We start from the raw sequence: 57367 nt of genomic DNA, 5'->3' as shown, positions 1-57367 counted from the left end.
CAACCCCTACGGCACCTCGCACGTCGACGCCCAGGGCGACAAGCCGGTGGACGAGACCGCCCGTACCGCCGCGCGCATCCAGGCCGAGCGCGTGGTCCGGATCGCACGGGCGGTGAAGGCGGGGCTCTCCGTCTGACGGTCCTCGTGGTACGCGGCCCCGGGCACCGCGCCCGGGGCCGCGTGCCACCCGGCCGGCGCCCGTACCGACGTCGCCGCGGCCCCGCGCCCCCGCCCCGCACGCACCCCGCCGACGCCCGTCCGACGCCCCTTCCGGCACTTGCTCCGACGCCTGCTCCGGCGCCGCCCGCCCGCCAGTGGACTGGACCGATGAACTTCCGCGCGGCGTCTGGTCCTGCCCACACCCCGCTGCAACGATGTGCGCTCCCGTATGCCCGTAAGCCCGTATGACCGGGTCCATGCGGCCCCGTGTGAGGAGCACTCGTATGCATCAGACGCCGCCCCCGCAGTCCACCACTCGCAGACGGATCCTCGCCGGGGCCGGAGCCGCCGGCGTCGCCGCGGCCTTCGCCCTCCCGGCAGGCACGGCGCACGCGGCCACGGCCGCCCCCGACGAGGACGCACATGGCTCCCGCGCCCGGGGAGACACCGAGCGCGCGGCCCGTGCACTGCTCCGCCGGATGTCGCTGAAGGAGAAGACCGGCCAGCTCTTCGTCGTCGAGGTCTACGGGACGGCGGCGAACTCCTCACACGCCAAGAACAAGGAGCTGTACGGGGTTTCGACGCCGGCGGAGGTGATCGCCAAGTACCGCCCGGGCGGCGTCATCTACTTCGACGCCCGCCGCGGCCCCGACAATCTCCACACCCCGCGCCAGGTCGCCGGGCTCTCCAACGGGCTTCAGCGCGCGGCCCTGCGTACCGGTGCCCGCATCCCCTTGCTGGTCTCCATCGACCAGGAGGGCGGCAGCGTCGTCTACCGCATGCTCGAGCCCGCGACACAGCTGCCGGGCAACATGGCGCTGGCGGCGGGCCGTTCGCGCGCGGACGTGCGCCGCTCGTCCGAGATCATCGGCTCCGAGCTGGCCGCGATGGGCATCAACCAGAACTACGCGCCGGTCGCCGACGTCAACATCAACCCGGACAACCCGATCATCGGCGTCCGCTCCTTCGGCTCCGACCCGGACCTGTGCGCGCAGCTGGTCGCCGAGTCCGTACGCGGCTACCACCGGGGCGAAGTGGCCAGCGCAGCAAAGCACTTCCCCGGTCACGGCGACACCGACGTCGACAGCCACACCGGGCTGCCCGTCATCAAGCACACGCGCGAGCAGCTGGAGAAGACCGACCTGCCGCCCTTCCGTGCCGCCATCGCCCGGGGCGTCGACACGATCATGACGGCGCACATCGTCGTACCGTCCCTCGACTCCAGCGGCGTCCCGGCCACCATGTCGAAGCCCATCGTGACCGGGCTGCTGCGCGAAGAGCTGGGCTTCGGCGGGCTGATCGTCACCGACGCGCTCGACATGGGCGGGGCCACCGAGGACTTCCCGCCGGACGTCGCCCCCGTACGGGCCCTGAAGGCGGGCTGCGACCAGCTGGTGCTCGCGCCGAAGGCCGACACCGCGCACGCCGCCGTGCTGAAGGCCGTCGAAAGCGGCGAGGTCTCCGAGGAGCAGCTCGACGCGTCGGTGCTGCGCATCCTCGAACACAAGCTGCGCAACGGGCTCTTCCCCCGCCCGTACGTCGACGAGGACCGGGCGGCGCGCGTCGTCGGCAGCCGCCGCCACACCGCGGACGCCGCGCGCATCACCGACCGCACCGTCACCCTCGTACGCAACGAGAAGGGCACGCTGCCGCTGTCCGGAGCGGCCCGCACCGTACTGGTCACCGGCTGGGACGCCGACCAGGTCGGCACCGTCGCCGCCACGGTCGCGAAGCGGTCGCGCCAGAAGGCCACTGCGCTGGCGACCGGGGCGGCGCCCGGCAAGGAGAAGACGGAGGAGGCCGTCACGGCGGCCGGCGAGCACGACGTGACCGTCGTGCTGACCAACGCCGCCGCGTCCGCCACGGACCAGGGCGCGGCGCAGGCCGGCCTGGTCAAGGCGCTGGTGAAGACCGGCAAGCCGGTCGTGGCGGTCGCGGTGCGCAACGCGTACGACATCCGCCGCTTCCCGGACGTGCCCGCCTTCCTGGCGACCTTCTCGTACGGCAAGCCGTCGCTGGCGTCCGTCGTACGGGCCTTGTACGGCGACATCGCCCCGGGCGGCAGGCTCCCGGTCTCCATTCCGGCGCTCGACGAGGCGGACGGGACGCTCTACGAATTCGGGCACGGGCTGGGCTACTGACCAACGGCCCGGTCCGGGCTGGGCCGGTCCGGCTCCGATCCGGCCCCGGGCTGGGCGTCCGGCCCTGGCCGCCGGGCGGTCCGGGAGCGGCGCGGCGGCGCCCCGTCCTCGGCGGAGGGCGGGGCGCCGGTGTGTGCGGTTGGGACCTTCGGCCGCTCTTCGGGACCGAAGGTCCCTCGGCGCCGCGCGGCACCGGCAGGAGCCTGGCCAGTGAGACGCGAACACGTCATACGGAGCGCACGCGGCGCACGTCAGGAGCAGGTGCGCGCAGCGTGCGGGCTGGCGCCGCGGGGCCGGTCCTCGGTCCCGTGCCGGTCGGCCCGTACAGGTCCGTGACCCGTGCGGAGATGCGCAGGTGCGGAGATGCGCAGGTGCGCATCGGCAGTCCATGCCCGACGGTTCGTCGTCGGAGAACGTCCGCCAACGACAGGAATCCCAGGGAGCCGGTCCTCATGCCTTCTGCCTCCACCCGCCGCGGCGAGGTGGTGGAGAATCTCGTCCGCGACGCCTGTATGGCGCCGTCCATGCACAACGCCCAGCCATGGCACTTCAGCTACAGCCGCGCCGATGAGTCGATCGTGCTGCATGCCGTCCCGGAACGAGCCGAGCCGCACGCCGATCCCGAACTGCGCGGGATGCATCTCGGCTGCGGCGCGGCCCTGTTCAACCTGCGGGTGGCCGCGCAGAGCGCCGGGTTCCGCCCCGTCGTGACGCTGCTGCCGGACCCCGAGGACCGGCAGACGCTGGCGTCGGTGTCGCTGGGCGAGTCCGCGGAGACGGTCGACTCGGACCTGGCGCTGCTCCACAGGGCGATCCCGGAACGGCGCACGAGCCGCTATCCGTTCGCGGAACGTCCGATACCGGCGGCGCTGGCGAACCGGCTGATCGAGCAGGCCCGCGCGGAGGGCGCACGGCTGGCGTTCCTCTCCGGCTGGCATCTGTCCCTCGTGCTCGACGTCATCGAGGAGGCCGAACTGAGCGCGGGGCACGCGGGCGACCCGGACGAGCGCCTGTGGGTCCGTACGGGCGTGAAGATCTCGGACGCCATCGCGGACGGGGTCCCCGAGTACGGCTTCGGGTCCCGCGAGGGCGACGGCAGGGCCACGGTGAGCGACCTGGCCCACGGTCGCCACGGCGCCGATGCGGGGCCGCAGCCCGGCGGCGCATCCGGACGCGAAGCCGAAGGGGAGACGGTCGCGGACGCGACGGCGAGCGCGGGTGCGGGAGCGCGAGCGGACATGAGCCCGGACGCGGGCACCCGCCCGGGCGCGACCGCCGGACCGGAGGCGAACGCCGGACCGGGCGTGGGTGCCGGACCGCGCACGGGAAGCGGTGCCGAGGCCGGCATGCGCGCAGGGACCGTGCCCGGCACGGCACCGGGCACGGCGACCGGCACCGGCACCGGCACCGGCGAACTCGGGCACATGCCCCACCTGGGCCTGCTCTGCACCGAGCACGACCACCCTTACGACTGGCTGATCGCGGGCCAGGCCATGGAGCGGATGCTGCTGACGGCCACCAAGGAGGGCCTGGCGACCTCCTTCGTCACACAGGCCCTGGAACGTTCCGAGCTGCGCTGGCTACTGCGCGACCCGGTGTGGGGCGCGGGACCGGTGCAGATGGTGGTCCGCCTGGGATACGGACCGCTGAGCCCGGCGACGCAGCGCCTTCCGATGCGGGACGTGCTCGACTTCGTTCCCTGAAGGGCCTGAAGAGCTTGAAGAGAAGGGCTTGGGGCGTGAGACCCCGGAGCTCTCGCGAGGCCCGGGCGGCGGGCAGGGCCCGGACCGCAAGGCGCGCTCAGTCGGACCGCAGGGGCGCTCAGTCGCGGCGGCTCCACCTCGGGCCGACCGTGGCCCACTCGCGCTCCCACTCCGTGTCCCGTACGGCGTCCAGCCGCCGCCGCAGCAGCCAGCGGCCGCTCCCCACCAGGAAGCACGTGGCCACGGCCACCGCGCCGCCTGCGGCACCGCTCTCCACGCTCACCTCGCTCGAGTCGGGCGGCGGCTGGTGCGGCATGCCCTGGCGGTCCAGCCACAGCGGCACATGCGCGCCCTCGCGGGTCCCGGCCTCGACCGGTGCGCGTCCCGTATGCCAGCGGCCGTCCGCCGTCCTCCAGCCGACCTCGGTGAGGACCGTGGGGTCGTCGGAGACAGTGGAGATGCCGTCCGTCGTGGGCGCGTCCTCGCGCAGCACCGCGGACGTCCGGTGGAGACCCGGCTGGTCACGGAGGTGTCCCGTGACCGCGTCCGAGGTCATCGCCCCGGTGAGCGGCGCGGTCACCGCCATGATCAGCCCGGCTGCCAGCCCCGCCCATGCCTCGGCACGGTCGGAGCGGCGCCGGAGCGGATTCCTCCGCCAGCGCCACAGCCATCTCCTCGTACTCATGTGCCGACTCCCCTCACGGCGGCAAACCGGCCACGGGAGCGAGGTGATCTGCCGGGCGCGGGCTAAGGGGGCCGAAAGGTCCAGCGATGCCGGTACGGGTGGCCCCCTCCACCGGCCCGCCGGGCCCGTTCGGCCCTATCCGGGCGTTGAGCGGCGGAGCGACGATGCGGGCAGCGGCGCTACCAGGGGGATCACGAGGGGAAGCAGTGCGACATGAGCGATCTGCCGGAGTTCTCCGAGCAGAACCCCATCAGGGTCCTGCTCCTCGACGACCACGAGGTGGTACGGCGGGGCGTGCACGATCTGCTGGAGGCCGAGACCGACATCGACGTCATCGGCGAGGCCGCCACCGCGGAGCAGGCGCTCGCCCGCGGCCCGGCGCTCCGTCCGCACGTGGCCGTGCTGGACGTGCGGCTGCCCGACGGCGACGGCGTGACCGTCTGCCGCGAGCTGCGCTCACGCATGCCGGAGCTGGCGTGCCTGATGCTGACGTCCTTCGACGACGACGACGCGCTGCTGGACGCCATCATGGCCGGCGCCTCCGGCTACGTGCTCAAGCAGATCAAGGGCTCCGACCTGGTCTCGGCCGTACGCACGGTCGCGGCGGGCCAGTCCATGCTCGACCCGGCGACCACGGCCCGGCTGATGGGGAGCCTTCGCGGTCCGGACGGGCACGAGGAGGAGCGGCAGGACGACGCGTTCGCGGGCCTGTCCCCGCGGGAGCGGGACATCCTCGACCTGATCGGCGAGGGGATGACGAACCAGGAGATCGGCAAGCGGCTCTTCCTGTCGGAGAAGACGGTGAAGAACCACATCTCCCGGCTCCTGGCGAAGCTGGGCGTGGAGCGACGCGTGCAGGCGGCCGTGATGGCCACGCAGGCGCAGGCGCACTCACAGGAGAGGGAGCGGCACAGGCGTCACTGAACGTCGGCGCCGGGGATCCGGCCGGAGCCCGCGCCGAGGTCCTCGGCGATGTCCTGAACCGTGTCCGTGCGCGTACCCGTGCCGGTGTCCGTGCCCGTGCCCGTGCCGATGTCCGTGTCCGTGCTCTCGACGTTCAGCGGAACGTGCCAGTTCAGGCTCGTACCGCCGCCCGGTGGCGAGTCCAGCCGCAGGGTGCCGTCCAGCCGCTCCGCCCGCTCCGACAGGTTGTGCAGTCCGCTGTGGCGGGCGCCCTCGGGAATGCCGGAGCCGTCGTCCACGACGCTCAGGGTGAACGTGCCTCCCGACGTCTCCGCCGTCACCTGCACGTTGTGCGCACCGGCATGGCGCGCGACGTTGGAGAGGGCCTCCCGCAGCGCCGCCACCGCGTCGTCGGCGACCTCCGCGGGCACCTCGGTGTCGAGCAGGCCCTCCATGCGCAGCAAGGGCGTGAAGCCCAGGGCGGACGCCACGTCCTGCACGGCTCCCGCGATCCGGGCGCGCAGTCCCTCGCCGCCTCCGGAGTCGTTGTCGTGGGCGCGCAGGCCGAAGATGGTCGACCGGATGATCTTGATGGTGGCATCGAGATCGTCGACGGCCCGCAGCAGCCGCTCGCGCGCCTTGGGGTGGTCGACGAAGCGCTCGGCGCTCTGGAGGGTCATGCCCGTCGCGAAGAGCCGCTGGATCGCCAGGTCGTGCAGGTCGCGGGCGATGCGGTCGCGGTCTTCGAGGAGCGTGATCTGCTCGGCGTCGCGGCGTCGCTCGGCGAGCTCCATGGCGACGGCGGCCTGTCCCGCGAAGGCGCTCAGCGGCGCGATCTGCGGTTCGCCGAAGGGGCGGCAGGGCTTGGCGCGCGCGAGCAGCAGTACGCCCCTGGCCGCGTCGTCGGCGATCATCGGCACGGCCACGGCCGGCCCCAGCCCGTCCCAGCGGGGCGAGGGATCCGTGACGCGCGGGTCGTTCTCGATGTCGGCGCTCGTCGTGACCTGGCCGGCCTCCATGGCGGCACCCGCGAAGGAGCCGTCGCGCGGCAGCCGCAGCGCCCTGTGGTGCTCGGCGTCGGTGCCCGCGGCGACCGCGACCCTGAGGGTCTCGCCGCCGTTCTCCGGAACGGCGAGCACGCCGAGATCCGCGGAGAGGATGGCGCGGGCCAGCTCGACGATCAGGGCGAGCACGCTGCGCTCCTCGACGCCGGACAGCAGCACCCGCGTGACCTCGGCGTTCGCCTCTATCCAGCGCTGGCGGTAGCGGGCCTCCTCGTAGAGGCGGGCGTTCTCGACGGCGACACCGGCCGCGGTGGCGAGGGACTGCGGGACCGTCCCGCGTGCCCGGAGCTCCGCCAGCAGGTCGTCGAGGTGCGTACGGGGCAGCCGGCCCTGGCCGTCGCCGTCCGCGTGGTGCTGCACTGTGCCGCTCATCGACCCTCCGCATGAATTGGGAGGATTTGCCCGTTTCCCTAGTCCAAAAGTAACCGCTGGGTGGGCCGGACGGCACGGGCAGCGGGGTCTTCCGGGACCAGCGGACTGACCGTACGGACCGTCCGTACAGGCCGTCCGTACGGAGCGTCCGTGCGGACCGTACGTACGGGTCTCTGCGGACGGGAGCCGGATCGGGCCCGGGCGGGAGCCGGATCGGGCCCGGCCCGAGGCCGCTCGGAGACGGCTGGCCGGGGAAGGCCGCTCAGGACTCTCAGGGGCGTTCGCCGACGCCCGTGCGCAGCTCACGCAGCCTGCCGCCGCCCGGCAGGCTCCGTGCCAGTGTCGGGGTGTCCATTCCGGCCACGTTCCGCAGGCCGGTCAGGAAGGCGGCCACCGCCTCGTCCGCCGTCCAACGCGGCGACCAGCCCAGCTCGCCACGGGCCCGTTCCGCGTCCATCAGCGGCAGCCGCAGCACCGCGTCGAAGAGATGCGGCGAGGCGGGCAGCAGATGCGAGTGCCAGCTCGCGGCGAGCGCGGTGCGCAGGGGCCGCAGCGGCACCCGTACGACCCGGGCGTCCAGCAGCCCCGCCAGCACCTCGGCGTCGACGACCGGATCGGCCGCGAGGTTGAAGGCGCCGCGCGCGGTGCCGGCGACCGCGAGCCGGTAGGCCTCGGCGGCGTCGTCGGTGTGCAGCGTCTGCATCCGCAGCCCGGGCAGGTCCGGCACGACCGGCACCAGGCCCGGACGTACGAGCCGCTGCGGCAGGAACGGCCCCGCGAACAGCCGCCGCTGCTCGCTCGCCGCCTCCCGCTTGAAGAGGAAGCCGGGACGCATCCGTACGACGCGGACGCCGGGGTGCTCGCGTTCGAAGCTGTCCAGGGCGCGCTCCAGATAGGACTTCTCACGGCAGTAGGCCGCCTCGGGCCAGCCGTGCGTCGGCCAACTCTCGTCCACCCGGCGGTCCTTGGGTCCCGGCGAGTACGCGCCCACCGACGAGGCGTGCACCAGCGCGGGCACCCCGGCGTCGGCGACGGCGCGGAACACGCGCAGGGCGCCGAGGACGTTGGTGCGCCAGGTCGTCGACGGGCGGTGCGTCGGCTGGAAGATCCACGCCAGGTGCACGACGGCGTCGGCACCGCGGAAGAGCCGGGTCAGTCCGTCCGTACGGCCGTCGTACCGGGTGTCCTCGCGGCCGATGTCCGCGGAGACCCACGTCGTCTTCGGCGGCGACCAGCCGGGGACGCGGCGCGCGACGCCCACCACGGAGCCGACCCGCGGGTCGCCGGAGAGGGCGCGCACCACGCTCGTGCCGACGTTGCCGGTGGCGCCGACCACGACGACGCGCAGTCCGGGGCCGCCGGTGCGCGCGGCGGAAGCGCCGGATTCGGGTCCGCCGGATTCGGGTCCGCCGCGTTCGGGTCCGCCGCGTTCGGATTCGCCGCGTTCGGGTCCGCCGGTCTCGGGTCCGCCGGTCTCGGGTTCAGGGGTCATCACGGATTCCTCTCGTCGCCGGTCCTCACCGGACCTCCGGTTCTCCCGAGCCTGGTCCTTCCGGAGATCCGGTCGTACGGCCCCGTACGTCACCCTTCGGCGCGCCCCGAGGGCAGCACGTCGCGGATGTCCGGCGGGAGGACCTGCTCCAGCTTCTGCATCAGCTCGGGCGCGACCGCCGCGTCCAGCACCTCCAGTACCGCGCCCGCACGGCGAAGGGCCTCCTCCTCGGAGGTCTCGTCGCGCCAGGCCACGCGGGCGGCGAACACCGGCAGGTCGAAGCCTTCCCCGCTGGTCCTGGCCTCGGCGCGCTCGTGCGGCGAGGTCTCGTGCACGGCGACGACCCGGCGCAGCGACTCGGCCGCCTCGTGCGGGAGCTGCGCGGCGAGGTGGTCGGCCACCCCGCCGGGCACGCGCTCCCCGACGGTCTCCAGCGTGGCGCGCACGGCCTGCTCCGCCGCCTGCCTGCTGCCGAGGTCGGCGCGGGCCTGCACCTGTCCGGTGAACTCCTCGTAGCGCATCGCTCCTGCCATCCCCTCCGGGTCCGAGGTTCGCCGCGTACGGGCGTGTACGCACGGCCGATCCGTGCACGTCCGTCCGTGACGTTCGCCGGTCACGCGCGTCCGTAACGCTGGTCCGCCACGTTCGTCCGCGGGGCCGTACACGGCTCATACGCCGCCGACGGACGGGTGACCGCGGGCGCGCGGTCCGACACCCGCCGCCCGGTGCCCGCCGGTGTCCGTCGCCTCATGGCCCGTGCCGCTCGAAGCCCCTCTCCAGCACCTCGCGCGCGTGCTCGGCCTCGTCCAGCAGCCGCACGGCCTCCGCCAGGAGGATCCCGAAGGGCTCGGACGGGTCGCCGACCGGCAGCGGCGCTCCGCTCTCCCCCGCATCGGCCAGCCGGCCGCGTGCCCGCCCCAGCTCGGCCACCGCGTTCTTCAGCTCCTGGCACTGCTCGTCGAGCCTGTCCTCGTCGAGCCGTCCGAAGACCTCGGCGACGGCGGCGAAGCACGACAAGAAGTCCGCGTAACGCTCCAGGAAGGGCCGGAACTCCGGGCCGTCGCCGCTGTCGTGCCACTGGTCGAAGCTGCGGGTCATCGACGCCACCTGGTGTGTGATCCGCTCCAGGGCGTCGGTGACCTGCTGATAGCCCGTGAAGCTGGGGCGGCGACGGCGACGGCTGCGGCTCAGCAGCCGCCACGGGTGGTAGTTGGCGCTCTCCCACGCGGTCTGCACGGACGCCTGCGCCTGCGCGGCGGGCGGCCCCAGCTGCGTCGCGCGGTGGCACCAACGCTGGGTGCGCTCCCTGGGCAGCTCCCCCGCGTTCAGGGCGCCGCACATGTCGCAGGCCAGGTCGCGCAGGGAGTCGCCCAGCACGTGGATGCCGTACTCGGCGCTGCGGTAGCGCATCGGCGGCAGCACCAGAACGTTCACCAGCGTCCCGACGCCGCAGCCGATCAGGACGAGCAGCACGATCTGGCCCAGCTCCCACAGGCCCTGGGTCTGGCTCGCCGCCCCGGCGTAGATGGCGAAGGCGAAGAAGGCCGCCGTCGCCACCTGCGAGCCCTGCTCTCCCAGCCGCTTCCACCGGCCGATGACGAGGGCGCCCAGCGCGACGAGTACGAAGCTCAGCAGGTTCGGCCCGGCCAGGGCTCCGAAGGCGCCCTGGAGCGAGACGCCGACCGACACCGCGCCCATGTAGCGCAGCGCCTGGAGCACCGACTGGTACGCCGTGATCTGCACCGTCAGCACGGCCGAGAAGGAGGCGAACGCCGGGCTCTGCGCATCCATCAGATCGTGTCCGATGTACCAGGCGATGCTCGCGACGAGCGTGCTCTTGCCGACGACCGTCAGCGTCTGCCGCTCGCTGCTGTTCGGATTCCTCGCCCTGTGCAGCCACTTGAGCAGCCGGGCCGTACGGGCCGGTGCCGCCGCCGAGGCCCGCACGGACGTCGCCGGGATCTGTGTCACGGGTCTCCCCTCCGAGTTCCGCAGACGCCGGGCCCCCGCGTACCCGGGGCGGCCTCGCCGGATCCCCGTGTGACGGACCTCCCACGAGATCTGCGCGAACGGCCCACTTACGAGTGAAATGCGCGCTTCGCATGCGGCGAGCGGTACGAACGTGCTGCGTTCCGGCCCGCGTTGGAGCCCGGCGGCCCGTGGCCGTGGAGACCCGAGCGGCGCGGACCGGAGCCGACGGAGACCGGAGCCACGGCGCCCGGCTCGCCCGTACCGCCGCAGGACCGCCCGACGACCGACCAACCGCCGTACAGCCCGCACCGCGCGTACCACCGCCGTACCGCCCGCCACCGAAAGGCCCGCCTCATGCCCGTAGTGACCGAACCGCCCCCGAGGGAAGCGCCGCCCCGCCGCCGTCAGCGGCGGCCTGGCGCGATGATGGTCGACTGGCTCTCGACGACGGACCACAAGAAGATCGGCTCGCTCTACATGGCGAGCGGTTTCGTCTTCTTCCTGATCGGCGGCGTGCTGGCGCTGGTGATGAGGGCCGAACTGGCCCGCCCCGGAATGCAGTTGATCTCCGCCGAGCAGTACAACCAGGCGTTCACCATGCACGGCACGATCATGATGCTGTTCTTCGCGACCCCGCTCTTCGCCGGGTTCGCCAACGCGATCATGCCGCTCCAGATCGGCTCTCCCGACGTGGCGTTCCCCCGCCTGAACATGCTGTCGTACTGGTTCTACCTCTTCGGCGGGCTCATCTCCCTGATCGGCTTCCTGACGCCCGGCGGCGCGGCCGACTTCGGCTGGTTCGCCTATACGCCGCTCTCCAACTCGGAGCACTCGCCGAACCTCGGCGGCGACCTGTGGGTGATGGGCCTGGCCCTGTCGGGCTTCGGGACGATCCTCGGCGCGGTCAACTTCATCACCACGATCATCTGCATGCGCGCGCCCGGCATGACGATGTTCCGGATGCCGATCTTCACCTGGAACATCCTGCTGACGAGCGTGCTGGTGCTGCTCGCCTTCCCGGTGCTCGCAGCCGCGCTGTTCGCGCTGGAGGCCGACCGCAAGTTCGGTGCGCACATCTATGACACGGCCAACGGCGGGGCTCTGCTGTGGCAGCACCTGTTCTGGTTCTTCGGCCATCCCGAGGTGTACATCATCGCGCTGCCGTTCTTCGGGATCGTGACGGAGATCTTCCCCGTCTTCAGCCGCAAGCCGATCTTCGGCTACGTCGGTCTCGTCGGCGCGACCATCGCCATCACCGGGCTGTCCGTGACGGTTTGGGCGCACCACATGTTCGCCACGGGCGGTGTGCTGCTGCCGTTCTTCTCCTTCATGTCGTTCCTCATCGCCGTGCCGACGGGCGTGAAGTTCTTCAACTGGATCGGCACCCTGTGGCGGGGGTCGCTGTCGTTCGAGACGCCGATGCTGTGGAGCGTGGGCTTCCTCGTGACGTTCCTCTTCGGCGGTCTGACGGGGGTGCTGCTGGCGTCGCCGCCGATGGACTTCCACGTCACCGACAGCTATTTCGTCGTGGCCCACTTCCACTACGTCGTCTTCGGCACGGTCGTCTTCGCGATGTTCGCCGGCTTCTACTTCTGGTGGCCCAAGTTCACCGGGCGGATGCTCGACGAGAGACTCGGAAAGATCCACTTCTGGACGCTCTTCATCGGCTTCCACACCACCTTCCTCGTGCAGCACTGGCTCGGGGCCGAGGGGATGCCGCGCAGGTACGCGGACTATCTCGCCGCCGACGGATTCACCGCCCTCAACATGGTGTCCACGATCGGGGCCTTCGTGCTCGGCCTGTCCACGCTGCCGTTCCTCTACAACGTGTGGCGGACCGCCGTCCACGGGCAGAAGACCGAGTCGTACGACCCCTGGGGCTTCGGCCGTTCCCTGGAGTGGGCCACGAGCTGCCCGCCGCCGCGGCACAACTTCGGCGCCCTGCCGCGCATCCGCTCCGAGTCGCCCGCCTTCGACCTCCATCACCCGGAGCACTCGGAGGGCGAATGACGCCGCGCGGCACGGAACCGGGCGGTCCGTTCGAGCCCGGTCAGGGGTCGGTCAGGGACTGGTCAGGGGCCGGATTCCGGCTGCGGAACCGAGTTGCGGGCCCCGTACCGCCGCCACATCGTGAACCCATGACGACCACCGCACGTCCGCAGCTGATCAACGCGCTGCCGCCCGAGAGGCGCGCCCTGCTGATGCGGCTGGCCACGCAGGTGCAGTTCCCCGGCGGCAGCCGGATCTTCGAGGAGGGCCGGCGCGCGGACAGGTTCTGGGTCGTCCGCAGCGGCTCGGTCACCCTCGACCTGCACGTGCCGGGGCGGCGCGCGGCGACCGTCGAGACCCTCGGCACGGACGATCTGCTCGGCTGGTCCTGGATGTTCCCGCCGTACGTCTGGCAACTGGGCGCCACGGCGACCTCGCCCGTGCGGGCGCTGGAGTTCGACGCGGGAGAGGTGCGCGACCTGTGCGAGGAGGACCCCGTGCTCGGGCGGATCCTCTACCAGCAGGTCGCCTGGATCATCGCCCGGCGCCTGCACGCCTCCCGTACGAGACTGCTCGACCTGTACGGACCGCAGGGCAGCGCACCGGGCGTCTGACAGGGCGTCTGACGGGGGCGTCCTACGCGCCGACGTCCCGCTGCCGCGGGTGTCGGGGACGGGAGATCAGCCGGGCACCGGCCCGCCGCCCGCGGTCGTCACCAGCGAGGAGCTGTCCGCCCGGTAGACCTGCTCTCCCTTGAGGGCGACCTTCAGCGCACCGGTGTCGGCGGCACCCGCGAAGACCTCGTACGCCTCCTCCATGGCGCCCAGTTCGAAGACATGCGTGACGAGCGAGGACGCCGGGAGCCTTCCGGCGGCCAGCATGCTCAGCAACATCGGCGTCGACGAGGTGTCGACCAGGCCCATCCGTATCGTCAGGTCCTTGATCCACAGGTCTTCCAGGTGCAGCGCCGCGGGCTTCCCGTGTACGCCGATGTTGGCCACGTGCCCGCCCGGGCGCACCATGCGCGTGCACATCTCGAACGTCTCCGGGACGCCCACCGCCTCGATCGTCACGTCAGCCCCGAGACCGCCCGTCAGGTCGTCGACGAGCTGCTCGGGCTTGTCGGAGGCGAGCACCCTCGCGTCCGCGCCGAACCGGCCGGCGGCATCCAGCCGCCCCGGTGTCAGATCGACGGCGACGACGCGGTCCGGCGAGTACAGCCGGGTCGTGGCGATCGCGGCGAGCCCCACCGGCCCCGCGCCCACCACGACCACGGTGTCGCCGGGCGCGACCTGCCCGTTGAGCACTCCCACCTCGTAGCCCGTGGGGTAGATGTCGGCGAACAGCACCGCGTCCTCGCTGGAGATGCCGCCGGGCAGCAGGTGCAGCGAGTGGTCGGCGAAGGGCACGCGCACGTACTCGGCCTGCGTACCGTCGATGAGGTGCCCGAGTATCCAGCCACCGCCGCCGCGGCACTGGCCGTAGGAGCCCTCACGGCAGTAGCGGCACCGGCCGCACGCGCTGATGCAGGAGACCAGCACGCGGTCGCCGGGGCGTACGGTCCGCACGTCGCGGCCGGCCTCGACGACCTCGCCGACGGCCTCGTGCCCCAGTACGGTGCCGGACTCCACCCTCGGGACCTCGCCGCCGAGGATGTTCAGATCGGTGCCGCAGATGCTGGTCGTCTCCACCCGTACGACGACGTCCTGCGGGTCCTGTACGTCCGGGTCGGGCACGCTCTCCCAGGCGGCCCTGCCGGGCTCGTGAAAGACCAGTGCCTTCATGGTCGTTCTCCTCCCGTCCCGTCGCTGCCGGGGTCCTGACCCCAGGCTGGGCCCCGGCCCGCCGCGACCGCATGGGCCGCCCGGCCCACGGCGGCCGGCCGAGCGGCCCGGCACGGCGAGGGCGCAGGGACCTTCGGCCCACTTCCCGGAGCCGCCCGGCCTCTCGGCCCCGCGGCCGCCGCGCAGCACTCTTCAACTGAGAGCGCACGCCCCGTGCGCACGGTGCGGGCGGTACGGGCGTTCCCGCGGTGGGGCGGCCCGGCACACGGAGGGAGGCGGCATGTTCCAGACCGTGACGGTGGGCCTGGACGGTACGCGCGAGAGCCTGGCCGCCGTCGACTGGGCGGGGCGCGAGGCTCTGCTGCGGGGCGTCACGCTGCGGCTCATCCAGGTCCGGGAGACGGGCGCCTATCCGTACTCGCCCATAGCCGACGACGAGGTCGAGCGTGAATGGGCACAGACCATCACCAGCGAGGCCCTCGACGACCTCAACGCCCGCATGCCGGAGCTCCCCGTCGACGTCGACATGGTCGCGGGCCGGCCCGCACACGTACTGGCCGACGGGTCCGCCGAGACGGACCTGCTGGTCCTCGGCTCACGGGGCCTGGGCAGCGTCCTGGGCTTCATCGTCGGCTCGACCGCGCTGCCGACCGTCGCGCACACCGTGTGCCCCGTGGTGCTCGTACGGGCCCGGCCCGAGGACGACGAGTCCCGGGAACACGGATCCGACGAGTCCCGGGAACACGGGGCCAAGGACCGCGAGCACGGGCACGAGCCCGGTGAACCGGGCGGGATCGGGGGCGAGTTCGAGATCGGCGAGGAACACCCCCACCGCTACCCGGCGTCCGAGACCCCCGGCGGCGACATCGTCCTCGGCCTCGACCTCGGCCGCCCCTGCGACGAACTGATCGCCTTCGCCTTCGACACCGCGGCCCGCCGCTCGGCGCAGCTGCGGGTGCTGCACGCCTGGGACCTGCCGCCGACCTACGGGATGCGGCCCCTGCCCGTGCCGCCCGCCATGACCAACGAGCTGCTGGCCGCGCAGAACCAGGCGCTCTCCGCCGCGCTGCGCCCCTGGCAGGACGCTCAGCCCGAGGTCAAGGTGCAGTCCGAGGCCGTCATCGGGCAGCCGTCGCGGCTGCTGGTGGAGGCCGCGTCGGAGGCGTCGATGCTGATCGTCGGGCGCCGCAACCGCCGCTCGCGGCTCGGCACCCACGTCGGCACCGTCACCCACGCCGTCATGCACCACGCGCACACGCCGGTCGCCGTCGTGCCGCACGACTGACAAGCCCGTCCGGCAGACGCGGGACGGGCAGACACCGGGAGGTGCTCACAGATGTCCGAGGCGACGAACACGGACCTGTACGAGCTGACCATGGCGATGTCGTACGTACACGAAGGGATGACGGAGCCCGCGACCTTCAGCCTCTTCGTCCGTGATCTGCCGCCCGAGCGGGGCTTCCTCGTGGCCGCCGGTCTGGAGCCCGCGCTCGACTACCTCGGCGCCTTCCGCATCGGCCCCGCCGATCTGGACGCCTTCGGTGCGGCGCTCGGACGCCCGTCGCGCGATCTCGTGCCGCTGCTCGGCACGACCTTCGACGGCGAGGTCCGCGCCGTCCCCGAAGGCACCGTCGTCTTCGCCAACGAGCCGCTGCTGGAGGTCACCGCGCCGCTGCCCGTGGCACAGCTCGTCGAGACGTACCTGCTCAACCTGGTCAGCCACCAGACGGCAGTCGCCTCCAAGGCGGCCCGGTGCATGCTGGCGGCGGCCGGGCGTCCCGTCATGGACTTCTCGATGCGCAGGACGCACGGGCTGGAAGCGGCCCGCGACGCCGCCCGCACGGGAGCCCTCGTCGGCTTCGCCGGTACGAGCAACGTCGCAGCGGCGGCCTCGCTCGGGCTGCCCGCGATCGGCACGATGGCGCACTCGTACGTGGAGGCGTTCCCCTCCGAGGAGAGCGCCTTCCGCGCCTTCTCCCGCGCACACCCCGGGCGTCCGGTGACGCTTCTCGTCGACACCTACGACACCGGGACGGGCGTGCGCACCGCCGCGCGCGTGCTCAAGTCCCAGGGCCCGTACGCCGGTTCGGCGATCCGGCTGGACAGCGGCGACCTGGGCGAGCAGGCCGTGCTGGCGCGGGGCATCCTGGACGCCGCCGGGCTGACGGACGTGCGGATCGTCGCGAGCGGCGGGCTCGACGAGTACGGCGTGGACCGGCTGGTGCGCCGGCAGGCGCCGATCGACGTCTACGCCGTGGGCACCCGGGTCGGCGTCGCGGCGGACGCGCCGTACCTGGACTCCGCGTACAAGATGGTCGCCTACGACGGGCGCCCCGTGATGAAGCTCTCCTCCACGAAGGTCACCGCCCCCGGTCCGAAGCAGGTCTTCCGCAGCCACGGCGGCTCGGACGTGATCGCGCTGCGGCACGAGCACCCCGCGTCCGACGTACGGCCGCTGCTGCGCCCCGTGATGCGTCACGGGCGGCGCGTCACCGAGCCGCCGCCGCTGGGCGAGGCCCGGGAGCGCTTCACCGCCGAGGTCGCCCAACTGCCGCCGGAGTCACGCCGGATCACGGGGCCGCTGCCTCAGCAGCCCGTCTTCTCCGACCAGTTGAAGGCACTGACCGAGCAGGTCAGGCACCGCATCGAAAGCGAGATCCTCGCCCCGGAGCGGGTCTGAGGTCCGAGAGAAGGAGGCCGCCATGCCGAACACACGCGAATGGAACGTACGGATCTTCCTCTACGAGGACGAGGGGACGACCACAGCACGAGCGGTCCTCGACTCCGGCGACACGACGCTCACCGGCAGAGGGGTCGCCCGCTGCAATCCCGAGGACGTCGACGTCCCCGAGATCGGCGACGAACTCGCCGCGAGCCGCGCCATGGCGGAGCTCGGCCGGCAGATGATGCGCGCGGCCGACCGCGACCTCCAGGGCGTGGGCGCGGGTCCGCTGCCGCCCAAGGCGCGCGCCGCCTTCGGCTGGCCCGACGTGTCGGTGTGACGGAGCCGTTCACGGAACGGCCTGACGCCGACGCGGTACAACGACTGCCGTCGTGACGGGGGTCGTGACAGAGGGCTGTACGCCGTGACGCGGGCGCCCTGGTGCCGGTTCCGGTGCGCCGGGACGCGGCGTCCCGGTCGGCTCCTGCACGGATCGTTCGTATGCGGGCCGCCCGCGTACGGACCGCCCGTGAACGGGCCGTTCACGGACTGGCCGTTCACGGACTGGCCGTTCACGGACTGGCCGTTCCCGGACTGGCCGTCCGCGTAATGGCCGTTCATGTACGGGCCGCCCGTACGAACCGTACGGAATCGCTCGTGCCCCCGCGCCCGGCGGAGGGCGGAAGGCGGAGGGCGAAGCCGAAAGCGAAGGTGCGCCATGACCGAAGCAGCAGACCGGGACCGGGCCGGCCGCAGCGCCGACCGCCGTCCCGTGGCCGTCGGGGTCGACGGCTCCGCGGAGAGCCTGGCCGCGGTCGAGTGGGCGGGCGCGGACGCGGTCTCCCGCGACGTACCGCTGTGGATCGTGTGCGCACGGCGGAAGTCCCACGGCCCCGGCGAGTGGGAGCCGTGGCCGCAGGACCAACTGCACGCCGCGCACCGGCTCGCCGCGGAGCTGTACCCGTCGCTCGCGATCACCGAGGACGCGGTCTGCGACTCCCCGGTGAAGGCGCTGATGGCGGCCGGCGGGGAAGCCGCGCTCCTCGTGCTCGGATCCCGCGGCCTGGGCTCCGTCGAGGGCTACGTCCTCGGCTCGGTGGGCCTGTCGGTGATCGCGCACTCCCGGCGGCCGGTGGTCGCCGTACGCGGCCGGATGCCCGCGGGCGCCGCCGCGGAGACGGGTCCCGTAGTCGCGGGAGTGGATCTGCACGACGGCCACGAGGAGGTGCTCGGCTTCGCGTTCCGTACGGCGTCAGCTCAGAAGCGGACCCTCCGGGTGGCGCACGCGTGGAGCGTGCGCCACGTGTACTCCTATCCCTCGGCGCTACCCGACCCGCGAATTACGGCACAGGCCGGGGCCGACTCCGAGCGGGCGCTGGAACGGCTGCTCACGCCGTGGCGCGAACGCTTCCCGGAAGTCGACACCGAGATCCGGTGCGAGGGGGAGGCGGTCGCCCCGTACCTGCTCCAAGTCGCCTCCGACGCCGCGGTCCTGGCCGTCGGGCGCCGGCTGCGCGGCCACCCCTTCCCCACCCGCGTCGGCCCGGTAGTACACGCGCTGCTGCACCACTCGGCCCGCCCGGTCGCGGTCGTCCCGCACGGCTGAGCCCCGGCTCATCCGTCCGCGGCCCCGAGGCTCACTCGTCGCTCTCCAGATTCCCCTCGGCCTCCAGGTAGATCTCGCGCAGCGCGGCGAGCATCCCGGGGTCGGGCTTGGCCCACAGGCCTCGTGACTGCGCTTCCAGAAGGCGTTCGGCGATGCCGTGCAGCGCCCAGGGGTTGGCCTCTTCGAGGAACTCGCGGTTCACCGGGTCGAGTACGTAGGTCTCGGTGAGCTTGTCGTACATCCAGTCGGCGACGACGTTCGTGGTGGCGTCGTAGCCGAAGAGGTAGTCGACGGTGGCGGCGAGTTCGAAGGCGCCCTTGTAGCCGTGGCGCCGCATGGCCTCGATCCACTTGGGGTTGACCACCCGGGAGCGGAAGACCCGCGAGGTCTCCTCCAGCAGGCTGCGGGTGCGCACGGTCTCGGGCCGGGTGGAGTCGCCGATGTACGCCTCGGGTGCGGTGCCGCGCAGTGCCCGCACCGTGGCGACCATGCCGCCGTGGTACTGGAAGTAGTCGTCGGAGTCGGCGATGTCGTGCTCGCGGGTGTCGGTGTTCTTCGCGGCCACGGCGATGCGCCGGTAGGCGCTCTCCATCTCCTCGCGGGCCGGGCGGCCGTCGAGGTCGCGGCCGTAGGCGTAGCCGCCCCAGGCCGTGTAGACCTCGGCGAGGTCGGCGTCGGTGCGCCAGTCCCGGGAGTCGATCAGCTGGAGCAGGCCCGCTCCGTACGTACCGGGGCGGGAGCCGAAGATGCGGGTGGTGGCGCGCCGTTCGTCGCCGTGTTCGGCCAACTCGGCCCGGGTGTGGGCCCGTACGAAGTTCTCCTCGTCCGGCTCGTCGAGCGAGGCGGCCAGCCGCACCGCGTCGTCGAGCAGCCCCACGGCATGTGGGAAGGCGTCGCGGAAGAAGCCGGAGATGCGGAGGGTGACGTCGATGCGGGGGCGGCCGAGCTCGTCGAGCGGCACCGGCTCCAGGCCGGTGACGCGGCGGGAGGCGTCGTCCCACACGGGCCGCACGCCGAGCAGCGCGAGCGCTTCGGCGATGTCGTCGCCCGCGGTGCGCATGGCGCTCGTGCCCCACAGGGAGAGCCCCACGGACGTCGGCCACTTGCCGCTGTCGTCGCGGTAGCGCGTCAGCAGCGAGTCCGCGAGTGCCTGGCCGGTCTCCCACGCGAGCCGGGACGGTACGGCCTTGGGGTCCACGGAGTAGAAGTTGCGGCCGGTCGGCAGGACGTTGACGAGCCCGCGCAGCGGCGACCCGGAGGGCCCCGCGGGGACGAATCCGCCGGCCAGGGCGTGGACGGTGTGGTCGAGTTCGGCGGTGGTGGCGTCGAGGCGCGGTACGACCTCGTTCGCGGCGAACGACAGGATCCGCGCGACCTGTTCACCGTGTCCCGTGGGCACGGCCTCCGGGTCCCAGCCGGCGTCCTCCATCGCCTGCACCAGGGCCCGCGCGGTCTCCTCCGCCTCGTCGGCGGTGGTGCGGGTGGCGGCGGACTCGTCGAGCCCCAGCGCCTCGCGCAGACCGGGCAGGGTGTTCGTGCCGCCCCAGATCTGGCGGGCGCGCAGTACGGCGAGCACCAGGTCGACCCGGGCCGCACCGGAGGGCGCCTGCCCCAGCACGTGCAGGCCGTCGCGGATCTGGGCGTCCTTGACCTCGCACAGCCAGCCGTCGACGTGGAGCAGGAAGTCGTCGAAGCCCTCGTCGTCGGGGCGCTCTTCGAGGCCGAGGTCGTGGTCGAGCCGGGCCGCCTGGATGAGCGTCCAGATCTGCGCGCGGATCGCGGGCAGCTTCGGCGGGTCCATCGCGGCGATCTGCGCGTGCTCGTCGAGGAGTTGTTCCAGGCGTGCGATGTCGCCGTAGGAGTCGGCGCGCGCCATGGGCGGTACGAGGTGGTCGACGAGGGTGGCGTGGACGCGGCGCTTGGCCTGGGTGCCCTCGCCGGGGTCGTTGACGAGGAACGGGTAGACCAGGGGCACGTCGCCGAGCGCGGCGTCCGGGGCGCAGGCAGCCGACAGCCCGGCGTTCTTGCCGGGCAGCCACTCCAGGTTGCCGTGCTTGCCGAGGTGGATCATCGCGTCGGCGCCGAAGCCTCCTGCTGCCGAAGGGGCCGCGATCCAGCGGTAGGCCGCCAAGTAGTGGTGGGAGGGCGGCAGATCGGGATCGTGGTAGATCGCGATGGGGTTCTCGCCGAAGCCGCGGGGCGGCTGGATGAGGATGAGGAGATTGCCCCGGCGCAGGGCGGCGAGGACGATGTCGCCCTCGGGGTTGCGGCTGCGGTCGACGAACATCTCACCGGGCGGCGGGCCCCAGTGCTCCTCGACGGATGTGCGCAGCTCCTCGGGGAGCGTGGCGTACCAGCGCCGGTAGTCGGCCGCCGGGATCCGCACCGGGTTCTTCGCCAGCTGCTCCTCGGTGAGCCAGTCCTGGTCGTGGCCGCCGGCCTCGATCAGGGCCCGGATCAGTTCGTCGCCGTCGCCGGAGACCAGGCCGGGGATCTCCTCCTCGGGGCCGAAGTCGTAGCCCTCCTCGCGCAGCCGCCGCAGCAGGGCGACCGCGCTGGCCGGGGTGTCGAGACCGACGGCGTTCCCGATCCGGGAGTGCTTCGTGGGGTATGCGGACAGCACCAGCGCGATGCGCTTCCGCCCGGCCGGTGTACGGCGCAGCCGTGCGTGCCGTACGGCGATACCCGCGGCCCGTGCTGCCCGTTCGGGGTCGGCGACATAGGACGGCAGCCCGTCCTCGTCGACCTCCTTGAAGGAGAACGGCACGGTGATCAGCCGTCCGTCGAACTCCGGCACCGCGATCTGGCTCGCGGCGTCCATCGGGGAGACGCCCTCGTCGTTCTCCTCCCAGGCGGAGCGCGAGCCCGTGAGGCACAGCGCCTGGAGGATCGGCACGTCCAGGTCCGTGAGGGCCCCGGCGTCCCAGGACTCGTCGTCCTCTCCCGCGGAGGCCTCCGCGGGGCGGCTGCCGCCGGCGGCGAGGACGGTGGTGACGACGGCGTCCGCCGCGCGCAGTTCGTCGATCAGCTCCGGTTCGGGCGCGCGGAGCGAGGCCACGTACAGCGGCAGCGGCCGGGCGCCGGCCTCCTCGACGGCGCCGCACAGCGCCTCGACGAAGCCGGTGTTGCCGCTCATGTGGTGGGCTCGGTAGTAGAGCACGGCGACGGTGGGGCCGTCCGTGTCCTTGGCCTGCCTGGGCAGCGGCCCCCAACTCGGCGCGGGCTCCGGGGGTTCGAAGCCGTGGCCGGTCAGGAGCACGGTGTCGGACAGGAAGCGTGCGAGCTGCTCCAGGTTGGCGGGGCCGCCGTGTGCGAGGTAGGCGTGCGCCTCCGCGGCGATGCCGACGGGGACCGTGGAGGTGGCCATCAGCTGTGCGTCGGGGGCCTGTTCACCGGTGAGGACGACCACCGGGCGCCCGTCGGCGTGGAGTTGATCGAGGCCGTCCTCCCAGGCGCGTACGCCGCCGAGCAGCCGTACGACGACGAGGTCCACGCCGTCGAGCAGCGCGGGCAGTTCGGCGAGCGGCAGCCGGGACGGGTTGGCGAAGCGGTAGGAGACCGGGCCTTGGGAGGCGCGGGCGCTGAGCAGGTCGGTGTCGGACGTCGACAGCAGAAGAATCACGCGGCGTCTGGCCTTCCTCGGGGTATCCGCGCCCCGGGTGGTGTCGGACGGCGGGAGTTCCTGGCTCGCCCGGCCGTCGGGGCCGGGCTCACAGTGGCGGGACCGCGCCGGATTCGCACCGGGCTTCCTCCCTGATCGCCGTCTTGGCGTCGGCGGACCTGTGGATCCGCCGAGAAGCATAGTAAGGGCCGTCGAGGTGATACGGGGCATACGACCCAGGAGGCCCTGTGGGTATGCTCGCCGCCATGTCCACCGCCCCCGTCCGGCCATCCGCCCAGGACACGACGCCGATTCGGGACCGTGGTGACGCATGCCCGGGGACGCTGCGCCTGCACGAGGCGGACGACGGAGCGCTCGCCCGGGTGCGCGTGCCGGGCGGTGTTCTCCTGCCCGTACAGGCCGAGGCGCTCGGCACCGCCGCCCGGCGCCTGGGCGACGGAGATCTTCATCTCACCTCCCGCGGCAATGTGCAGCTGCGGGGGCTGGAGGCGGGCTGCGGGCGGGAGTTGGCGGAGATCCTCGGTCCCGCCGGTCTGCTTCCCTCCCACCGCCACGAACGGGTCCGCAACATCGTGGCCTCGCCGCTCGCGGGTCTCGACGGCCACGGGCACGGCGATCTTCGGCCGTGGCTGCGGGCGTTGGACGGGATGGTGTGCGGGAGTGATTCGACTCACGCTCTTTCCGGGCGCTTTCTCTTCGCCCTCGACGACGGCCGCGGCGACATGGCGGGCCTCGGGGCGGACGTCACGCTGACCGCCGGTGCGCACGGCACGGCGTGGCTGCGGCTCGGTCCCGGGGAGCGTGGAAGCACCGCCGCGGTTCAAGTTCCCTCCGCGTACGCCCCGTTGGCCGCGCTCCTCGCTGCCGAAGCGTTCCTTCAGACCGCTGCCGTACGGCACGGGCGGGCCTGGCGGATCGGTGAACTGCCGGACGGGCCCGATGAGTTGACCGACGACGTGGTCCGCCGTCTGCGCGCGGCCGGTGTGACTGCCCGTGCAACGGCCGGTGACACGGGCACGATGTCCCAGGTGCCGGGGCCGCCCGTGGCCCGCTCGTCCGCCCCGCAGCCCGGAGTGGTGACCGGCGGGCGCTGCGAGGCGGCGCTGTCGGTGCTCGCTCCGATGGGCCGCATCGAAGCCGCCCAATGGGAGACGCTGCGGAAGACACTTCGGGAGACGCCGCGGGAGTCTCCGGGGGAGCCGCCGCCGGAGCCGCTCGTGTCCGTCGCCGATCGCGAAGAAGGAGGCGAGCTGCGGCTGACACCGTGGCGCGGCCTCGTCCTGACCGGCGTGCCCGCGGCCCGTGCCGACGAGCGGATGCGCCTGCTCGGCGCCGCCGGTCTGATCACCGATCCCGCCTCGCCCCACGCCGGAGTGGGCGCCTGCATCGGGCGGCCCGGATGTGCCGCTTCGCTGGCCGACGTACGGGCGGACGCGGCAGCGCTCACGCCGCCCGGCCCCCTCCCCGTGTACTGGTCCGGCTGCGAACGCCGCTGCGGCCACCCGCGGGGCGACCGCGTGGAGTCGGTGGCGGTCCCGGAGGGCTACCGGGTCTCGGTCGTGCGCGACGGGCAGGTCCGCTCCACCGTCACGACCGACCGGGCCGGAGCCGCCGGCCACGTCGCACAGGCGCGCACGAGCCGCCCCACAGCCCCGACAGCGGTGAACCGATGAGTGAGAGCACAGTGTCCGACTACGAGAAGGACGGCGCGTCCATCTACCGGCGCTCCTTCGCCACCATCCGCGCCGAGGCGGACCTCGCGGGCCTGCCGCCCGACGTGAGCCAGGTCGCCGTCCGGATGATCCACGCCTGCGGGATGACCGATCTCGTACGCGATCTGGCCTTCACGCCCACGGTCGTGGCACGGGCACGCGAGGCGCTGCGGGCGGGCGCGCCCGTCCTCTGCGACGTCTCGATGGTCGCCAGCGGAGTCACCCGCAGGCGGCTGCCCGCGGACAACGAGGTGGTGTGCACGCTGTCCGACCCGGCTGTGCCGGCGCTCGCCGCGAAGCTGGGCACCACCCGCAGCGCCGCCGCCCTCGAACTGTGGCGGGACCGCATGGCCGGAGCGGTAGTCGCCGTGGGCAACGCGCCCACGGCGCTCTTCCGGCTCCTGGAGATGATCGAGGAGGGTGCTCCGCGGCCGGCCGCGGTCATCGGCGTCCCCGTGGGCTTCGTCGGGGCCGCCGAGTCCAAGGACGCGCTGGCCGCTCACCCTTCGGGGCTGGAACATCTGGTCGTGCGCGGGCGGCGCGGAGGAAGCGCCATCGCCGCCGCGGCGCTCAACGCGACAGCGAGCGAGGAAGAGTGACCGAGTCCAAGCAGACCACCGGCAGGCTCTACGGTGTCGGGCTCGGCCCCGGCGATCCGTCGCTGATGACCGTACGGGCCGTCGAAGTCATCGCCGAGGCGGACGTGATCGCCTACCACAGCGCACGGACCAAGCCGTCGATCGCCCGCTCCATCGCGGCAGCGCACATCCGCGAGGACCACATCGAGGAGCCCCTGGTCTACCCGGTGACGACCGAGGGCACCGACCATCCCGGCGGCTACCGGGGCGCGTTGGAGGACTTCTACGCCGAGGCCTCGGAACGGCTCGCCGCACACCTCGACGCGGGCCGTACGGTCGCGGTGCTCGCCGAGGGCGATCCGCTCTTCTACGGCTCGTACATGCACATGCACAAGCGGCTGGCCGGCCGCTGTCCCACGGAGGTCGTGCCGGGCGTCACGTCCGTCAGCGCCGCGTCGGCGCGGCTGGGCACGCCGCTCGCCGAGGGCGAGGAGGTGCTGACGATCCTGCCCGGCACCCTGCCGGAGGAGGAGCTGACGGCGCGCATGGCCTCGGCCGATCCGGCGGTGGTGATGAAGCTGGGCCGTACGTTCGCCAAGACCCGCCGGGCGCTGGAGAGTTCGGGACGCCTTCCCGAGGCGCGTTACGTGGAGCGGGCCACCATGGCCGGGGAACGCACCGGCGAACTGGCCGACGTCGAGCCGGGATCGGTCCCGTACTTCTCGGTGGCCGTGCTGCCGAGCCGGGCGGGCGCCGGGACGGCGGAGCGGGGCGCTGAGCGCGACGGTGAACGGGGCCCGGCGGAGCGCGACGGTGAGCGGGGCGAGGTCGTGGTCGTCGGCACCGGTCCGGCCGGGCCGCTGTGGCTGACCCCGGAGTCGCGGGGCGCCCTCGCCACGGCGGACGACCTCGTCGGCTATACGACCTACCTGGACCGCGTCCCCGTGCGCAGCGGCCAGCGCAGGCACGGCTCCGGCAATCGCGTGGAGTCCGAACGCGCGGAGTTCGCACTGGACTTGGCACGGCAGGGCAGACGGGTCGCCGTGGTCTCCGGTGGCGACCCGGGGGTGTTCGCCATGGCCACCGCCGTGCTGGAGGCGGCGTCGCGGGAGCCGTACACGGAGATTCCCGTACGGGTGCTGCCCGGCGTGACCGCCGCCAGCGCCGCGGCGGCCCGCGCGGGCGCGCCCCTCGGCCACGACTACGCCAGCATCTCGCTCTCCGACCGGCTCAAACCGTGGGACGTCATCGCCGCCCGCCTGCACGCCGCCGCCTCCGCGGACCTGGTACTCGCCCTCTACAACCCCGGTTCGCAGAGCCGCACCTGGCAGGTCGGCAAGGCCCGTGAGCTGCTGCTGGAGCACCGGGCGCCGGACACGCCCGTCGTGCTGGCCACCGACGTCGGCGGCCCCGGCGAGGACGTGCGGATCGTGCGCCTCGCGGAGCTGGAGCCCGCCGAGGTCGGCATGCGCACGATCCTCCTCGTCGGCTCCTCCCAGACCCGTGCGGTACGGCGCGGCGACGGCGAGCAGATCGTCTGGACACCCCGCCGGTACGAACAGGGGGAGGCCCCCTAGCGCGCGTCCCGCGGGTTGCGTGCCCGGCCCCGCTCGTACCGCCGTGTCAGGTAACGCGCCGGGCCAGCACCTGTCCCGGCCAGTCCCCGTGCGTGAAGCGGTCGGTGGCGGTGAAACCGTTGCGCTCGTAGAACGCGACCAACTCGCGTCCGCCGCCCGCCCAGCAGTCGACCCGCAGCAGCCCGACGCCGGCGCGCCGGGCCTCCTCCGCGGCGTGGGCCAGCAACGCCGCGCCGATGCCCAGTCCCGCGTACCGCCGGTCGGAGACCAGAAGCCGGACGTACCGCTCGGGCTCCCCGGCGGGCGCGATGGGCAGTTGCGGGCTGGGCCCGGAGCCCAGCACCAGCGCTCCGCGAGGTGCCCCGTCCGACTCCGCGATGAACGGGGATTGTTCGGTCGTGTACCGCTCGACCCGCGCCACCCCGCCGGGCCTGCTCGACCACGGGGCCGTGCCCCACTGCTCGGTGTTGCCGCGGGCGTTCATCCAGGCCACGGCCGAGTCGAGCATGCCGACGATGGCCGGTGCGTCGGCCGGGCCGCCGGGTCTGATCCGTATGCCGGGTGCGGTGTCGTTCATGGCGGGAGCTTAGGCAACGCCCGTGATCCACCCGGGCGTTGCCCGCCCGCGTGAGGCGGCGGCGTTCCGGGTGTTCCCGGCGTTCCGGGCCTTCCGGGCGTTCCGCGGACCTCAGCCGTCTCCCGGCGCACGGCCGCCGAGCCGTTCCATGAGCCACGAGACCGCCTCGGCGGGGGTCCGGACGACCGGTACGCCCTCGGGCACCGGCGGCCTGTGCACCATGATCACCGGCAGGCCCGCCTCGCGTGCCGCGGCGAGCTTCGGCGCCGTGCCCGATCCGCCGCTGTCCTTGGTCACCATCACGTCGATACGGAAGCGGCGCAGCAGCTCGCGCTCGCGGTCGAGGCCGAAGGGGCCGCGCTCAAGCAGCACCTCCATGTTGCGCGGGTGCGGCGCGCCCGGCGGGTCGACGGAGCGTACGAGGAACCAGAGCTCGTCCAGGGGCGCGAACGCGGCGAGGCCCGTGCGTCCGGTGGTGAGGAAGACCCGGCGGCCGACGGACGGCAGCAGCGTCGCGGCCTCCGTCAGCGAGGCGGCAGGACGCCAGTCGTCGCCCTCACCGGGGACCCAGCCGGGACGGCGCAGAGCGAGCAGCGGAGTATGGGTTCGGGCGGCGGCCCGCGCCGCGTTGAAACTGATCGTCTCGGCGAAGGGATGGGTGGCGTCGATGAGTGCATCCACATCGTGCTCGCGCAGCCACCGGGCGAGCCCGTCCACCCCGCCGAAGCCGCCGACGCGCACCTGCCCGGGCAGGCTCCGCGGCGAGGCGACCCTGCCGGCGAGCGACGACGTCACGCGCAGCCCGCGCGGCTCGCGGATCCCGCCCGTCCCGCCGCCGTCGAGCGAACCGGCCCTCGGCGGCCGGGCGTTCGGCGGCCCGGCGTCCAGCGAACCGGCCTTCGGCGGCCCAGCGTCCAGCGAACCGGCGTCCAGCGACTCCGCCAGGCGCCTGGCCTCGGTCGTTCCGCCGAGAAGAAGCACGTGCACAGGGTCCGGATCCGTTCATGAATGAGGCGAAGGGCGGGCGCGGTGCCCAACTCAAGCACACGGGTCTGCGGCCGGGCTGGACGACCGGTGCCTGTGCGACCGCCGCCGCCACCGCCGCCTGCACCGCGCTGCTGACGGGCGACTTCCCCGACCCGGTGACGATCACGCTGCCCAAGGGGCACACGCCGTCCTTCGCCCTCGCGGCCGAGGAGCTGACCGGCACCTACGCCATGGCGGGAATCGTGAAGGACGCCGGCGACGACCCGGACGTCACGCACGGGGCGCTGGTCCGTGCCACGGTCAGGCCGCTGCCGGCCGGCGCGGGCGTGACCTTCGAGGCCGGGCCGGGAGTGGGGACGGTCACCCGCCCCGGGCTCCCCCTTCCCGTGGGTGAGCCCGCGGTCAATCCCGTACCGCGGCAGCTCATACGCGACCACATCGCGCTCGTGGCCGGACGCCACGGAGCGGGCGGCGACTTCGAGGTCACCCTCTCCGTGGACGGCGGCGAGGAGATCGCCCGCTCCACCTGGAACCCGCGGCTCGGCATCCTCGGCGGACTGTCGATCCTCGGCACCACCGGGATCGTCGTGCCGTACTCCTGCTCGGCGTGGATCGACTCGATCAGGCGCGGCGTGGACGTGGCGCGGGCGGCGGGGCGGCGTCATGTCGCGGGGTGCACCGGTTCCACGTCCGAGAAGACCGTCGTCGCCGAGTACGCGCTGCCCGAGGACGCCCTCCTCGACATGGGCGACTTCGCGGGCGCGGTGCTGAAGTACGTCCGGCGTCACCCGGTGGACCGGCTCACGCTGTGCGGCGGCTTCGCCAAGCTCTCGAAGCTGGCGGCCGGGCATCTCGACCTGCACTCGGGACGCTCGCAGGTCGACAAGGCGTTCCTCGCCCGCCTCGCGCGCGAAGGCGGCGCCGACGAGGCGCTGGGCGACCAGGTCGCACACGCCAACACCGGCCTGGCGGCACTGGAGTTGGCGTCGGCCGCCGGGGTGCCGCTGGGCGACCTGGTGGCGGCCGCGGCCCGCGATCAGGCCCTGTCCGTGCTGCGCGGCGCGCCCGTCGAAGTGGACGTGATCTGCATCGACAGGGCGGGCCGCGTCGTCGGACGGGGCGGCCCCTCTCGCCCCGGAGGCTCCGCGTAGGGCGCGGATCGCGCGTCGGGCGCAGGTCCCGCGTAAGGCTCGAGGATCGCGCGTAAGCCGCAGCTCCCTCGTAAGGCACGCGGATCGCGCAGGTCCCGCGTGTCCGGAAGCCGCGCAGACCGGAGAACGCGGGCTGCCCGGCGGGCGGTTCAGCGGTCCCGGCGGACGGTTCAGCAGTCGTGCCGCTCCCGCTCCGGCGAGTACAGGTGGCTGTCCCCGAACTGCTCGGCGCCGAGCGTGCGTCCGACCATGATGACCGCGGTACGGACGATGTCCGCCGCCTTCACCGTCTCCGCGATCTCCCCGAGCGTCCCGCGCAGCACCACCTCGTCGGGGCGGCTGGCGTACGCGACGACGGCTGCGGGGCAGTCGGCGCCGTAGTGCGGCAGCAGTTCGCCGACCACGCGGTCCACGTAACGGGCGGCAAGGTGCAGCACGATCAGCGCCCCGCTGCGGCCGAGGGTCGCCAGGTCCTCCTTCTCGGGCATCGCCGTGGCGCGGTTCGCGACCCGGGTGAGGATGACGGTCTGGCCCACCGTGGGTACCGTCAGCTCCCGCTTCAGGGCGGCGGCGGCAGCGGCGAACGCGGGCACGCCGGGGACCATCTCGTAGGGCACGCCCGCCGCGTCGAGCCGCCGCATCTGCTCGGCGACCGCGCTGAAGACGGACGGGTCCCCGGAGTGCAGACGTGCCACGTCGTGACCGTCCTCGTGCGCGGCGACCAGCGCCTCGGTGATCTCGTCGAGGTCGAGCCGCGCGGTGTCCAACAGCCGTGCGCCCGGCGGGCATTCGGCGAGCAGTTCGGACGGTACGAGGCTGCCCGCGTACAGGCAGACCCGGCAGGCCGCGAGCGTACGGGCGCCGCGCAGGGTGATCAGGTCGGCGGCGCCGGGGCCGGCGCCGATGAAGTAGACGGTCACTTGTCCGCTCCTGGTGCTGTTCCCGGTCCCGGTTCCGTCCCCGGTCCCGGTCCCGGTTCCATCCCCGGTTCCGCTTCCGTCCCCGGTTCCGGTACCGGTTCCGGTCCTGTCCCCGGCGTCGTTTCCGCAGTCGTTTCCGCAGTCGTTTCCGCAGTCGCTTCCGGCGCCGTTCCGGGGGGTGTTTCCGGTGCCGCCCCCGGTACCGCTCCCGCTGCCGCCGGGCCCGTCCGCCGGGTCTCTCCGCGCGGGTCGCGGCCCTTCTCCACGGCCCACTGGGTCACCGGCATCGCCTGCCGCCACCCCGTGAAGCCGCCCACGGGCGCGGCGTGCGCCACCGACAGCCGTACGAGATCGCCGCCGTGGCGCTTGTGCCAATCGGCCAGCAGCGCCTCCGACTCCAGCGTCACGGTGTTGGCGACGAGGCGTCCGCCCGCGCGCAGCAGCTCCCAGCACGCCTCCAGCAGGCCCGGCGCCGTGAGCCCGCCGCCGATGAACACCGCGTCGGGAACGGGCAGTCGGGGCAGGCACTCCGGCGCCGCGGAGGTGACGACGCGCAGGCCGGGCGCTCCGAGGCGTTCCGCGTTGCGTTCGATGCGCCCGGCGCGTACGGGATCACGCTCGACCGCGACGGCCGCGCAGGAGGGGTGAGTACGCATCCACTCGACCGCGACCGAACCGGAGCCCGCGCCGACGTCCCACAGCAGTTCGCCGGGAGCGGGGGCCAGGGCCGCGAGCGTGGCGGCGCGCACATGCCGCTTGGTGAGCTGCCCGTCGTGCTCGTAGGCGCCGTCCGGCAGTCCGGGCACGGCGCCCAGCCGCAGCGCGTCCGGAGCGCGGCGGCACTCGACCGCGACGACGTTGAGCGCGTCGACGGGCGTGCCGGGCCAGTCCTCGGCCGTGACCGGGGAGGTGACGTGCTCCGTCTCGCCGCCGAGCCGTCCGAGCACCCGCATCCGGCTCGGCCCGAACCCGCGGTCCCGCAGCAGCCCGGCCACCTCGCCCGGAGTCGAGGAGCCGGCGCTGAGCACCAGCAGCCGCCGCCCGTCGTGCAGCGCCGCGGCGAGCCGGGCGGCGGGACGGCCCACGAGGGTGACGACCCCGGTGTCCTCCAGCGGCCAGCCGAGCCGTGCGCAGGCGTAGGAGACGGAGGAGGGGTGCGGCAGGACCCGCAGGGCGCCGGGCCCCAGCTCCTCGCACAGGGTCCGGCCGATGCCGTAGAAGAAGGGGTCGCCGCTGGCGAGCACGGCGACACGGCGGCCGGAGTGCGCCGCGAACAGGCCTGGTACGGCGGGACGCAGCGGCGACGGCCAGCGGATGCGCTCGCCCTCGCACTCGGGCGGCAGCAGCGCCAGCTGGCGCTCTCCCCCGATGACCACCTCGGCGTCCCGTAGCGCCGCACGGGACCGGCCGGCGAGCCCGTCCCAGCCGTCCGCGCCGATCCCGACGACGGTCACGGGCGGCACTTCCGCGGATGCACTGGTCACTGCCTGATTCCTGTGAGCTGCGAACGAGGGCCGCAGCGCACTCTACTGACCTGCCTGCTCCGCGCCCCCGGCCGGGCTCCGCCGGGGCCCTCCGCACGCTGCTCCTGCCGCCGGGCCGGAGCGGCCGCAGGGAACGACCGCTCAGCCGACCCGGCCGGGAGTCGCCGTTCAGCCCGCCCGCAGGGAGTGTCCGCGGCGCCTCCACTCCCCGGCGAGCAGTTCGTAAGAGCGGACCCGGTCCCGGTGGTCGTGCGTGATCGTCGTGATGAGCAACTCGTCGGCGTCCGTGGCCTCTTGGAGCTGTTCCAGCTGATCGGCGACGTGGCCGGGCGAGCCCGTGAACTGCGTGTCGAGGCGGTCCTGGACGAGAGCGCGGTCCGCGTCGCTCCACACGTGGGCCCGCGCCTCGTCGGGCGTCGGGAAGCGGATGGCGCCCTCCGCGGTGCGGATGCTGCGGACCCACGGGCCGTAGCCGGTGGCGAGTTCAAGCGCCGTCGCGTCGTCCTCGGCGACGACGACGTCCGCGGAGACGCTGACGTACGGCTTGTCGAGGAACCCGGACGGCTGGAAGAAGGCGCGGTAGCCCTCCACCGCCTCCAGGACCGTGGCCGGGCTGACGTGGTAGTTCGCGGCGAACGGCAGGCCGCGTGCGCCCGCGGCCTCGGCGCTCTCGCCGCCGCTGCTGCCCAGGATCCACACCTGCACGTCGGCGCCCTCGCCCGGCACGACATGCGCCTCGACGCCCTCAGGCGAGCGGTAGTCGCCCGCCAGCAGCGCGAGGATGTCGTCGATCTGCTCGGCGTAGTCCTGCGATTCGGCGCCGGGCAGCTGGAGCAGCTTGCGCTGCAAGGCGACACGGGGCGAGCCGAGAAGGTGCTCGAAGGAGAAGCGCGGCGGGATGAGCAGGCCGTTCGGGGCCCGCCCGTCGACGACCTCCGGGGTGGTCTTGGGCGGCGCCGCGGACCCTCCCGGCGGGCGGCCCCCCGAGCGGCCCAGCCCCAGGTCGATGCGGCCCGGGTGCAACGCGTCGACCAGACCGAACTCCTCGACCGTCGAGAGCGCCGTACGGTGCCCCAGCTGCACCGCCCCGGAGCCGAGCCGGATCGCGGAGGTCGCGGAGGCGGTCAGGGCGAGGACCACGGCGGGGGACGTGCCGGCCACCCCGGGGTTGAGGTGGTGCTCGGCGAACCAGTAGCGGGAGTACCCGAAGCGCTCCGCCTGCTGTGCGAGATCGATCGAGTTGTGCAGGGCGTCGGCCGCCGTCGAGCCGGACGGGATCGGTACGAGGTCGAGGACGCCGAGACGGACGTCAGACATGGGCGGGCTCCTCGGAGTTGGGTGCCGCCGGAAGCACGGGTGCCCAGGCGAACGGCGGGTCGGGGATCTCGCGGCGCAGCACAGGGGCGACCTCGGACTGGAAGAGCTCCAGCGAACTCCGGTGCTGCGTCTCCGTCAGTCCGCTTGCGTCCGCGTGCACATGCAGCACCGTGTGACCGAACTGCTCGTGGTAGCGGCGCACCTTGTCGACGATCTGCTGCGGGCTGCCGATCAGAGCCGAGCTGCGCTCGACGAAGTCCTCAAGAGTCGGGAAGACCGGCTCCAGGCCCAGCTGCCTCTGGAACGCCAGATTGCCCTCGAACACCGGCCGGTACGCGGCGATCGCCTCCTGCGACGTACGGGCCGCGTAGAGGCCTGCCGTTCCCGCCCCGACGGCGATGGCGGCCGGGTCGTGACCGTGGTGCTCCCAGCGCTCGCGGTAGTAGCGGATCAACTCGGCATACGGCTCTATGGGGTTGGTGACGTTCGCGGAGAACAGCGGGTCGCCGTAGCGGGCCGCGAGGTCGACCGACTCCTTGCTGGTCGCGCTGCCGTGCCAGACGCGGACCGGCTGTTGCAGCGGCCTGGGCCACACCTCGGCGTCCGTCAGCTCCGGGCGGAAGCGCGTCCTGGCGGTGACCTTGTCCTGCCGCCAGATCCGCCGGAACACCTCGTAGCTCTCGGCGTTGCGCTCCCACTGGTCCTCCGGCGTGACGTGGAACAGCTCGCGCTGCGCGGCGCCGTTGCCCTTGCCGATGATCAATTCGAGGCGCCCGCCGGAGAGATGGTCCAGTGTCGCGTAGTCCTCGTAGGCCCGCACGGGGTCCAGCAGGCTGAGCGTCGTCACGGCGGTGAACAGGCGTATGTGCTTCGTCAGCGCCGCGATGTGGCTGAGCACGACGGGCGGCGAGGAGGAGATGAACGGCCGCTCGTGCCGCTCCCCCACGCCGAACCCGTCGAAGCCCAGCTCCTCGGCGAGCAGGGCGTTGTCGAGGACCTCGCGGAAGCGTTCGGCGGTCGGCTTCCGCACGCCGGTCACCGGGTGCGGCGCGTGCACGATGAGCGTGATGGCGAGGATCTTCACGAGGCGGCCTCCTCGCCCCGTACGGCGTTCCGCAGGCCGTGGCCCGCACCTTCCGTACGGGGCGGCCCGCCCGTGCGGAGCGGAGAGCCGGGGTGGGCGAGGCCGAGGTGGTCGCGCAGGGTCTCGCCCTCGTATTCCGTGCGGTGGACGCCCCGTTCCTGTAGCAGCGGTACGACCTTGTCGGCGAAGACGTCGAGCCCCCCCGGGGTGATGTGCGGGACGAGGATGAAGCCGTCGGCCGCGTCGGCCTGCACGAGGTCGTCGATGGTCTTGGCGACGGTGGCCGGGGAACCGATGAAGCTCTGCCGGTTGCCGGTCTCGATGACGAGGTCGCGGATGGACCAGTTGTTGGCCGCGGCGCGCTCCCGCCACTCGCGGGCGGTCGCCAACGGATCGCGGTACATGCGCACTTGGGCCCGGCCGCGGGCGATGCGGTGCTCTCCGGGGTCCGGGTCGACGTCGGGGAGCGGGCCGTCCGGGTCGTAGGCGGACAGGTCGCGGTTCCAGACGAACTCCAGGTGCTTGATGGCCGTGGCACCGCTGACCTGCTTGCGACGCACCTCCCTCGCCAGTTCCCGCGCCTCGGCGTCGGTGTCGCCGAGCACGAAGGTCGCGGCGGGCAGGATCAGCAACTGGTCCGGTGTACGGCCGTACTTGGCGAGGCGGCCCTTGACGTCCGCGTAGAAGGCCCGCCCCTCCTTCAGGGAGGCATGGCGGCTGAAGATCGCGTCGGCGTCGGAGGCCGCGAACTCGCGCCCTTCGTCGGAGTCCCCGGCCTGGAAGATCACCGGGCGGCCCTGCGGCGGGCGCGGTACGTCGAACCTGCCGTGAATGTCGAAGTGCCGTCCGGTGTGCACGAAGGACCCGGCCTTCGCGTCGCGCAGGAAGGTGCCGCCCGCCTGGTCGGCGACGATCTCGTCGCCGTTCCAGGAGTCGAAGAGCTCGTTGGCCGTGGCGAGGAACTCCTCTGCGCGTGAGTAGCGTTCGTCCTGCGGCAGGAAGCCGCCGCGGCGGAAGTTCTCGCCGGTGAAGGCGTCCCAGGACGTGACGACGTTCCACGCGGAGCGCCCGCCCGAGAGGTGGTCGAGGCTGGCGAACTGGCGGGCGACCTCATAGGGCTCGTTGAAGGTGGAGTTGATGGTGCCGGTGAGGCCGAGGCGGTCGGTGACGGCGGCGAGCGCGGCGAGCACGGTGAAGGTGTCGGGGCGGCCGACCACGTCCAAGTCGTAGATCTCTCCGCCCTGTTCGCGCAGCCGCAGCCCTTCGGCGAGGAAGAGGAAGTCGAACTTGGCGCGCTCGGCGGTCCGTGCGAAGTGCGCGAAGGAGCTGAACTCGATGTGGCTCCCGGCCTCGGGGTCGCTCCACACGGTGGTGTTGTTGACGCCCGGGAAGTGGGCTGCGAGGTGGATCTGCTTCAGCGGCTTGCTCATTGTCCTGCGAAACCTCCGGCTCGGGCTGTCACTGGTTTCCCGCGTGCTCGGAGAGCCCGGGGGAGGGTCCCCCCTGCCCGGAGAGCCCGGCGGCGTAGCGGTTGGCGGGACGGGACAGGCCGAGCAGTCCGCGCAGGGTGTCCGCCTCGTAGGCGCGGCGGAAGGCGCCCCGCCGCTGGAGTTCGGGCACCAGGGCGCGGGTGATCGCCGGAAGGTCGTGGCCGAGTACGGCCGGACAGAGCCGGAACCCGCTCAGTCCCGCGGACTGCAACTCCTGTAGCAGGTCGGCGAGTTGCGCGGCCGTACCGGTGAAGACGCGGGCGTCGCCGCGGTACGGGGAGCCGGCGAGGCCGTCGAGCCGCTCGCGCCGGGCCTCCGCCGCGCCGGTGGTCTCGTCGAGGAAGACCACCAGGTCGCCGAAGACGTGCAGGGGTTCACCGGCGCGTCCCGCCGCCTCCTGCTCGGCGCGTATCTCCGCGACGATCGCCGCGGCCTGCGCGGCGTGGTGCGGCGTGACGTAGCCGACGTCGGTCTGCCGGGCCAGCAGCCGGTACGAGGCGGTCCGGTGGGCGAGGGCGCTGACGACCGGCTGGCCCTGTGGCGGGCGGGGTGTGATGGACGGGCCCTTCACGCTGAAGTGCCCGCCCTCGAAGTCGATGTAGTGGAGCTTGTGCCGGTCGATGAAGCGGCCGGTGGCCACGTCCCGGATCTCCGCGTCGTCCTCCCAGCTGTCCCACAGGCGCCGTACGACCTCCACATAGTCGGCGGCCTCGTCGAAGAGGCCGGCCGTCAACTCCCGTGCGGCGGGGCCGTCGAAGGAGCCGACGCGGGGGATCGTGCGGCGGCCGAAGTGGGCGGCCTCGTCCGGGCGCGCGCTGACCCGCACCCGCAGGCCCGCCCGCCCGGAGCTGACGTAGTCGAGAGTGGCGATCGCCTTGGAGACATGGAACGGCTCGGTGTGGGTGACCACCGTCGTCGGCACCAGGCCGATCCGGCTGCTGAGCGGGGCGATGCGGGCGGCGACGAGTACGGCGTCCAGGCGGCCGCGTACCTGGTCGGTGCGGTCGTCCGGCTCCAGGACGTGCGAGGACTGGAGGCCCAGGCCGTCCTCGAAGGTCACGAAGTCGAGCAGGCCGTGCTCGGCCTCGGCGACCAGATCCGCCCAGTACCCGGCCGTGAACAGGTCGCGTGGGCGGGCCGCCGCCTCCCGCCAGGACGCGGGGTGCCGGCCGGTGCCGTCGAGGGCGACGGCGAGATGCAGCGGTGAGGTGGGCGGTGGGGACACGGGCGGCTGCCTTCCTGAAGGTCCGTACGGATACGAGGTCGCCGGTCCGGCGGGGCGGGGCGGCCCGGACTTGGCGGGCGCGGTGGCTCGGGCACGGTCGGCGCGGGCACGGTGGCTGCGGCCCGGACCGGGCTCCGCCCGGGAGATCTCCGAGGAGGCCCCCGCGGGGATCTGCCGGGTGAAGCGCCCGGAGAGACCGGCCCCGGCCGGTCCGGCCCGTGCCCGCCAGGTCCGCCCGGTCCGCCCGGCCGCACCGTCAGGTGCTGACCACCACCCGGTGATCAGCCGTGAACGGCTTGCCGGAGATCAGCTCGGACTCGCGTCCGTCGGGCCCCACCGGGACGTCGCCGATCAACGTGACGCGGTGCAGCCGCCGTTCCACGTCGAGATGGTCCAGGTCGTTCGGGGCGAGGTGGGCGGTGGCACGGTTGTCCCAGAAGGCCACGCTGCCCGGCTCCCAGCGGAAGCGCACCGTGTACTCGGGCCGGGTCAGCTGCTCGTACAGCAGCTGGAGCAGCGCACGGCTCTCGCGCGGGGTCACGTCGAGGATGTGGCTGGTGAAGCCCGGGGAGACGAACAGCGCCCGCTCGCCCGTCTCCGGGTGTACGCGCACCACGGGGTGATGGGCGACCAGCAGGTTGTCGTTGACCCGGCGGGCATAGCCGCTCTCGCCCACGGGCGCCTGGTCGGCGCCGTAACGGTGTTCGGCGCGCAGCCCGTCGACGAAGGCGCGGACGGGGGCCGACAGCCCCTCGTACGCGGCGACGGTGTTGGTCCAGGTCGTGTCGCCGCCGTGCTCGGGGACGGTCTCGGCGCGCAGGATCGATCCCGCGGGCGGATTGACGGCGGGGGTGACGTCGGTGTGCCACCCGCCGAAGTAGCTGTACTTGCGCCTGTTGTGCTGCTGCTGGAGGCCGTCGGTGTAGCGCCGCTCGAAGCGCTCCGGGTCGATGGTGAAGATCTCCGGGTAGCCCTCGGGCGGAGTGGCGTCGTGCGGGTGCGCGTAGGTCAGCTCGCCGAAGCCGCGGGCGAACGCGATCTGCGAGGCATGGTCGAGCTGCTGACCGCGGAAGAAGACGACCTTCCAGCGCAGCAGGGCCGCGCGTATCCGGGCGATCTCCTCGGGCTGGAGCGGCTGGGAAAGGTCGACGCCTGAGATGTCGGCGCCGATGTGGCCCGCGACGGGGCGGACGGTGAGCGTGTTCGTGTTCTCGGCGGTAACGGACACGGGTGGTCTCCATGTGTCGTGGCCGTGCGTACGGCGTCGCGGCCGTACCTGCGGCGGGGAAAGCGGGACGGCGGAGTTCCGGAGCGACGAACGGGCAACGGGACGAGCGCGGGAGGCGCGGGCCGCGCACGGTCTGCCGGCAGCCGGAAGCGGTCAGGCGTGACAGACGGCGCTGGAGACCCGGTGCAGATCGATGTGGCGGCGCACGGTCAGGCGCGGGTCGCGGATCCGGCCGAGGGCGGCGTCGTATGCCTGCGACCGCTCGCGGCACTGCATCGCGACCCCCTCGGTCCCGTGGACGGCTCCGCCGGATCGTGGAGCGTTCCTCACGGTCGATGCTGCGCGTACCGGGCGTCCCGGTCAACAGCATTGTGTTGCGGGCGTATTGCAACTTCGTGGAGTCGCCCGATTCCCCGCCGGCGCTCTGGAGAGAATCCCTGAACGGCCTTCGGACGACGACACGGGAAGATTCGGGCGGAGAACACCGAGGACGGGCTGCGGCCGCCCCTCCGGGTATTCCTTGATGCTGTTGACGCTGCGCGCGGGCACCTGCTTTGATCGGCGGCATGATGAAGTCGTACGGACTCACGCGCCGGCGCCACGTCGATCTGGCGCGTGTCTTCAGCGCTTCATGTCGTCATGCTCCCTGTGTGTGACCTGCGTTGAAGGCTGACTGAAGCCGCCTGCCGGCCCTTTAAGGGCGGGCCCGTCACCCATCCATGAACGCGCCTGCACGAACGCCGTCACGGCCCGGCGCCTCATTTCATGAACGGCGCATTGCAGGCCTGCGAAATATCAGCGGAATCAATTCCCTTGCCCCTCGCGGTCATTACCGCGGGCCGTGGACCCCTTTTCTTGATTCCTCTGCGCAACGCCCTCTGCTTCCCAGGGAGTAATTCATGTCCGTCCCCTCCGCCTCTTCCGTCTCTTCCGTCTCCGAGCCCGCTCGCTTCGCGTACTGGGTGCCCAACGTCAGCGGCGGCCTGGTCACCAGCAAGGTCGAGCAGCGCACCGACTGGGGTTACGACTACAACCGCGAACTGGCCGTCCTAGCCGAGAACAACGGCTTCGACTACGCGCTGAGCCAGGTCCGCTACATGGCCAGCTACGGCGCGGAGTACCAGCACGAGTCGACGAGCTTCAGCCTCGCCCTCCTGCTCGCCACCGAGCGGCTCAAGGTCATCGCCGCCGTGCACCCCGGGCTGTGGCACCCCGGGGTGCTGGCCAAACTGGGCGCCACCGCCGACCAGTTGTCCGGCGGCCGGTTCGCCGTGAACGTCGTCAGCGGATGGTTCAAGGGCGAGTTCACGGCACTCGGTGAGCACTGGCTGGAGCACGACGAGCGCTACCGCCGCTCGGAGGAGTTCATCCGGACGCTGCGCACCATCTGGACCGAGGACCACGCCGAAGTGGCCGGCGACTTCTACCGGATCAGGGACTTCTCCCTGAAGCCGAAGCCGCTCAACAGCGTCGAGCGCCCGCATCCGGAGATCTTCCAGGGCGGCAACTCCACCGCCGCACGGCAGATGGCCGGCCGCGTCTCCGACTGGTACTTCAGCAACGGCAAGGACTTCGACGGCGTCACCGAGCAGATCCAGGACGTACGGGCGTCCGCCGCCGCGGCCGGGCGCACCGCACCGCGCTTCGGTCTCAACGGCTTCCTGATCGCCCGCGACACCGAGGCCGAGGCCCGCGAAGTGCTGCGGGAGATCGTCGCCAAGGCGGACACCGAGGCGGTACGCGGCTTCGAGTCCGCCGTCCAGCAGGCCGGCGCGTCGGCGTCCGACGGCAAGGGGATGTGGCAGGACTCCTCGTTCGAGGACCTGATCCAGTACAACGACGGGTTCCGCACGGGACTGATCGGGACGCCCGAGCAGATCGCGGAGCGGATCGTCGCCTACAAGCGTCTCGGCGTCGACCTCTTCCTCCTCGGCTTCCTGCACTACCTGGAGGATGTCGAGTACTTCGGCAGGCGCGTACTGCCGCTGGTGCGCGAGCTGGAGGCCGAACTGCCCCAGGACGGGGCGGACTTCGGGGCGGACGCCGCCGCGGTGCGCGCCTGATTCCCCCGCTCTCCCGCTCCCCGGCGCCCCCGCTGCCCGGCTCCGCATCCGTGAACGAACCCGAAGGAGAACGGACTTGAGCACCAGCACCTTCGCACCCGACGAACGGACGAGGTGACCTCCGATGGCCACGATCCTCTCCGTATCGGGAAGTCCCTCCCCCGTCTCCCGCACGGCCCGGCTGCTGCGCCATCTCGACGGCACGCTCGCCGCCGAAGGGCACGACGTGGTCCCGCTGGACGTACGGTCGCTGCCGGCCGAGGCCCTGCTACGGGCCGACTTCGGGCATCCGGCGATCGTCGAGGCCAGGAGGCTGTTCGAGCAGGCCGACGGCATCGTCGTCGGCACACCCGTCTACAAGGCCGCCTACTCGGGGCTTCTGAAGTCGCTGCTGGATCTGCTCCCGCAGGCCGTGCTGACCGGCAAGACCGTGCTGCCGCTGGCCACCGGGGGCACGGTCGCGCATGTGCTGGCCATCGACTACGCGCTGCGGCCCGTGCTCGCCTCCATGGGCGCGGCGCACATCGTCCAGGGATGGTTCGTGCTCGACAAGGACATCGCGATACGGGAGGACGACGCGGTCTCCGTCGACGTGGCCACGCAGGAGGCCCTGGACGTGGTCCTCGCCCAGTTCTCGGCCGCGCTGAAGGACGGCAGGCCGAGGGCGGCAGCGGCGTGAGCGCCCCCGCACACGTCATCTCGGGCAGTGCGGAAGCGCTCGCTGCCGCCGCCGAGTTGGCGGACGTCTTCCGTGCGAACGCCGCGAAGCGCGACGCGGAGCGGCTGCTCCCGCGCGAGGAGCTGGAGCGGCTCTCCGCCGGCGGTCTGCTGGGCATCACGGTGCCCGCCGAGCACGGCGGAGCGGACGTCCCGGTACGGACGCTGGCGGAGGTCTTCCGGCTGCTTGCCACCGGCGACGCCAGCCTGGCGCAGATCCCGCAGAGCCATTTCGTCTACGTCAACGTGCTGCGCCGGCAGGGGAGTCCGGCGCAGCAGCGGTTCTTCTTCGCGGAGGTGCTGGCAGGGCGCCGGTTCGGCAACGCGCAGTCGGAGCGCGGCACCAGGCACGTCCAGGACTTCCGCACCCGCCTCGAACCGGCCGAGCCCCTTGAAGCCGACGGCGGCAGCGGGGACGCCAGCAGCGGGGAAGGCAACGGCGGCTTCGTACTCACCGGCGTGAAGCACTACTCGACCGGCGCACTCTTCGCCGACTGGATCCCCGTGCTCGCCCGCGCCGCCCACGCGGACGGCGCGCTCCACGTCGCGTACGTACCGCGGGACGCACCGGGCGTCACCGTCGAGGACGACTGGGACGGCATGGGCCAGCGCACCACGGCCAGCGGCACGGTCCGTCTGGACCACGTCCACGTGCCCGCGGACCGTGTCGTGCCCCACCACCTGACCTTCGAGGGCCCTCAACTGCACGGCGCCGTCGCACAGTTGCTGCACGCCGCAATCGACGCCGGGATCGCGGCCGGCGCGCTGGCCGAGGCGGCGGAGTTCGTACGCACCAAGAGCCGCCCGTGGTTCGAGAGCGGCCACGCCACGGCCGCCGAGGACCCGCTGCTCATCCAGCGCTTCGGCGAACTCTCCCTCCAGGTGCGGGCCGCGGAGGCCCTTCTCGACGTCGCGGCACGCACCGTGGACGCCGCGGACGCCGAACTCACCGACGACAGCGCAGCCGAGGCGTCGCTGGCCGTGGCGGCGGCGAAGGTACGCGCGGGCGAGGCGGCGGTGGAAGCGGGCAGCGCCCTCTTCGAGGTGGCGGGCACCCGCTCCGCCCTGGACGGGCTCAACCTCCACCGCCACTGGCGCGACGCCCGCACCCACACCCTCCACGACCCGGCCCGCTGGAAGATCCAGCACCTGGGCCGGCACGTACTCAACGGCACGCGGCCACCCCGGCACGGACTGCTGTGAGCGCACGCGCCGCATCGGCCGGCGACTGCTCAAGGGTGGCAAAGGCGCCGGACTCGGCGAACTCGGCGAACTCGGCGAACTCGGCGAACTCGGCGAACTCGGCGAACTCCGGGGCGCCTCCGGTCACTTCGCGGGCGTCGGCGGCCACCGCAGCAGCGGCGTCACGGCCAGGGCGTCCGCACCTAGGGCGGTGACGAGCACCGCCGGTCCCTCCAGCGGCGTGACGACGGCGTGTGGGGACGGCAGGGACGGCTCGGCAGGGTCCGCGGACAGATCCGGGTCGACGACGAGCAGTTGCCCGACGGCCCGGTGCGGTCCCAGCACGGCGGCGCTGTTCCAGCCGGGTGCGCCCGCGCCGGTGTCGAGCTGCTGGTCGAGGAGGGTGTGTCCGGCGCGGTCCACGGTGAGCCTGGTGGTGAGGCGGCCGGGTTCCTCGCCGCTGCGTCCCAGCACCAGGACGTCCGTCAGCTCCAGGCGGGCGGTGGGGGCGAGTTCGACCCGGACGGTCTGCCGCAGGCGGCTGCCCGCGGCCGAGATGACCGGGCCGGGCAACCACCGCAGGTGTGCCTGCTCGCCCACGGTCAGCCGTACGTCGTAGCGGGCGGCGTCGTCGCCGCGGCCGGGCAGGGCGAGAGTGGCCGCGGCGGCGTCCATCCGCAGCCTCGCCCCGGCCTCGACCCGTACCTCGATCGCCAGCCGGTCGCCGCCGAGCGGTGCGCTCATCGCGCCGACGAGGGTGACGCGGGCCTCGCCCGCCTCGCCGTCCGCCGCGGCCCGCGTGAGGCGCGGGGCGAGCGGTCCGCTGCCGCTGATCAGCGGCACGGCGGTACCGCCCCGGCCGTCGGCGACGGCGGTGACGCGGGCCGCGGCCCGCACGGCTGACGCGCGGGGCAGCGGCGCACGGGCTCCCGCACCGCCGCCGACGGGTGCCGCCGCCGTGCCGCCCTCGGCCGTGGCGCCGCTCACGCCGCCGCGGTCTCCTGCCTCCAGGCCGCGAGCCGGGCGCGCGCCCAGTCGGCGACCGGTGCGACTCCGTCCTCGGCGTTCAGCGAAGTGAATGCGACGGGGAGGCCGCCGCGCTGCGCGGCCGCGTCGCGGGCCATGGCGTCCAGGTCGGAGCCGACGTAGGGGGCGAGGTCGGTCTTGTTGACGACGAGGAGGTCGGCGGTGGTGATGCCGGGGCCGCCCTTGCGGGGGATGTCGTCTCCCGCCGCCACGTCGATGACGAAGATCTGGGCGTCGACAAGGCCCTTGGAGAACGTGGCGGTGAGGTTGTCGCCGCCGGACTCGACAAGGACCAGGTCAAGCCCGCCGGTTGAGGACGCGGCCTCCTCCAGGTCCTCGACGGCCTCCAGGTTGGCGGAGATGTCGTCGCGGATGGCCGTGTGCGGGCATGCCCCGGTCTCGACGGCGGCGATCCGCTCCGGCGGGAGCACGGCGGCACGCAGCAGGAACGCGGCGTCCTCGCGGGTGTAGATGTCGTTGGTGACGACGGCGAGCGAGTAGTCCTCGCGCAGGGCGCGGCACAGCGCCGCCACCGTCGCGGTCTTGCCCGAGCCGACCGGCCCGCCGAGGCCGATGCGCAGGGCACGGCGCGTCCCATCCGGGCGTGCGGGTTCGGCGCTGTGGGTGTGCCGGTGCCGGAGTGTGCCGGGCTCTTCCAGGTGCATGGTGCGGGCTCCTTCCGGGAGGTGCTGTGCGGGGGAGGCGGGGGTGGGGGTCGGGTCGGGGTCGGGTGGCTCTTCGGGTGCCAGGTGCCGGGGCCGGTGCCGACGCCGGTACGGGAGGGGCGGGCGGCGGTGCGTCTCCCGTCGCGAAGGTGCGATCCGCCGCTACGAGGCGAAGAGACGGACCGCCCAACTGGCGTGGTCCTCCGCGGTGATCTCAAGCAGCGGAGCGGCGGCGGCCGGGAGGGAGTCGACGGGTCCGCGTGCGGCTCGTGCCGCCTCTCCGGCGATCCCGTCGACGTCGGGGACGAGCCGGGCGAGCACCGCGGAGGCTTCGAAGGGGTCGAGGCCGAGAAGCCGCACCGCCGCACCGGCCGGGCCCGAGACCGCCTCGTACGCGGCGGCGTACGCGGCTTGCAGCGGTGTGAGCCCGGCGGCCGCGGCCACGAGGCCGAGCACCACGGGCTGATGTGCCCCGCCAGGACGCGCCCGTGCCAGGTCGTCGAGCCCCGCCGACGGCCACGTCGCACGCCCTGCCCGCATCAGCTGACGGCCGAGCTTCCGGGACGTACGGCGCAGCGCGGGCGACGGCGTGCGGGCGTCGGCCGCGCCGTCGAGGCCGAGGGGATCGTGGCCGTGGGCGGCAGCGGCGGCCAGGCCGGAGGCGGTCAGGCCCGCCGTGTGCAGACGGCCCCGGCAGAACTCCGCGAGCGTCCCGGCGTCGACGATGCGCCCGGCCCGCACCGCGGCCTCGGCTCCGCCGGAATGCGCGTGCGACCCCGCCGGGAAACGCCCGTCCGCGAGGACCAGGAGGGCCGCGGTGTTCGCCCCGGTGTCCTGACCCGTGTCCCGGCCCTCACGAGGGTGGTCGTCCGCGGGAGGCGCGGAGTCGGGGGACCTTCCGGGCTGCTGCGGCATCAGAACAGGCGGCATCAGAAGAGGAAGTACCGCTGCGACATGGGCAGTTCGGTGGCCGGAGCAGGGTCGACAGGTTCGCCGTCGATGGTGACGGTGAAGGTGTCCGCGTCGACGGCGACGTCCGGCAGCGCGTCGTTGCCGTGCATGTCCGCCTTGGTGACGGCGCGGGTGTCGCGGGCGGCGGCGAACTGCTTGCCGAGTCCGAGCCGTTCGGGCAGTCCGTCCTCAAGTGCGGCCGCGTTGACGAAGTTGAGGGAGTTGGCCGCCGGAGCGCGCCCCGTGGCCCCGAACATCGGCCGGGGCAACACGGGTTGGGGCGTGGGGATGGACGCGTTGGCGTCGCCCATCTGCGCGTACGCGATCTGGCCGCCCTTCAGGACGAGTTGGGGCTTCACCCCGAAGAAGGCGGGATCCCACAGCACCAGGTCGGCGAGTTTGCCCGGTTCGACGGAGCCGATCTCCGCGTCCAGTCCCTGGGCGGCGGCCGGGTTGACGGTGTACTTGGCGACGTAGCGGCGGGCGCGGACGTTGTCGGCGCGGCCGTCCCCCGGCAGGGAGCCGCGGCGCTGCTTCATCACGTGCGCGGTCTGCCAGGTGCGCAGCACCACTTCCCCGATGCGGCCCATGGCCTGGGAGTCGGAGGAGATGATCGAGATGGCGCCCATGTCGTGCAGGACGTCCTCGGCGGCGATGGTGGACGGCCTGATGCGGGACTCGGCGAAGGCGAGGTCCTCGGGAACGGCCGGGTTGAGGTGGTGGCAGACCATCAGCATGTCGAGGTGTTCGTCGACGGTGTTGACGGTGTGCGGGCGGGTGGGGTTGGTCGAGGAGGGCAGCACGTTGGGGTGGCCGACGACGGTGATGATGTCGGGTGCGTGGCCCCCTCCCGCCCCCTCGGTGTGGTACGCGTGGATGCCCCGCCCCGCGATCGCGGCCAGGGTGTCCCCGACGAAGCCCGCTTCGTTGAGCGTGTCCGTGTGGATGGCGAGCTGGGCGCCGGTCTCCTCACAGGCCGCGAGGCACGCGTCGATGGCCGCGGGCGTCGCCCCCCAGTCCTCGTGGATCTTGAATCCCACGGCGCCGCCGCGCAGTTGGCTGCGGAACGCCTCCCGCGAGACGGTGTTCCCCTTGCCGAGCAGCCCCACGTTCACGGGCATGTCGTCCATGGCGGCGAGGGTACGGGCCAGGTGCCAGGGCCCCGGCGTGATCGTGGTCGCCTTGCTGCCCTCCGCCGGTCCCGTACCGCCCCCGACCAGTGTCGTGACGCCGGAGGCCAGCGCTTCGTCGATGAGCTGCGGACACACGAAGTGGACGTGGGTGTCGACGCCGCCCGCGGTGAGGATCCGGCCGTTGCCGGCGATGATCTCGGTCTCGGGCCCGATGACGAGATCCGGGTGCACGCCGTCCATCGTGTCCGGGTTCCCGGCCTTGCCGAGGGCGGTGATCCGCCCGTCGCGGATGCCGATGTCCGCCTTGACCACGCCCCAGTGGTCGAGCACCAGGGCACCGGTGACGACGGTGTCGGGCGCACCCTCCGCTCGTGTCGTGCGCGCCTGGCCCATGGACTCGCGGATGACCTTGCCGCCGCCGAAGACGGCCTCGTCTCCCGCACGTCCGGGACCTCCGCAGCGGTCCTCCTCGACCTCGACGAGCAGGCCGGTGTCGGCGAGCCGCACCCTGTCGCCGGTGGTCGGGCCGAACAGGTCGGCGTAGACGGCACGGGAGAGCACTCCGCTGTCATCGGTCATCGGAGGCACCGCCTTCCGGGCCTTCCGGGGCGACCTCGCCGCCGTCGAGCGGTCCGCCCGTCTCTCCGCGCAGCCCGGCGACCACGCGCCTGCCGCCGAGCGGTACGAGCGCGACCTCGACGGGGATGCCCGGCTCGAACCGTACGGCCGTGCCCGCGGCGACGGCGAGGCGTCTGCCGCGAGCGGCGGCCCGGTCGAAGCCGAGCCCCGGGTTGGCCTCCGCGAAGTGGTAGTGGGAACCGACCTGCACGGGCCGGTCGGCGGAGTTGAGCACGGTGAGCGTGATGACGTCGGCGCCCTCGTTGAGCCGCACCGGGCCGTCGCCGTGGACGATCTCTCCGGGAATCACGTGGCGAGGCTCCTTCCGCACGTACGGGTCCGGGTCACGGCACGGGCCGGTGGACCGTGACGAGCTTCGTGCCGTCGGGGAACGTGGCCTCGACCTGCACGTCCCGGAGCATCTCGGGCACCCCGTCCATGACGTCGTCGCGGCTGAGGACTTCGCGGCCCGAGTCCATCAGCTCCGTGACGGACCGGCCGTCCCTGGCGCCCTCCAGCACGTGGGAGGTGATCAGCGCGACGGCCTCGGGGTGGTTGAGCCGCAGGCCGCGTTCCCTCCGCCGTGCGGCGACGTCGGCGGCGACGTGGATGAGCAGGCGTTCCTGCTCGTGCGGTGTCAGTTGCATCGTCTCCCACTCCGCGCCTTCTCGCCGGTCCCGGCCCGCGGCACAGGGCTGCTCGCAGCGCCGGTCGGGGCAGGTTATGCCGGGAGCGTTTCAGCGGCGTTAACGCTCAGGAGAAGTCACCGGCAGCGGCGCTGTGACCGGAGTCGGAGGGAGGACGTGGTCGCCCGTCCTGTCCGTGCTCAGGCACAGGGAGCAGACGACGGCCTCGTGGCCGTGCGCCGGGGAGGCCGTCACGTCGGGGCGCTCGTACCGCTGGCGGCACACGTGGCACTCGTAGCCCGCGGCGCTGGGGTTGCCGTCCGCGTCCAGGCGCGGCTCGGGGATGCCGTCGTCGGAGCGGCGGAGGTAGTAGCGGCCCCGGGTGAGGAGCGCCGTGACCGGTGTGAGGACGAAGGCGATCAGCACCGCGGCGAGGGGCGAGAACGGCTGGAGGCCCTCGCCGAACGCACCGAAGTACGCGGCGATCGACAGGCCCGACGCCGCGACGAAGGCGACGGTCCCCACCGGGTTGACCGCGTGCAGCATGCCGCGCCTGAACTCCGGTGTCTTCGGGGAGAGTCCGAGCACGTACTTGTTGACGACGATGTCCGTGGCGACGGTGACGACCCACGCGATGGCGCAGTTCGAGTAGAAGCCCAGGATGCCGTTGAGGAAGCTGAACATGTCGGCCTCCATCAGCGTCAGCGCGATGGCGAGGTTGACCACGACGAAGACGAGCCGGCCCGGATAGCGCTTGGTGACCCTGGTGAAGGAGTTGGTCCACGCAAGGGAGCCCGAGTAGGCGTTCGTGACGTTGATCTTTATCTGGCTGATCACGACGAGCACCACGGCGACGGGGATCACCAGCCACGACGGCAGCGTCGCACCGAGCGCTCCGCGGAACTGCTCGATGGGCTCCGTCGCCGAGGCCGGGCCCACCTCCGCCAGCACGTACACGGCGAGGAAGACGCCCGCGGCCTGCTTCAGCGCCCCCAGCACCACCCAACCGGGACCTGCGGTGATCACAGCCGTCCACCACGAGACGCGGTTGCCCGGCGTCTTGGGCGGCATGAAGCGCAGATAGTCGATCTGCTCGCCGATCTGGGCGATCAGCGAGAGACAGACGCCCGCCCCGAGCAGCACGGGGCCGATGCCGATCCCGCCGTGGCCGTCCGTCCCCTCGTACGCCAGGAAGCGGTGCACCGAGCCGGGATCGGTGCTCACCAGGTAGACCAGGGGCCCCACCATCAGCAGCAGCCACAGCGGCGTGGTCCACACCTGGAGCCTGCTGAGCGCCTTCATGCCGTAGACGACCAGCGGTATCACCAGCAGCGTGGAGACCAAGTACCCCAGCCAGAGCGGCAGTTGGAGCCCGATCCGCAGCCCCTGGGCCATGATCGAGCCTTCGAGGGCGAAGAAGATGAAGGTGAAGCTGGCGAAGATGACGCTGGTGAGCACCGAGCCGTAGTAGCCGAAGCCGGAGCCGCGCGTGATGAGGTCGAGGTCGATGTTGTACCTGGCCGCGTAGTACGCGAGCGGCAGTCCCGTGACGAAGATGACCACGGCGGCGACCCCGATGGCGGCGAGCGCGTTGCCGGTCCCGTGGGCGAGACCGATGCCCGCGCCGATGGAGAAGTCGGCCAGATACGCGATGCCGCCGAGCGCGGTCGTCGCCACGACCGCCGGCGTCCAGCGCCGGTAACTGCGCGGCGCGTAGCGGAGCGTGTAGTCCTCCAGCGTCTCGCGTGCCTGGTCCGGCTGTGCCCGCCCCGGTCCGGTGCTCCCGGACTCCGGTTCGTGCACTGTCAGTTGCTGCTGGCTCATGGTGCCTCCATGGACGCGATTACCTCGCCGGGGCGCGGTCGCGCTGTGGGTGCGGTGGTGCGGGAGCGGTTGCGGGTGCGGGAGCGGGGGCGGTTGCGGGTGCGGCGAACCGCCTCGACGTCGGGCGGCCACGGGGAGCGGCGGCGCTGGTTCGCGGCACGGACGGGGCACGGACGGGGCTCGGACGGGGAAGGCCCTCACGGGACGCCGGCGGCCCGCGGAGTCGCCGGAGTCCGGTCCACACGTCAGGACGCGGGTCAGACATCCGTCCGCCTCACGACCGGACTCCGGCCGCGGGACACGCTAGGAATCCGTTGTTGCACGGGGATTGCAGGGCGAAGGACGGGCGGTTTCCGTCGGGCACCCTCCGCCGGGGCCCTCCGCGGTGCGCGCGTGACCCGCCCGCCCTAGGCCTGTTCCGCCTCCGCCTCGGCGCCCGCCTCCGCGTCCGCGTCCGCGGCGAGCACCGTGTGGTCTGCGGCGAGCACCGTGTTGAGGCGCAGCAGGACGTCGAGCCGCACGGGGTTGTACAGGTCCTTGAGGGTCTTCCCCGGGCCATCACCGGACGGTGGCGCCCACGACGACGGCACCGAGAACCCCGTCTGCCAGGCCCTGTCAAGCCCCGCCCGCCCGTGTGACCGATCGAACCCGACCCGGGGCCGCGGACCGGGTGCCTGTCGTGCGTCACAATGTCCGGGCAGGGCGACGGGGATCAGGAAGCCGGTGTGATTCCGGCACGGTCCCGCCACTGTGACCGGGGAGCGGACCCCAGCGATGCCACGGCCTGTGGTTGCACGGGCTGGAAGGCAGGGGCGAGCGGTGATCCGGGAGTCAGGAGACTGACCCGTCGCTGTCCACCGACTGGGGCGAGGACACCCCGGGAAGGATCGCGATGCCTGGTCGTGCCGGGATACGCGCAGCCAGTGGCCGAGGACCGAACAGGCGCACCCTGCTGGCGGGTGCCGGGGCAGTGGCAGCAGCGGGGCTGCTGACGGGATGCCCGCCGGGAGACGGCGGGGGAAGGTCCGGGCGCTTCCGTGCGGCGTTCACCGCGGGCGGTTCGCAGGAGACGCTCGATCCGCACGTCGCGCCGAACTTCGTGGATCAGGCCCGCGCGAAGGCCCTGTTCGACACCCTCGCCACGTACAACGACGACATGTCGGTGCGGGGGCGTCTCGCGGAGTCGTGGGAGAGCGACGCCTCGGGCCGGCGCTGGCACATACGTCTGCGCAAGGCCTCCTTCCACGACGGTGAGCCGGTGACGGCGAAGGACGTCCTCTACAGCTACCGCCGCGCGGCCGATCCGAAGACCGGCTCCCCCTCCCAACAGCTGCTGTCCGCCGTGGACTTCGGGAAGAGCCGCGCTTCCGGCGCGCGGGAGCTGACGCTGGTGCTGAAGGACCCGGACTTCGAGTTCCCCACCGCGTTCGCGGGTCCGGGCACGGAGATCGTCCCGGAGGGCACGACCAGCTTCCGCCACCCCGTCGGCTCGGGCCCGTTCCGCTATGCCTCGTTCAAGCCGGGAGGCATAGCGCACTTCGTGCGCTGGAAGGGCCACTGGGCCGGGGCGCCGCGGATCAGCGATCTGGAGATCGTGCCCGTCAACGAGGAGTCGGCGCGGGTCAACGCGCTGCTGTCCGGACAGGTCCAGTACGCGGGCGACATCTCCGGATCCTTCATCGACCGCCTCGAACACGCCGACGCGGTACGCGTACTGACCTCCCGCGGGGCCACGGCGCAGCAGTTGCTGCTGCGCACCGGGCGTGCGCCGTTCGACGACCCGAAGCTCGTGGAGGCGCTGCTGCTGGGCGTCGACAGGGAGGCGCTGGTACGAGTCGCCCTGGCGGGCCGGGGCACGGTCGGAAACGACCTGTTCGGCAAGGGTCTTCGGGGCTATCCGGCTGAACTGCCCCAGCGTGAGCGGGACGTGGAGCGCGCGCGGGACCTCGTACGCGAAGCAGGCGCCAAGGGGCTCTCCTTCACGCTGGAGACCAGCACGGTCGACGCCTCGTGGGAGTCGGCCTCCACGCTCATCGCGCGGCAGCTCGGCGACGTCGGCCTGCACGTCACGCCCCGCAAGCGGGCCTCCACCACGTACTTCAGCGAGATCAAGGAGAAGGGGGTCGCCGCCCTCAACACCACGTCCACGCTGCCCGTTTCGGACTTCTTGCAGCAGCGGCTGCGCAGCGGCGTCGCACGGAACCTGACCGGGTTCGACTCCGGGCGCTTCGACGAGCTGATGGACCGGGCGCGCTCCACGCGGGAAGAGAAGGAGCGGCTCGGGCTGCTGCACCGGGCGCAGCGCATCGCGCGTGACGAATCCGGCATGCTCGTATGGGGGTTCTCGGACGCGCACGACGGAGTCTCCGCGTCGGTGAAGGGGTTGCGTTCCGCGGTCCCCAACTCCCATTTCTGGGCCCGCTTCGACGACGTCGAACCGAGCTGACATTGCACCGCTATGTCGCACGCAGGAGCGCACTGGCCCTCGGGCAGTGCTTCTTCGCGCTCGTGGTCGTCTTCGCCCTGGACTCCCTGGTGCCCGGCGACACCGCCGACGTCCTCCAGGGGGACCACGGGAACCCGCAGCAGGCGGCAGCGCTCCGGGACAGGCTGGGCCTGGACGAGCCTGCCTGGCAGCGGTTCTGGCACTGGCTGGGCTCGCTGCTCGCGGGTGACCCCGGCCGTTCGCTGGTGACGGGCCTTCCCGTGGGCGACGAGATCGGCCGCCGCCTGGCCGTCTCCGTCGTGCTCGCGCTCCCGGCCCTCGCGCTGGTGGCGTTGCTGGCGCCGGCGCTGGGCGTCGTCGCGGGCCTGCGGGAGGGCACGCGTCTCGACCGGGCGCTGAGCGCGGCCGCAGTGCTACTGCATTCGGTGCCGGAGTTCGTGCTGGCGATGCTGCTGATCGCCTCGCTGTCCGTCGCCGCGGGCCTGCTGCCCGCGACCGCCGCGGGGCTCGACGGTGCGGGCCTGCTGGCACAGCCGAGCGTGCTGGTACTGCCCGTGCTCGTGCTCACCGCTCGCCAACTGTGCGACCTGGCACGGCAGATACGGGTCGGCGTCGCCGAACAGCGCGGCAGCGCACCGGCCGAGCATCTGCGGCTGCTGGGGCTGCCGGAGCGGCGGGTCGTGCTGCGCCACGTGCTGCCCAACGCGCTCGCACCGGCGAGTCAGCAGTTCGCCCGCTGCGTGGAGGGGCTGCTCGGCGGGGCGCTCGTCGTCGAGTCGCTCTTCAGCGTCCAGGGTGTCGGCACGGGCTTCATCCAGGCGGTGCAGAACCGCGACACGCCTCAAGTGCAGACGTACGCCCTGCTGTTCGCGGGCACGGTCGTCGTGGTCAACCTCGCGGGCGACCTCGTCTCGCACCGGCTGGCGCCCAGCAAGGAGGCGTCGGCGTGACGCGGCACGAGGCGATCGCGGCCGCCATCGCTCCCCTGCGGCGGCGGGACGGTTCCGGCATCCGCCCCGGTACGACGGCCGCCGACCTGCCGGCCGCCGTGCTGCTCGGCCTGCCGGTGCTGGTGGCCCTGATCGGCCCGCTCGTGGCGGGTACGGGGGAACCTCCACCGGACTCGGTGGCGCTGCCGTCCCAACCACCGGGCGCCGGGCACCCGTTGGGCACGGACGTACTGGGCCGCGACGTGCTCTCGCTGGTGCTCCGCGGCGGTTCCTCCGTCCTCGGCGGCACGCTCGCGGCTCTGCTGCTGAGCTATGCGATCGCGGTTCCGCTGGGGCTGCTGGCCGCCGGGACGCGCCGCCCGCTGGACGAGACGGTGATGCGCGCCCTCGACCTGCTGCTGGCGCTGCCGGGACTGATGATCCTGCTGACGCTGGCGGCCACCGGACGCTCCAGCTCGGGCTGGCTGATCGCGGTCACGGCCGCGCTCCAACTGCCGTACGTCGCAAGGCTGGTGCGGGCCGCGGCGCTGGCCCCGGGATGCCGCACCGTCGTCGAGGCGCTGCGGATGCAGGGGCGCGGCTGGGCATACATCCATCTGCGCCATCTCACCCGCGAGTTGGCCGGGCCGCTCGCCACCGACGCCGGGGCCCGCTTCTCCGGCGTGCTCTATCTGATGGCCTCCGCGAACTTCCTCGGCCTGGGGCTGCCTTCGTCCTCGCCGGACTGGTCCGTGCTCATCGAGCGCAACAGCGACGCCCTCTTCACCCAACCCGCCGCCGTGCTCGTACCCGCCGGACTTCTGATGTCGCTGTGCGTCGGCGGAAACCTGTGCGTCGACCGGGCGCTGGCCCGCAGGAGGACCGCCGGATGACGCCGCCCGCACCCCTCATGGAGGACCGCCGGATGACGCCGCGTGCACCCCTCATGGAGGTCCGCCGGCTGTCGGCGCACGCCGCGACGGCGGCACGCCCGCTGCTGTGCGACGTCTCGCTCACCGTTCCCGCCGGACGCGTCACCGCGGTCGTCGGCCCGTCGGGCAGCGGCAAGACCACCCTCGGGCTGGGCGCGCTCGGCGCCTCACGGCCCGGAGTACGCCTCCAGGGCGAAGTGCTCCTGGAAGGCGAGGACTTGCTGGCACTCGACGAGCCACGCCGCCGGGCGCTGCGCTCCGGAACCGCCGGACACCTGGCACAGCACCCGGAGACCGTGCTGGACCCGCTGCGACGCGTCGGCCGCGCTCTCCGGGAGCTGGCGGCGCTGCGTCAGGGAGCGCCCGGTGACCGCTCGGAGTCCGTACGCGCCGCGCTGGAGGCGGCGGGCCTGCCCGGGACGGAGATGCGGCGGAGGCTCCCGCACCAGCTGTCGGGCGGTGAGCAGCAGCGGGTGGCGCTGGCGTCGGCCGTCGTCACCGGCGCGCGGCTGCTGGTACTGGACGAGCCCACCAGCGGCCTCGACCCCGCGTCGACGTCCGCGCTCATGGCACGGCTGCGGACTCTCGCGGACGGCGGCGCCGGCATCGTGCTGCTCAGCCACGACCTGGAACTCGTACGCGAACTGGCCGCCCACGTCACGGTGCTGGAGCGGGGGCGCGCCGTGGAGGAAGGGCCAGCGCGTGAGGTCCTCGGTGCCGCGGAGCGCTCCATGCATCCGCTGACCCGCGGGCTGCTCGCCGCCGAGCGCGGCACAGTCGGCATGCCCGGCGCACCCGGCACACGATCGGGCGACGGACCCGCGGCAGCCCCAACCCCGCCTGGACCGGGCGAAAGCGAGGGCGTCGCCGCCACCGGCGTGGCCGTACGGCGGCGCGGCGGCGGCGATCTGCTGACCGGGCCGGTCACCCTGTCCTTCCCGCCGGGGAGCACGACCGCCCTGATCGGGCCGTCCGGCTCCGGCAAGACGACCTTCGCAAGGCTGCTGGCGGGGCTCACCCGGGCGACCGGGGGCGAGCTGACGTGGGACGGCGTACGCCTGCCCCGCCGCGTCGAAGCGCGAAGTCCCGCTCAGCGCAGGGCCGTTCAGTACGTGCACCAGAGCAGTTCCGAGTCGTTCGAGCCCGGAAAGCCGCTGCTCGGCCAACTCGCCGCCACGGGACGGCTGCTGCGCGCGGTGACGCCCGCTGCCGCCGAAGCGGAGACACGCCTCACCGCGGATCTCTTCGGCCTGGACGAGGAGTTGCTCCACCGGACGCCCGGGCGGCTCTCGGGCGGTCAGCTGCAACGCTGCGCGCTCGTGCGGGCGCTGCTGGCCCGCCCAGTGCTGCTGGTGTGCGACGAGGCGACCTCCGCGCTGGACGTCATCTCGCGTGAACGCGTGCTGGGCGCCCTCCCCGGACTGCTGGCACCCGCCCGCACCGCGCTGCTGTTCATCAGCCACGACCTCGAAGCCGTACGCCGGCTCACCCACCGGGTGGCCGTCTTCGAGGCCGGACGCTGCGTTCAGCAGGGCACCGTCGCGGATCTCTTCCACACCCCGGCCGACGGAGCCCCCGCCGACCTGGTGCGGGCCGCGAAGGGGCGCGGCAGGGCGGGGCGAAGCCGGACGGGATCGGCGGAGGGCAACCGCTGACGCCGCGGCCGCCGTTGACACCACGGCCACCGCCGACGCCGCGGCCCGCCGCGACCGTCCCGTGCCGCTATGACTCCAGGTGTGCCTCAAGCAAGGTGTCGAGAGCGTCGCGTACTCCCGCTCCCCCGGCCACGGTCAGCAGGGCACGCACCATCGCGGATTCCCGCGCATGCGGAGTGACGACGAGGCCGACGCCGGGACGGTGGGCATCGTCGGCCTCCCCCAGCCGCACGACTCTCATCCCGTCGGGGATTCCGAACATGTGCAGCCAGGCATGGGAGATCACGCTCGACCAGCGGCCGGATGCGAGGTGTGCGTACAGGGCGTCGAGCGTGTCGGTCTCGACGGCGGCGAACGCCGCCACGCCCTCGGCGGCGAAGAACTCATCCAGGATGCGGCGGTTGCGCATCCTCCGGGGAAGCAGCACCAGCGGCAGCTTCGCCGCCTGGGCCCAGCTCACCTCCGTCTGTGTGGCGTACGGCCCGTCCACCGGCGTGAGCAGCAGATACCGCTCCTCGTAGAGGGGGAACTTGCGGACGCCCTGAAGAGCCTCGTCGTCCAGGTACGTGAGGGCGGCGTCGATCTCGAACTCGGCCAGCCGCCGCATGATGTCGCGCGAGGACAGCGACTCCAGACCGACGGTCACCTGCCGGTGGCGCTCACAGAACGGCGTCGTGAGCAGCGATGCGACGGTCATCGCGGTCGGGATGGCTCCCAGACGCAGCGTTCCCGTCAACTGCCCGCGCATCTCCGCCAGTTCCTGCTGGAGCGCGTCCCGCTCGCTGAGGATGCGGCGGGCACGCCGCAGCACACGTTCGCCCTCCGGAGTCAGCCCCTCGAAGCGCGCCCCATGCTGAACGAGCGGTACGTCCAGGTCGCTCTCCAGCTTCCGTATGCCCGCCGACAGCGACGGCTGCGAGACGAAGCACGCCGCGGCGGCACGCGCGAAGTGCTCTTCGCGTGCCAGGGCGACCAGGTATTCCAACTGGCGAAGCAGCATGCCTCAGCATGTGCACACCGATCGATCACAGTCCAGTGATGAGACCGGGCCCCGACCGAGAATGCAAGGCGTCCCTCGCCGTTGGGTTGGCAAGTGTCGGGAGAGTTGCAACTTGGGCTTGCTTCTGCGGTTCCCCGGGACGACAGTGGGGCATATCCGGGAAGGATGCGTCACGTTTCCGACAGCTCTCTGGGGGCGGCGATGAGCGGACTCGGCAGCCCGCGCCAGGCACCACCAGTCAAGAGGCTCTCGCTCACGGGTGAGCTCGCGAAGCCGGCGACGCTGACGGTCGCCGACCTTCGGGACGGCTGGGCACAGCAGCAGGCGGACGTGGTCTTCCACTGCGCCAGCAGCGGGCCGCAGCACCACACCTTCTCCGGGCCGCTCCTTCGTGAGGTGCTCGCCGAGGCCGGGCCGCGCTTCGACGCCACGCAGCGCAAGGACCGCTTGCGGTTCATGCTGGCCGTCACCGGTGGCGACGGTCATCACACGGTCCTCTCCTGGGGAGAGATCGACACCGACTTCGGCAACGCGCCCGTACTCCTCGCCACCGAGATGGACGGGCGCGAACTCGACCTCACGGGAAGCCAGTTGGTCGTGCCGTGGGACCGCTGCGGAGCCCGTTACATCAGTGCGATCACGAGCATCTGGGTGGGTGCGCCGGCCCCGTTCCCAGCTCACGACGCCGTCCCCGCCGTGCCGGTAGGCGCGTAGGGCGCGTAGGCGCGTAGGCCGCAGTCGCCGCACGGCCCCTCTTGCCGCCCGTCTCCCCACCTGTCTTCCGTCTCCCCGTCCCTCTTCCCGCCCGTCAGACGGTGTCGAGGGCGACCTCCGTGGACTTGATCAGCACCGTTACGGACGAACCGGGCGAGAGCCCCAGTTCGACGGCGGAATCCCTCGTGATCGCGGCGGTCAGCCGGCTGCCCTCGGCATCGACGTTGACGCGCGCCATGGCCTGGCCGAGGGCCACGTCCGTGACGGTGCCGGGGAGCTGATTGCGAATGCTCAGGCCCGTCACGGGTTCGGTGGCGAGGGAGACCTCGGTCGACTTGATCAGGGCCCGGACGGGCGAGCCCTTGGCGAGGTTCAGCTCCTCCACCGCGTCGGCCGTGACCGCCGCCGTGACCACCTGCCCGCCGTCGAGCCGGACCTTGACCGCCGCCATCGCCTCACCGGCCGCGACGTCGATGACGGTGCCGTTGAGCCGGTTACGGATACTCAGGGTCATGAGGATCACCTCGAAAAGGGAAGAAGGGCCTGACTTGTCGCGTATGTCTCAACCGTAAGCGACCTCACGCCGGCCTCCCGCGCCGCCCAACTCCGCCTCAGCGCCGGTCATCTGCGATCCGGTCCCCGGCAACGGATTGCATTTGCAGTGCGATTGCTCCTGATGTCTTGCAGATGCGAGATTGTGTGCTTACCTTGCGCGCATGCAGAGCTACACGATCGGTCAAGCGGCCCGCCTGCTCGGCGTAAGCCCCGACACCGCCCGCCGCTGGGCCGACGCCGGCAGAGTCGCGACGCACCGCGACGACGGAGGCCGTCGTCTCATCGACGGCAAGGATCTGGCCGCCTTCTCGGTGGAGATGGGCCAGGGCGGAATCGGCGAGGAGGAAGCCTCCTACACGTCGGCCCGCAACGCCTTCCCCGGCATCGTGACGGCGGTCAAGGTCGGCGACGTCGCGGCTCAGGTGGAGATCCAGGCCGGTCCGCACCGTCTGGTGTCCCTCTTGACCCGGGAGGCCGTCGAGGAACTGGGCCTGGAGGTCGGCATGCAGGCCACCGCCCGCGTGAAGTCGACCAGCGTGCACATCGACCGCACCTGAGCCCCGTGCCCCCCCATTACCTTTTTCGTGGCCCTGCAATGGGGCTCCCGGTCTCTGGAGCTGGCATGACTGAGTCCCCCTGTCGAGTGCATGGCCTGGGGGGTGGTGTCACCGGTTCCGGAGGCACTGACAGACCGCTGATGAGGGACATGGCCACCGGCTTCTTCGCGGGTCGGGAGGCTCTTCGTAATGTGGATGTGGCGATCGGTGCCGTGGGACGGCCGGGCGGGTACGACCGGAGAGTGCACGTGATCGACACCAGTGACATCGGCGTCTTCCTCGGCCTGGATG

The 57367-nt window shown here is 72.8% G+C and carries 51 protein-coding genes and 2 riboswitches (1 of these 53 cut by a window edge); of the genes, 23 read left to right on the top strand and 28 right to left on the bottom strand.

Annotation, left to right across the window (positions count from 1 at the left end):
* From wrbA to HCC61_RS24190, 3 genes are all read left to right on the top strand, one after another.
* A protein-coding gene (wrbA, locus tag HCC61_RS24200) for an NAD(P)H:quinone oxidoreductase (protein ID WP_169138814.1) crosses the window boundary here: on the top strand, window positions 1–136 show its final stretch. It extends 509 nt beyond the left edge of the window; the window shows 136 of its 645 coding nt (coding positions 510–645); its start codon lies off the left edge, out of view; it ends in the stop codon at window positions 134–136.
* A 307-nt stretch (window positions 137–443) separates the two neighbouring features.
* Window positions 444–2300 carry a glycoside hydrolase family 3 protein gene (locus HCC61_RS24195; protein ID WP_169138812.1) on the top strand — a complete coding sequence of 619 codons (1857 nt, stop codon included), beginning with the start codon at window positions 444–446 and terminating at the stop codon, window positions 2298–2300.
* Between the two features lie 452 nt (window positions 2301–2752).
* Complete coding sequence (locus HCC61_RS24190) at window positions 2753–4003, top strand: hypothetical protein (protein ID WP_169138810.1); 1251 nt, start codon at window positions 2753–2755, stop codon at window positions 4001–4003.
* A gap of 118 nt (window positions 4004–4121) precedes the next feature.
* On the opposite strand, the gene HCC61_RS24185 is transcribed toward HCC61_RS24190, so the two are convergent.
* Entirely contained in the window at window positions 4122–4688 is a 567-nt protein-coding gene (locus HCC61_RS24185) for a hypothetical protein (RefSeq protein ID WP_169138808.1), read from the bottom strand.
* Window positions 4689–4901: 213 nt separating this feature from the next.
* On the opposite strand from HCC61_RS24185, the gene HCC61_RS24180 reads away from it, so the two are divergent.
* Window positions 4902–5612 carry a response regulator transcription factor gene (locus HCC61_RS24180; protein ID WP_169138806.1) on the top strand — a complete coding sequence of 237 codons (711 nt, stop codon included), beginning with the start codon at window positions 4902–4904 and terminating at the stop codon, window positions 5610–5612.
* On the opposite strand, the gene HCC61_RS24175 is transcribed toward HCC61_RS24180, so the two are convergent.
* From HCC61_RS24175 to HCC61_RS24160, 4 genes are all read right to left on the bottom strand, one after another.
* The gene (locus tag HCC61_RS24175) at window positions 5606–7027 is read right to left on the bottom strand and encodes a GAF domain-containing protein (RefSeq protein ID WP_169138804.1); all 1422 of its coding nucleotides are present in this window, start codon (window positions 7025–7027) and stop codon (window positions 5606–5608) included. The genes HCC61_RS24180 and HCC61_RS24175 overlap by 7 nt on opposite strands.
* A 271-nt stretch (window positions 7028–7298) precedes the next feature.
* On the bottom strand, window positions 7299–8519 hold the full coding sequence (locus tag HCC61_RS24170) for an NAD-dependent epimerase/dehydratase family protein (RefSeq protein ID WP_169138802.1): 1221 nt from the start codon (window positions 8517–8519) through the stop codon (window positions 7299–7301).
* 89 nt (window positions 8520–8608) lie between these two features.
* Window positions 8609–9052, bottom strand: coding sequence for a DUF2267 domain-containing protein (locus tag HCC61_RS24165; RefSeq protein ID WP_346777365.1), 444 nt, complete (start codon window positions 9050–9052; stop codon window positions 8609–8611).
* 214 nt (window positions 9053–9266) lie between these two features.
* Window positions 9267–10490, bottom strand: coding sequence for an aromatic acid exporter family protein (locus HCC61_RS24160; RefSeq protein WP_346777364.1), 1224 nt, complete (start codon window positions 10488–10490; stop codon window positions 9267–9269).
* A gap of 354 nt (window positions 10491–10844) precedes the next feature.
* On the opposite strand from HCC61_RS24160, the gene ctaD reads away from it, so the two are divergent.
* Together ctaD and HCC61_RS24150 are read left to right on the top strand one after the other, a co-directional pair.
* Window positions 10845–12500 carry a cytochrome c oxidase subunit I gene (ctaD, locus tag HCC61_RS24155; protein ID WP_169138800.1) on the top strand — a complete coding sequence of 552 codons (1656 nt, stop codon included), beginning with the start codon at window positions 10845–10847 and terminating at the stop codon, window positions 12498–12500.
* Window positions 12501–12628: 128 nt separating this feature from the next.
* Entirely contained in the window at window positions 12629–13093 is a 465-nt protein-coding gene (locus tag HCC61_RS24150) for a cyclic nucleotide-binding domain-containing protein (protein WP_169138798.1), read from the top strand.
* Between the two features lie 66 nt (window positions 13094–13159).
* Here the strand turns inward: HCC61_RS24150 and HCC61_RS24145 are convergent, their stop codons facing one another.
* Window positions 13160–14263: an alcohol dehydrogenase catalytic domain-containing protein gene (locus HCC61_RS24145; protein WP_169138795.1), complete on the bottom strand. Its 1104-nt coding sequence runs from the start codon at window positions 14261–14263 to the stop codon at window positions 13160–13162.
* Window positions 14264–14543: 280 nt separating this feature from the next.
* Between HCC61_RS24145 and HCC61_RS24140 the strand changes: the two genes are divergently transcribed.
* From HCC61_RS24140 to HCC61_RS24125, 4 genes are all read left to right on the top strand, one after another.
* Window positions 14544–15548, top strand: coding sequence for a universal stress protein (locus tag HCC61_RS24140; protein ID WP_169138793.1), 1005 nt, complete (start codon window positions 14544–14546; stop codon window positions 15546–15548).
* A 51-nt stretch (window positions 15549–15599) separates the two neighbouring features.
* On the top strand, window positions 15600–16943 hold the full coding sequence (locus HCC61_RS24135) for a nicotinate phosphoribosyltransferase (protein WP_169138791.1): 1344 nt from the start codon (window positions 15600–15602) through the stop codon (window positions 16941–16943).
* A gap of 22 nt (window positions 16944–16965) precedes the next feature.
* Window positions 16966–17265, top strand: a complete 300-nt coding sequence (locus tag HCC61_RS24130; protein WP_169138789.1) for a DUF1876 domain-containing protein — start codon at window positions 16966–16968, stop codon at window positions 17263–17265.
* A 378-nt stretch (window positions 17266–17643) separates the two neighbouring features.
* Window positions 17644–18531 (top strand): universal stress protein, encoded by an 888-nt coding sequence (locus HCC61_RS24125; RefSeq protein WP_169138787.1) that lies wholly within the window; start codon window positions 17644–17646, stop codon window positions 18529–18531.
* A 31-nt stretch (window positions 18532–18562) separates the two neighbouring features.
* Here the strand turns inward: HCC61_RS24125 and cobN are convergent, their stop codons facing one another.
* A complete protein-coding gene (cobN, locus tag HCC61_RS24120) occupies window positions 18563–22153 on the bottom strand; it encodes a cobaltochelatase subunit CobN (protein ID WP_169138785.1) in 3591 nt (1196 codons plus the stop codon).
* 33 nt (window positions 22154–22186) lie between these two features.
* Window positions 22187–22340, bottom strand: a riboswitch (cobalamin riboswitch).
* Between the two features lie 58 nt (window positions 22341–22398).
* On the opposite strand from cobN, the gene HCC61_RS24115 reads away from it, so the two are divergent.
* Genes HCC61_RS24115 through HCC61_RS24105 form a run of 3 tightly spaced genes read left to right on the top strand, consistent with a single transcriptional unit; the run spans window position 22399 to window position 26020 of the window.
* Window positions 22399–23826 carry a hypothetical protein gene (locus tag HCC61_RS24115; protein ID WP_240969254.1) on the top strand — a complete coding sequence of 476 codons (1428 nt, stop codon included), beginning with the start codon at window positions 22399–22401 and terminating at the stop codon, window positions 23824–23826.
* Between the two features lie 11 nt (window positions 23827–23837).
* Window positions 23838–24464, top strand: a complete 627-nt coding sequence (locus HCC61_RS24110) for a precorrin-8X methylmutase (RefSeq protein WP_346777377.1) — start codon at window positions 23838–23840, stop codon at window positions 24462–24464.
* Window positions 24461–26020, top strand: a complete 1560-nt coding sequence (locus tag HCC61_RS24105; protein WP_169138779.1) for a precorrin-2 C(20)-methyltransferase — start codon at window positions 24461–24463, stop codon at window positions 26018–26020. The genes HCC61_RS24110 and HCC61_RS24105 overlap by 4 nt, the downstream gene beginning before the upstream one ends.
* Window positions 26021–26066: 46 nt before the next feature.
* On the opposite strand, the gene HCC61_RS24100 is transcribed toward HCC61_RS24105, so the two are convergent.
* Complete coding sequence (locus HCC61_RS24100) at window positions 26067–26597, bottom strand: GNAT family N-acetyltransferase (protein ID WP_169138777.1); 531 nt, start codon at window positions 26595–26597, stop codon at window positions 26067–26069.
* 111 nt (window positions 26598–26708) lie between these two features.
* Window positions 26709–27584 (bottom strand): cobalt-precorrin-6A reductase, encoded by an 876-nt coding sequence (locus HCC61_RS24095; protein ID WP_346777363.1) that lies wholly within the window; start codon window positions 27582–27584, stop codon window positions 26709–26711.
* A 17-nt stretch (window positions 27585–27601) separates the two neighbouring features.
* On the opposite strand from HCC61_RS24095, the gene HCC61_RS24085 reads away from it, so the two are divergent.
* Window positions 27602–28735, top strand: coding sequence for a cobalt-precorrin-5B (C(1))-methyltransferase (locus HCC61_RS24085; RefSeq protein WP_169138775.1), 1134 nt, complete (start codon window positions 27602–27604; stop codon window positions 28733–28735).
* Window positions 28736–28905: 170 nt separating this feature from the next.
* On the opposite strand, the gene cobM is transcribed toward HCC61_RS24085, so the two are convergent.
* The 8 genes from cobM to HCC61_RS24045 all read right to left on the bottom strand — a co-directional run bounded on the left by cobM (window position 28906) and on the right by HCC61_RS24045 (window position 37813).
* Window positions 28906–29655, bottom strand: a complete 750-nt coding sequence (gene cobM / locus HCC61_RS24080) for a precorrin-4 C(11)-methyltransferase (RefSeq protein ID WP_169138773.1) — start codon at window positions 29653–29655, stop codon at window positions 28906–28908.
* A complete protein-coding gene (gene cbiE, locus HCC61_RS24075; protein WP_346777376.1) occupies window positions 29652–31118 on the bottom strand; it encodes a precorrin-6y C5,15-methyltransferase (decarboxylating) subunit CbiE in 1467 nt (488 codons plus the stop codon). Before cbiE ends, cobM begins: the two co-directional genes overlap by 4 nt.
* Window positions 31119–31307: 189 nt before the next feature.
* On the bottom strand, window positions 31308–32456 hold the full coding sequence (locus HCC61_RS24070; RefSeq protein WP_169138771.1) for an LLM class flavin-dependent oxidoreductase: 1149 nt from the start codon (window positions 32454–32456) through the stop codon (window positions 31308–31310).
* Window positions 32449–33540: an LLM class flavin-dependent oxidoreductase gene (locus HCC61_RS24065; RefSeq protein ID WP_169138769.1), complete on the bottom strand. Its 1092-nt coding sequence runs from the start codon at window positions 33538–33540 to the stop codon at window positions 32449–32451. Before HCC61_RS24065 ends, HCC61_RS24070 begins: the two co-directional genes overlap by 8 nt.
* Entirely contained in the window at window positions 33537–34970 is a 1434-nt protein-coding gene (locus tag HCC61_RS24060) for an NtaA/DmoA family FMN-dependent monooxygenase (RefSeq protein WP_169138767.1), read from the bottom strand. The genes HCC61_RS24065 and HCC61_RS24060 overlap by 4 nt, the downstream gene beginning before the upstream one ends.
* 28 nt (window positions 34971–34998) lie before the next feature.
* The gene (locus HCC61_RS24055; RefSeq protein WP_169138765.1) at window positions 34999–36255 is read right to left on the bottom strand and encodes an LLM class flavin-dependent oxidoreductase; all 1257 of its coding nucleotides are present in this window, start codon (window positions 36253–36255) and stop codon (window positions 34999–35001) included.
* A 256-nt stretch (window positions 36256–36511) separates the two neighbouring features.
* A complete protein-coding gene (locus HCC61_RS24050; RefSeq protein ID WP_169138763.1) occupies window positions 36512–37483 on the bottom strand; it encodes a TauD/TfdA family dioxygenase in 972 nt (323 codons plus the stop codon).
* Window positions 37484–37636: 153 nt separating this feature from the next.
* Complete coding sequence (locus tag HCC61_RS24045; RefSeq protein WP_169138725.1) at window positions 37637–37813, bottom strand: putative leader peptide; 177 nt, start codon at window positions 37811–37813, stop codon at window positions 37637–37639.
* 569 nt (window positions 37814–38382) lie between these two features.
* On the opposite strand from HCC61_RS24045, the gene sfnG reads away from it, so the two are divergent.
* From sfnG to HCC61_RS24030, 3 genes are all read left to right on the top strand, one after another.
* Window positions 38383–39546, top strand: a complete 1164-nt coding sequence (gene sfnG / locus HCC61_RS24040; protein ID WP_169138760.1) for a dimethylsulfone monooxygenase SfnG — start codon at window positions 38383–38385, stop codon at window positions 39544–39546.
* Between the two features lie 124 nt (window positions 39547–39670).
* Window positions 39671–40225, top strand: coding sequence for an NADPH-dependent FMN reductase (gene ssuE / locus HCC61_RS24035; protein WP_169138758.1), 555 nt, complete (start codon window positions 39671–39673; stop codon window positions 40223–40225).
* The gene (locus HCC61_RS24030; protein WP_169138756.1) at window positions 40222–41466 is read left to right on the top strand and encodes an SfnB family sulfur acquisition oxidoreductase; all 1245 of its coding nucleotides are present in this window, start codon (window positions 40222–40224) and stop codon (window positions 41464–41466) included. The genes ssuE and HCC61_RS24030 overlap by 4 nt, the downstream gene beginning before the upstream one ends.
* Here HCC61_RS24030 and HCC61_RS30305 read toward each other — a convergent pair.
* From HCC61_RS30305 to HCC61_RS23985, 9 genes are all read right to left on the bottom strand, one after another.
* On the bottom strand, window positions 41429–41614 hold the full coding sequence (locus tag HCC61_RS30305; protein WP_206322961.1) for a hypothetical protein: 186 nt from the start codon (window positions 41612–41614) through the stop codon (window positions 41429–41431). The two genes, HCC61_RS24030 and HCC61_RS30305, sit on opposite strands and share 38 nt — an antisense overlap.
* Window positions 41590–42360, bottom strand: coding sequence for an urease accessory protein UreD (locus HCC61_RS24020; protein WP_169139148.1), 771 nt, complete (start codon window positions 42358–42360; stop codon window positions 41590–41592). Before HCC61_RS24020 ends, HCC61_RS30305 begins: the two co-directional genes overlap by 25 nt.
* 68 nt (window positions 42361–42428) lie before the next feature.
* Entirely contained in the window at window positions 42429–43136 is a 708-nt protein-coding gene (ureG, locus tag HCC61_RS24015) for an urease accessory protein UreG (protein WP_169138754.1), read from the bottom strand.
* 162 nt (window positions 43137–43298) lie between these two features.
* On the bottom strand, window positions 43299–44066 hold the full coding sequence (locus HCC61_RS24010) for an urease accessory UreF family protein (RefSeq protein WP_240969253.1): 768 nt from the start codon (window positions 44064–44066) through the stop codon (window positions 43299–43301).
* Entirely contained in the window at window positions 44066–45799 is a 1734-nt protein-coding gene (locus tag HCC61_RS24005) for an urease subunit alpha (protein ID WP_169138752.1), read from the bottom strand. The genes HCC61_RS24010 and HCC61_RS24005 overlap by 1 nt, the downstream gene beginning before the upstream one ends.
* Window positions 45789–46148, bottom strand: coding sequence for an urease subunit beta (locus HCC61_RS24000; RefSeq protein ID WP_169138749.1), 360 nt, complete (start codon window positions 46146–46148; stop codon window positions 45789–45791). The genes HCC61_RS24005 and HCC61_RS24000 overlap by 11 nt, the downstream gene beginning before the upstream one ends.
* A gap of 34 nt (window positions 46149–46182) precedes the next feature.
* Complete coding sequence (locus HCC61_RS23995) at window positions 46183–46485, bottom strand: urease subunit gamma (protein ID WP_169138739.1); 303 nt, start codon at window positions 46483–46485, stop codon at window positions 46183–46185.
* 99 nt (window positions 46486–46584) lie between these two features.
* Complete coding sequence (locus HCC61_RS23990) at window positions 46585–48288, bottom strand: allantoin permease (protein WP_240969252.1); 1704 nt, start codon at window positions 48286–48288, stop codon at window positions 46585–46587.
* A gap of 407 nt (window positions 48289–48695) precedes the next feature.
* Window positions 48696–48878: a hypothetical protein gene (locus HCC61_RS23985; RefSeq protein WP_169138737.1), complete on the bottom strand. Its 183-nt coding sequence runs from the start codon at window positions 48876–48878 to the stop codon at window positions 48696–48698.
* A 121-nt stretch (window positions 48879–48999) separates the two neighbouring features.
* A riboswitch (cobalamin riboswitch) is annotated at window positions 49000–49130 on the top strand.
* 128 nt (window positions 49131–49258) lie between these two features.
* On the opposite strand from HCC61_RS23985, the gene HCC61_RS23980 reads away from it, so the two are divergent.
* From HCC61_RS23980 to HCC61_RS23965, 4 genes are read left to right on the top strand one after another with little or no spacing between them, the layout of a single operon-like run.
* Window positions 49259–50734 carry an ABC transporter substrate-binding protein gene (locus tag HCC61_RS23980; protein ID WP_346777362.1) on the top strand — a complete coding sequence of 492 codons (1476 nt, stop codon included), beginning with the start codon at window positions 49259–49261 and terminating at the stop codon, window positions 50732–50734.
* A 2-nt stretch (window positions 50735–50736) separates the two neighbouring features.
* Entirely contained in the window at window positions 50737–51684 is a 948-nt protein-coding gene (locus tag HCC61_RS23975; protein WP_169138735.1) for an ABC transporter permease, read from the top strand.
* On the top strand, window positions 51681–52556 hold the full coding sequence (locus HCC61_RS23970; protein WP_346777361.1) for an ABC transporter permease subunit: 876 nt from the start codon (window positions 51681–51683) through the stop codon (window positions 52554–52556). Before HCC61_RS23975 ends, HCC61_RS23970 begins: the two co-directional genes overlap by 4 nt.
* Window positions 52553–54250 carry an ATP-binding cassette domain-containing protein gene (locus tag HCC61_RS23965; protein WP_240969250.1) on the top strand — a complete coding sequence of 566 codons (1698 nt, stop codon included), beginning with the start codon at window positions 52553–52555 and terminating at the stop codon, window positions 54248–54250. Before HCC61_RS23970 ends, HCC61_RS23965 begins: the two co-directional genes overlap by 4 nt.
* A 67-nt stretch (window positions 54251–54317) precedes the next feature.
* On the opposite strand, the gene HCC61_RS23960 is transcribed toward HCC61_RS23965, so the two are convergent.
* Window positions 54318–55250 (bottom strand): LysR family transcriptional regulator, encoded by a 933-nt coding sequence (locus HCC61_RS23960; protein ID WP_169138733.1) that lies wholly within the window; start codon window positions 55248–55250, stop codon window positions 54318–54320.
* 201 nt (window positions 55251–55451) lie between these two features.
* Here HCC61_RS23960 and HCC61_RS23955 point away from each other — a divergent pair, with 201 nt between their 5' ends.
* The gene (locus tag HCC61_RS23955; protein WP_169139136.1) at window positions 55452–55964 is read left to right on the top strand and encodes a molybdopterin-dependent oxidoreductase; all 513 of its coding nucleotides are present in this window, start codon (window positions 55452–55454) and stop codon (window positions 55962–55964) included.
* A gap of 94 nt (window positions 55965–56058) precedes the next feature.
* Here HCC61_RS23955 and HCC61_RS23950 read toward each other — a convergent pair whose 3' ends face one another.
* Entirely contained in the window at window positions 56059–56478 is a 420-nt protein-coding gene (locus tag HCC61_RS23950) for a TOBE domain-containing protein (protein WP_169138731.1), read from the bottom strand.
* A gap of 202 nt (window positions 56479–56680) precedes the next feature.
* Here HCC61_RS23950 and HCC61_RS23945 point away from each other — a divergent pair, with 202 nt between their 5' ends.
* Window positions 56681–57076 carry a helix-turn-helix transcriptional regulator gene (locus tag HCC61_RS23945; RefSeq protein ID WP_169138729.1) on the top strand — a complete coding sequence of 132 codons (396 nt, stop codon included), beginning with the start codon at window positions 56681–56683 and terminating at the stop codon, window positions 57074–57076.
* Window positions 57077–57367 lie beyond the last annotated feature (291 nt).

The sequence above is a fragment of the Streptomyces sp. HNM0575 genome (assembly GCF_012726265.1).
In the GTDB taxonomy this organism is placed as follows: Bacteria; Actinomycetota; Actinomycetes; order Streptomycetales; family Streptomycetaceae; genus Streptomyces.
Note: the sequence above shows the minus strand (reverse complement) of the source record. Positions and strands in the feature narration are given on the sequence as shown.

Coding starts and splice junctions, on each gene's coding strand:
- HCC61_RS24195 (WP_169138812.1), top strand. CDS start 444: ATGCATCAGACGCCGCCCCCGCAGTCCACCACTCGCAGACGGATCCTC.
- HCC61_RS24190 (WP_169138810.1), top strand. CDS start 2,753: ATGCCTTCTGCCTCCACCCGCCGCGGCGAGGTGGTGGAGAATCTCGTC.
- HCC61_RS24185 (WP_169138808.1), bottom strand. CDS start 4,688: ATGAGTACGAGGAGATGGCTGTGGCGCTGGCGGAGGAATCCGCTCCGG.
- HCC61_RS24180 (WP_169138806.1), top strand. CDS start 4,902: ATGAGCGATCTGCCGGAGTTCTCCGAGCAGAACCCCATCAGGGTCCTG.
- HCC61_RS24175 (WP_169138804.1), bottom strand. CDS start 7,027: ATGAGCGGCACAGTGCAGCACCACGCGGACGGCGACGGCCAGGGCCGG.
- HCC61_RS24170 (WP_169138802.1), bottom strand. CDS start 8,519: ATGACCCCTGAACCCGAGACCGGCGGACCCGAGACCGGCGGACCCGAA.
- HCC61_RS24165 (WP_346777365.1), bottom strand. CDS start 9,052: ATGGCAGGAGCGATGCGCTACGAGGAGTTCACCGGACAGGTGCAGGCC.
- ctaD (WP_169138800.1), top strand. CDS start 10,845: ATGCCCGTAGTGACCGAACCGCCCCCGAGGGAAGCGCCGCCCCGCCGC.
- HCC61_RS24150 (WP_169138798.1), top strand. CDS start 12,629: ATGACGACCACCGCACGTCCGCAGCTGATCAACGCGCTGCCGCCCGAG.
- HCC61_RS24145 (WP_169138795.1), bottom strand. CDS start 14,263: ATGAAGGCACTGGTCTTTCACGAGCCCGGCAGGGCCGCCTGGGAGAGC.
- HCC61_RS24140 (WP_169138793.1), top strand. CDS start 14,544: ATGTTCCAGACCGTGACGGTGGGCCTGGACGGTACGCGCGAGAGCCTG.
- HCC61_RS24135 (WP_169138791.1), top strand. CDS start 15,600: ATGTCCGAGGCGACGAACACGGACCTGTACGAGCTGACCATGGCGATG.
- HCC61_RS24130 (WP_169138789.1), top strand. CDS start 16,966: ATGCCGAACACACGCGAATGGAACGTACGGATCTTCCTCTACGAGGAC.
- HCC61_RS24125 (WP_169138787.1), top strand. CDS start 17,644: ATGACCGAAGCAGCAGACCGGGACCGGGCCGGCCGCAGCGCCGACCGC.
- HCC61_RS24115 (WP_240969254.1), top strand. CDS start 22,399: ATGTCCACCGCCCCCGTCCGGCCATCCGCCCAGGACACGACGCCGATT.
- HCC61_RS24100 (WP_169138777.1), bottom strand. CDS start 26,597: ATGAACGACACCGCACCCGGCATACGGATCAGACCCGGCGGCCCGGCC.
- HCC61_RS24085 (WP_169138775.1), top strand. CDS start 27,602: ATGAATGAGGCGAAGGGCGGGCGCGGTGCCCAACTCAAGCACACGGGT.
- HCC61_RS24070 (WP_169138771.1), bottom strand. CDS start 32,456: ATGTCTGACGTCCGTCTCGGCGTCCTCGACCTCGTACCGATCCCGTCC.
- HCC61_RS24060 (WP_169138767.1), bottom strand. CDS start 34,970: ATGAGCAAGCCGCTGAAGCAGATCCACCTCGCAGCCCACTTCCCGGGC.
- sfnG (WP_169138760.1), top strand. CDS start 38,383: ATGTCCGTCCCCTCCGCCTCTTCCGTCTCTTCCGTCTCCGAGCCCGCT.
- ssuE (WP_169138758.1), top strand. CDS start 39,671: ATGGCCACGATCCTCTCCGTATCGGGAAGTCCCTCCCCCGTCTCCCGC.
- ureG (WP_169138754.1), bottom strand. CDS start 43,136: ATGCACCTGGAAGAGCCCGGCACACTCCGGCACCGGCACACCCACAGC.
- HCC61_RS24010 (WP_240969253.1), bottom strand. CDS start 44,066: ATGCCGCCTGTTCTGATGCCGCAGCAGCCCGGAAGGTCCCCCGACTCC.
- HCC61_RS24005 (WP_169138752.1), bottom strand. CDS start 45,799: ATGACCGATGACAGCGGAGTGCTCTCCCGTGCCGTCTACGCCGACCTG.
- HCC61_RS23995 (WP_169138739.1), bottom strand. CDS start 46,485: ATGCAACTGACACCGCACGAGCAGGAACGCCTGCTCATCCACGTCGCC.
- HCC61_RS23990 (WP_240969252.1), bottom strand. CDS start 48,288: ATGAGCCAGCAGCAACTGACAGTGCACGAACCGGAGTCCGGGAGCACC.
- HCC61_RS23965 (WP_240969250.1), top strand. CDS start 52,553: ATGACGCCGCCCGCACCCCTCATGGAGGACCGCCGGATGACGCCGCGT.
- HCC61_RS23960 (WP_169138733.1), bottom strand. CDS start 55,250: ATGCTGCTTCGCCAGTTGGAATACCTGGTCGCCCTGGCACGCGAAGAG.
- HCC61_RS23955 (WP_169139136.1), top strand. CDS start 55,452: ATGAGCGGACTCGGCAGCCCGCGCCAGGCACCACCAGTCAAGAGGCTC.
- HCC61_RS23950 (WP_169138731.1), bottom strand. CDS start 56,478: ATGACCCTGAGTATCCGTAACCGGCTCAACGGCACCGTCATCGACGTC.
- HCC61_RS23945 (WP_169138729.1), top strand. CDS start 56,681: ATGCAGAGCTACACGATCGGTCAAGCGGCCCGCCTGCTCGGCGTAAGC.